Origin of the sequence: Klebsiella pneumoniae complex sp. WS1778, assembly GCF_049472055.1 — a bacterium.
Classification (GTDB): domain Bacteria; phylum Pseudomonadota; class Gammaproteobacteria; order Enterobacterales; family Enterobacteriaceae; genus Klebsiella; species Klebsiella quasipneumoniae.
Window position 1 is genome coordinate 224,001 of record NZ_JBKGTJ010000001.1, and the last position, 56,151, is coordinate 280,151.

General features: G+C 58.0%; 56 protein-coding genes, 1 pseudogene and 1 other annotated feature (2 of these 58 running past the window's edge). Of the genes and pseudogenes, 31 read left to right on the forward strand and 26 right to left on the reverse strand.

The annotated features are described in order from the left end of the window. From astD to spy, 4 genes are all read left to right on the forward strand, one after another. A protein-coding gene (astD, locus tag ACLEXF_RS01155) for a succinylglutamate-semialdehyde dehydrogenase (RefSeq protein WP_017898661.1) crosses the window boundary here: on the forward strand, positions 1–28 show its 3' portion. It extends 1,451 nt beyond the left edge of the window; 28 of the gene's 1,479 nt are visible here — the last part of the coding sequence; its start codon lies beyond the left edge, outside the window; the stop codon is at positions 26–28. Next, entirely contained in the window at positions 25–1,350 is a 1,326-nt protein-coding gene (gene astB, locus ACLEXF_RS01160) for an N-succinylarginine dihydrolase (RefSeq protein WP_064150255.1), read from the forward strand. The genes astD and astB overlap by 4 nt, the downstream gene beginning before the upstream one ends. Before the next feature lie 9 nt (positions 1,351–1,359). Beyond that, on the forward strand, positions 1,360–2,325 hold the full coding sequence (gene astE / locus ACLEXF_RS01165; RefSeq protein WP_004203816.1) for a succinylglutamate desuccinylase: 966 nt from the start codon (positions 1,360–1,362) through the stop codon (positions 2,323–2,325). A 343-nt stretch (positions 2,326–2,668) separates the two neighbouring features. After that, positions 2,669–3,154, forward strand: coding sequence for an ATP-independent periplasmic protein-refolding chaperone Spy (gene spy, locus ACLEXF_RS01170; RefSeq protein WP_075205488.1), 486 nt, complete (start codon positions 2,669–2,671; stop codon positions 3,152–3,154). 87 nt (positions 3,155–3,241) lie between these two features. Here spy and cho read toward each other — a convergent pair whose 3' ends face one another. Beyond that, complete coding sequence (gene cho / locus ACLEXF_RS01175; RefSeq protein WP_080841125.1) at positions 3,242–4,105, reverse strand: excinuclease Cho; 864 nt, start codon at positions 4,103–4,105, stop codon at positions 3,242–3,244. Positions 4,106–4,204: 99 nt separating this feature from the next. Further along, positions 4,205–5,032, reverse strand: a complete 828-nt coding sequence (gene nadE, locus ACLEXF_RS01180; protein ID WP_004203821.1) for an ammonia-dependent NAD(+) synthetase — start codon at positions 5,030–5,032, stop codon at positions 4,205–4,207. 282 nt (positions 5,033–5,314) lie between these two features. On the opposite strand from nadE, the gene osmE reads away from it, so the two are divergent. From osmE to chbG, 8 genes are all read left to right on the forward strand, one after another. Continuing rightward, positions 5,315–5,653 (forward strand): osmotically-inducible lipoprotein OsmE, encoded by a 339-nt coding sequence (osmE, locus tag ACLEXF_RS01185; RefSeq protein WP_004203822.1) that lies wholly within the window; start codon positions 5,315–5,317, stop codon positions 5,651–5,653. Between the two features lie 278 nt (positions 5,654–5,931). Then, entirely contained in the window at positions 5,932–6,252 is a 321-nt protein-coding gene (gene chbB / locus ACLEXF_RS01190; RefSeq protein WP_002901547.1) for a PTS N,N'-diacetylchitobiose transporter subunit IIB, read from the forward strand. Between the two features lie 19 nt (positions 6,253–6,271). Further along, positions 6,272–6,388, forward strand: coding sequence for a hypothetical protein (locus ACLEXF_RS01195; protein ID WP_032425961.1), 117 nt, complete (start codon positions 6,272–6,274; stop codon positions 6,386–6,388). Positions 6,389–6,399: 11 nt separating this feature from the next. Continuing rightward, entirely contained in the window at positions 6,400–7,758 is a 1,359-nt protein-coding gene (chbC, locus tag ACLEXF_RS01200) for a PTS N,N'-diacetylchitobiose transporter subunit IIC (RefSeq protein WP_004203823.1), read from the forward strand. Between the two features lie 53 nt (positions 7,759–7,811). Further along, positions 7,812–8,159: a PTS N,N'-diacetylchitobiose transporter subunit IIA gene (gene chbA / locus ACLEXF_RS01205; RefSeq protein WP_004203824.1), complete on the forward strand. Its 348-nt coding sequence runs from the start codon at positions 7,812–7,814 to the stop codon at positions 8,157–8,159. Between the two features lie 27 nt (positions 8,160–8,186). After that, complete coding sequence (gene chbR, locus ACLEXF_RS01210; protein WP_004203825.1) at positions 8,187–9,011, forward strand: transcriptional regulator ChbR; 825 nt, start codon at positions 8,187–8,189, stop codon at positions 9,009–9,011. A gap of 110 nt (positions 9,012–9,121) precedes the next feature. Next, positions 9,122–10,468: a 6-phospho-beta-glucosidase gene (locus tag ACLEXF_RS01215; RefSeq protein ID WP_004203826.1), complete on the forward strand. Its 1,347-nt coding sequence runs from the start codon at positions 9,122–9,124 to the stop codon at positions 10,466–10,468. 12 nt (positions 10,469–10,480) lie between these two features. Continuing rightward, positions 10,481–11,239, forward strand: a complete 759-nt coding sequence (chbG, locus tag ACLEXF_RS01220) for a chitin disaccharide deacetylase (RefSeq protein WP_017898664.1) — start codon at positions 10,481–10,483, stop codon at positions 11,237–11,239. Between the two features lie 55 nt (positions 11,240–11,294). On the opposite strand, the gene katE is transcribed toward chbG, so the two are convergent. Next, positions 11,295–13,553 carry a catalase HPII gene (gene katE / locus ACLEXF_RS01225; protein WP_423265699.1) on the reverse strand — a complete coding sequence of 753 codons (2,259 nt, stop codon included), beginning with the start codon at positions 13,551–13,553 and terminating at the stop codon, positions 11,295–11,297. Positions 13,554–13,743: 190 nt separating this feature from the next. Between katE and cedA the strand changes: the two genes are divergently transcribed. After that, positions 13,744–13,998 (forward strand): cell division activator CedA, encoded by a 255-nt coding sequence (gene cedA, locus ACLEXF_RS01230; RefSeq protein ID WP_008807754.1) that lies wholly within the window; start codon positions 13,744–13,746, stop codon positions 13,996–13,998. Positions 13,999–14,055: 57 nt separating this feature from the next. Here the strand turns inward: cedA and ACLEXF_RS01235 are convergent, their stop codons facing one another. The 4 genes from ACLEXF_RS01235 to hxpB all read right to left on the reverse strand — a co-directional run bounded on the left by ACLEXF_RS01235 (position 14,056) and on the right by hxpB (position 17,844). Then, complete coding sequence (locus tag ACLEXF_RS01235; protein ID WP_017898666.1) at positions 14,056–15,447, reverse strand: L-cystine transporter; 1,392 nt, start codon at positions 15,445–15,447, stop codon at positions 14,056–14,058. A gap of 135 nt (positions 15,448–15,582) precedes the next feature. Beyond that, positions 15,583–16,173 (reverse strand): metal-dependent hydrolase, encoded by a 591-nt coding sequence (locus ACLEXF_RS01240; RefSeq protein WP_004203834.1) that lies wholly within the window; start codon positions 16,171–16,173, stop codon positions 15,583–15,585. A 91-nt stretch (positions 16,174–16,264) separates the two neighbouring features. Next, positions 16,265–17,026: a 2-dehydro-3-deoxy-D-gluconate 5-dehydrogenase KduD gene (kduD, locus tag ACLEXF_RS01245; RefSeq protein WP_032455866.1), complete on the reverse strand. Its 762-nt coding sequence runs from the start codon at positions 17,024–17,026 to the stop codon at positions 16,265–16,267. Between the two features lie 149 nt (positions 17,027–17,175). Continuing rightward, positions 17,176–17,844 carry a hexitol phosphatase HxpB gene (gene hxpB, locus ACLEXF_RS01250; protein WP_017898668.1) on the reverse strand — a complete coding sequence of 223 codons (669 nt, stop codon included), beginning with the start codon at positions 17,842–17,844 and terminating at the stop codon, positions 17,176–17,178. Positions 17,845–18,032: 188 nt separating this feature from the next. Between hxpB and ACLEXF_RS01255 the strand changes: the two genes are divergently transcribed. Continuing rightward, entirely contained in the window at positions 18,033–18,569 is a 537-nt protein-coding gene (locus ACLEXF_RS01255; protein ID WP_004203839.1) for a YniB family protein, read from the forward strand. A 29-nt stretch (positions 18,570–18,598) separates the two neighbouring features. Here the strand turns inward: ACLEXF_RS01255 and yciA are convergent, their stop codons facing one another. The 5 genes from yciA to ACLEXF_RS01280 all read right to left on the reverse strand — a co-directional run bounded on the left by yciA (position 18,599) and on the right by ACLEXF_RS01280 (position 23,326). Further along, positions 18,599–18,997, reverse strand: coding sequence for an acyl-CoA thioester hydrolase YciA (yciA, locus tag ACLEXF_RS01260; protein WP_002901629.1), 399 nt, complete (start codon positions 18,995–18,997; stop codon positions 18,599–18,601). A 98-nt stretch (positions 18,998–19,095) separates the two neighbouring features. Next, on the reverse strand, positions 19,096–21,279 hold the full coding sequence (locus tag ACLEXF_RS01265) for a TonB-dependent siderophore receptor (RefSeq protein ID WP_407259839.1): 2,184 nt from the start codon (positions 21,277–21,279) through the stop codon (positions 19,096–19,098). Positions 21,280–21,549: 270 nt separating this feature from the next. Next, positions 21,550–22,089, reverse strand: coding sequence for a septation protein A (locus ACLEXF_RS01270; protein ID WP_004203842.1), 540 nt, complete (start codon positions 22,087–22,089; stop codon positions 21,550–21,552). A 54-nt stretch (positions 22,090–22,143) separates the two neighbouring features. Continuing rightward, positions 22,144–22,887, reverse strand: a complete 744-nt coding sequence (locus ACLEXF_RS01275; protein WP_004203845.1) for a YciC family protein — start codon at positions 22,885–22,887, stop codon at positions 22,144–22,146. A gap of 25 nt (positions 22,888–22,912) precedes the next feature. Next, positions 22,913–23,326 (reverse strand): YkgJ family cysteine cluster protein, encoded by a 414-nt coding sequence (locus tag ACLEXF_RS01280; RefSeq protein WP_004203847.1) that lies wholly within the window; start codon positions 23,324–23,326, stop codon positions 22,913–22,915. A gap of 269 nt (positions 23,327–23,595) precedes the next feature. On the opposite strand from ACLEXF_RS01280, the gene ompW reads away from it, so the two are divergent. Continuing rightward, a complete protein-coding gene (gene ompW / locus ACLEXF_RS01285; protein ID WP_004203849.1) occupies positions 23,596–24,234 on the forward strand; it encodes an outer membrane protein OmpW in 639 nt (212 codons plus the stop codon). A gap of 78 nt (positions 24,235–24,312) precedes the next feature. Here the strand turns inward: ompW and ybiX are convergent, their stop codons facing one another. Together ybiX and ACLEXF_RS01295 are read right to left on the reverse strand one after the other, a co-directional pair. Then, positions 24,313–24,990 carry a PKHD-type hydroxylase YbiX gene (gene ybiX, locus ACLEXF_RS01290; RefSeq protein WP_048294545.1) on the reverse strand — a complete coding sequence of 226 codons (678 nt, stop codon included), beginning with the start codon at positions 24,988–24,990 and terminating at the stop codon, positions 24,313–24,315. Positions 24,991–25,038: 48 nt separating this feature from the next. After that, entirely contained in the window at positions 25,039–27,324 is a 2,286-nt protein-coding gene (locus ACLEXF_RS01295) for a catecholate siderophore receptor Fiu (RefSeq protein ID WP_017898670.1), read from the reverse strand. A gap of 364 nt (positions 27,325–27,688) precedes the next feature. Here ACLEXF_RS01295 and ACLEXF_RS01300 point away from each other — a divergent pair. Next, a pseudogene (locus tag ACLEXF_RS01300) lies at positions 27,689–28,221 on the forward strand (LysR family transcriptional regulator); the annotation flags it as partial. Between the two features lie 154 nt (positions 28,222–28,375). Here ACLEXF_RS01300 and ACLEXF_RS01305 read toward each other — a convergent pair. After that, the gene (locus tag ACLEXF_RS01305; protein WP_053810528.1) at positions 28,376–29,323 is read right to left on the reverse strand and encodes a quinone oxidoreductase family protein; all 948 of its coding nucleotides are present in this window, start codon (positions 29,321–29,323) and stop codon (positions 28,376–28,378) included. Between the two features lie 74 nt (positions 29,324–29,397). On the opposite strand from ACLEXF_RS01305, the gene ACLEXF_RS01310 reads away from it, so the two are divergent. Next, positions 29,398–29,880 carry a MarR family winged helix-turn-helix transcriptional regulator gene (locus tag ACLEXF_RS01310; protein WP_069603632.1) on the forward strand — a complete coding sequence of 161 codons (483 nt, stop codon included), beginning with the start codon at positions 29,398–29,400 and terminating at the stop codon, positions 29,878–29,880. Between the two features lie 3 nt (positions 29,881–29,883). Here the strand turns inward: ACLEXF_RS01310 and trpA are convergent, their stop codons facing one another. From trpA to ACLEXF_RS01335, 5 genes are read right to left on the reverse strand one after another with little or no spacing between them, the layout of a single operon-like run. Continuing rightward, the gene (gene trpA, locus ACLEXF_RS01315; protein ID WP_004203859.1) at positions 29,884–30,693 is read right to left on the reverse strand and encodes a tryptophan synthase subunit alpha; all 810 of its coding nucleotides are present in this window, start codon (positions 30,691–30,693) and stop codon (positions 29,884–29,886) included. Next, positions 30,693–31,886 (reverse strand): tryptophan synthase subunit beta, encoded by a 1,194-nt coding sequence (trpB, locus tag ACLEXF_RS01320; protein ID WP_004203860.1) that lies wholly within the window; start codon positions 31,884–31,886, stop codon positions 30,693–30,695. The genes trpA and trpB overlap by 1 nt, the downstream gene beginning before the upstream one ends. A gap of 9 nt (positions 31,887–31,895) precedes the next feature. After that, positions 31,896–33,254: a bifunctional indole-3-glycerol-phosphate synthase TrpC/phosphoribosylanthranilate isomerase TrpF gene (gene trpCF, locus ACLEXF_RS01325; protein ID WP_080846579.1), complete on the reverse strand. Its 1,359-nt coding sequence runs from the start codon at positions 33,252–33,254 to the stop codon at positions 31,896–31,898. A gap of 3 nt (positions 33,255–33,257) precedes the next feature. Beyond that, positions 33,258–34,853: a bifunctional anthranilate synthase glutamate amidotransferase component TrpG/anthranilate phosphoribosyltransferase TrpD gene (gene trpD / locus ACLEXF_RS01330; RefSeq protein WP_407259837.1), complete on the reverse strand. Its 1,596-nt coding sequence runs from the start codon at positions 34,851–34,853 to the stop codon at positions 33,258–33,260. Next, a complete protein-coding gene (locus tag ACLEXF_RS01335) occupies positions 34,853–36,415 on the reverse strand; it encodes an anthranilate synthase component 1 (protein WP_004203864.1) in 1,563 nt (520 codons plus the stop codon). Before ACLEXF_RS01335 ends, trpD begins: the two co-directional genes overlap by 1 nt. A gap of 33 nt (positions 36,416–36,448) precedes the next feature. Further along, positions 36,449–36,544 (reverse strand) — a sequence feature (Trp leader region). Between the two features lie 159 nt (positions 36,545–36,703). On the opposite strand from ACLEXF_RS01335, the gene rnm reads away from it, so the two are divergent. From rnm to rluB, 4 genes are all read left to right on the forward strand, one after another. Continuing rightward, complete coding sequence (gene rnm / locus ACLEXF_RS01340) at positions 36,704–37,567, forward strand: RNase RNM (RefSeq protein ID WP_004203866.1); 864 nt, start codon at positions 36,704–36,706, stop codon at positions 37,565–37,567. Between the two features lie 16 nt (positions 37,568–37,583). After that, positions 37,584–38,204 carry an L-threonylcarbamoyladenylate synthase gene (locus ACLEXF_RS01345; protein ID WP_002901738.1) on the forward strand — a complete coding sequence of 207 codons (621 nt, stop codon included), beginning with the start codon at positions 37,584–37,586 and terminating at the stop codon, positions 38,202–38,204. A gap of 83 nt (positions 38,205–38,287) precedes the next feature. Then, on the forward strand, positions 38,288–38,950 hold the full coding sequence (locus ACLEXF_RS01350) for a response regulator (protein ID WP_335894883.1): 663 nt from the start codon (positions 38,288–38,290) through the stop codon (positions 38,948–38,950). A gap of 382 nt (positions 38,951–39,332) precedes the next feature. Then, positions 39,333–40,235 carry a 23S rRNA pseudouridine(2605) synthase RluB gene (rluB, locus tag ACLEXF_RS01355; protein ID WP_004203870.1) on the forward strand — a complete coding sequence of 301 codons (903 nt, stop codon included), beginning with the start codon at positions 39,333–39,335 and terminating at the stop codon, positions 40,233–40,235. Between the two features lie 60 nt (positions 40,236–40,295). Here the strand turns inward: rluB and cobO are convergent, their stop codons facing one another. Then, the gene (cobO, locus tag ACLEXF_RS01360; RefSeq protein ID WP_004203871.1) at positions 40,296–40,886 is read right to left on the reverse strand and encodes a cob(I)yrinic acid a,c-diamide adenosyltransferase; all 591 of its coding nucleotides are present in this window, start codon (positions 40,884–40,886) and stop codon (positions 40,296–40,298) included. Next, positions 40,883–41,644, reverse strand: a complete 762-nt coding sequence (locus ACLEXF_RS01365; protein ID WP_004203872.1) for a YciK family oxidoreductase — start codon at positions 41,642–41,644, stop codon at positions 40,883–40,885. Before ACLEXF_RS01365 ends, cobO begins: the two co-directional genes overlap by 4 nt. 254 nt (positions 41,645–41,898) lie before the next feature. Between ACLEXF_RS01365 and sohB the strand changes: the two genes are divergently transcribed. Continuing rightward, complete coding sequence (sohB, locus tag ACLEXF_RS01370) at positions 41,899–42,945, forward strand: protease SohB (protein ID WP_004203873.1); 1,047 nt, start codon at positions 41,899–41,901, stop codon at positions 42,943–42,945. Between the two features lie 62 nt (positions 42,946–43,007). On the opposite strand, the gene ACLEXF_RS01375 is transcribed toward sohB, so the two are convergent. Then, on the reverse strand, positions 43,008–43,259 hold the full coding sequence (locus tag ACLEXF_RS01375; protein WP_002901761.1) for a YciN family protein: 252 nt from the start codon (positions 43,257–43,259) through the stop codon (positions 43,008–43,010). A gap of 406 nt (positions 43,260–43,665) precedes the next feature. Here ACLEXF_RS01375 and topA point away from each other — a divergent pair, with 406 nt between their 5' ends. From topA to acnA, 4 genes are all read left to right on the forward strand, one after another. Next, complete coding sequence (gene topA / locus ACLEXF_RS01380) at positions 43,666–46,263, forward strand: type I DNA topoisomerase (protein WP_043521232.1); 2,598 nt, start codon at positions 43,666–43,668, stop codon at positions 46,261–46,263. Between the two features lie 343 nt (positions 46,264–46,606). Beyond that, positions 46,607–47,581, forward strand: coding sequence for an HTH-type transcriptional regulator CysB (gene cysB / locus ACLEXF_RS01385; protein ID WP_004203875.1), 975 nt, complete (start codon positions 46,607–46,609; stop codon positions 47,579–47,581). A 245-nt stretch (positions 47,582–47,826) separates the two neighbouring features. Then, positions 47,827–47,994: a YmiA family putative membrane protein gene (locus tag ACLEXF_RS01390; RefSeq protein ID WP_017898677.1), complete on the forward strand. Its 168-nt coding sequence runs from the start codon at positions 47,827–47,829 to the stop codon at positions 47,992–47,994. Positions 47,995–48,383: 389 nt separating this feature from the next. Then, positions 48,384–51,056: an aconitate hydratase AcnA gene (acnA, locus tag ACLEXF_RS01395; RefSeq protein WP_186602423.1), complete on the forward strand. Its 2,673-nt coding sequence runs from the start codon at positions 48,384–48,386 to the stop codon at positions 51,054–51,056. Between the two features lie 47 nt (positions 51,057–51,103). Here the strand turns inward: acnA and ribA are convergent, their stop codons facing one another. Then, positions 51,104–51,706 (reverse strand): GTP cyclohydrolase II, encoded by a 603-nt coding sequence (ribA, locus tag ACLEXF_RS01400; RefSeq protein ID WP_004203877.1) that lies wholly within the window; start codon positions 51,704–51,706, stop codon positions 51,104–51,106. Positions 51,707–51,869: 163 nt separating this feature from the next. On the opposite strand from ribA, the gene pgpB reads away from it, so the two are divergent. The 5 genes from pgpB to yciH all read left to right on the forward strand — a co-directional run bounded on the left by pgpB (position 51,870) and on the right by yciH (position 55,511). Further along, positions 51,870–52,637 (forward strand): phosphatidylglycerophosphatase B, encoded by a 768-nt coding sequence (pgpB, locus tag ACLEXF_RS01405; RefSeq protein WP_004203878.1) that lies wholly within the window; start codon positions 51,870–51,872, stop codon positions 52,635–52,637. Between the two features lie 135 nt (positions 52,638–52,772). Further along, a complete protein-coding gene (locus ACLEXF_RS01410) occupies positions 52,773–53,081 on the forward strand; it encodes a LapA family protein (protein WP_002901780.1) in 309 nt (102 codons plus the stop codon). 6 nt (positions 53,082–53,087) lie between these two features. After that, positions 53,088–54,257, forward strand: coding sequence for a lipopolysaccharide assembly protein LapB (lapB, locus tag ACLEXF_RS01415; protein WP_004203879.1), 1,170 nt, complete (start codon positions 53,088–53,090; stop codon positions 54,255–54,257). 190 nt (positions 54,258–54,447) lie between these two features. Then, positions 54,448–55,185 (forward strand): orotidine-5'-phosphate decarboxylase, encoded by a 738-nt coding sequence (gene pyrF, locus ACLEXF_RS01420; protein ID WP_023318037.1) that lies wholly within the window; start codon positions 54,448–54,450, stop codon positions 55,183–55,185. After that, a complete protein-coding gene (yciH, locus tag ACLEXF_RS01425) occupies positions 55,185–55,511 on the forward strand; it encodes a stress response translation initiation inhibitor YciH (protein WP_004203881.1) in 327 nt (108 codons plus the stop codon). Before pyrF ends, yciH begins: the two co-directional genes overlap by 1 nt. Before the next feature lie 129 nt (positions 55,512–55,640). On the opposite strand, the gene osmB is transcribed toward yciH, so the two are convergent. Together osmB and ACLEXF_RS01435 are read right to left on the reverse strand one after the other, a co-directional pair. Then, the gene (gene osmB, locus ACLEXF_RS01430; protein WP_002901783.1) at positions 55,641–55,859 is read right to left on the reverse strand and encodes an osmotically-inducible lipoprotein OsmB; all 219 of its coding nucleotides are present in this window, start codon (positions 55,857–55,859) and stop codon (positions 55,641–55,643) included. 275 nt (positions 55,860–56,134) lie between these two features. Next, on the reverse strand, positions 56,135–56,151 hold the end of the coding sequence (locus tag ACLEXF_RS01435; protein ID WP_004203882.1) for a DNA-binding transcriptional regulator YciT. Its footprint extends 733 nt past the window's final position; only the last 17 of its 750 coding nucleotides appear in the window; the start codon falls outside the window, past its right edge; its stop codon occupies positions 56,135–56,137.

The window sequence follows — 56,151 nt, forward strand, 5'->3', positions numbered from 1 at the left end:
CGACTTCCGGGCCGGGGAGGCGTTATGACCGCCCGCGAAGTCAACTTTGATGGTCTGCCCGGACTGACCCATCACTACGCAGGGCTCTCCTTTGGCAATGAGGCCTCCACCCGGCACCGCTATCGGGTGTCGAACCCGCAGCTGGCGGCGAAGCAGGGGCTGAAAAAAATGAAAGCCCTTGCCGACGCCGGCTATCCGCAGGCGGTGATCCCCCCTCAGGAACGACCCAACGTGTCGCTCCTGCGTCAGCTGGGCTTTAGCGGCAGCGATGAGCAGGTGGTGGCCCGTGCGGCCCAGCAGGATCCGGATCTGCTGTCGGCGGTGAGTTCGGCCTCGGCGATGTGGGTGGCGAACGCCGCGACGGTTTGTCCCTCCGCCGATTCGCTGGATGGCCTGGTGCACCTGACGGTGGCGAATCTGCAGGATAAATTCCACCGCGCCAGTGAAGCCCCCACCACCGGGGCGCTGCTGCAGGCGATATTCCCGGACCGCACGCGATTTGCCATCCACCCGGCGCTGCCTGCCTCTGCCTGGTTTGGCGACGAAGGGGCGGCGAACCATAACCGTCTCGGCGGCGAATATGGCGCCCCCGGCGTCCAGCTATTTGTCTATGGCCGCCGTCGGGGAAGCGAGGAGGCGCCACGTCGCTATCCGGCGCGGCAAACCCTTGAGGCAAGCCAGGCGGTGGCGCGCCTCAATCAGGTCAATCCCCGCCAGCTGATCTTCGCCCGCCAGCATCCGGAGGCGATCGACAAGGGGGTTTTTCATAACGACGTCATCGCGGTGAGCAACCGTCAGGTCCTGTTCTGCCATGAGCAGGCCTTTGCCGACCAGGACGCGGTTTTGCAGCAGCTTGCGCAGCAGGTGCCGGGCTTTACCCCGTTGGTGGTTCCCGCCAGCCGGGTCACGGTGGAAGAGGCGGTTGCTACCTATCTGTTCAACAGTCAGCTGTTGAGCCGGGCGGACGGCAGCATGGCGCTGATCCTGCCCCAGGAAGCCCAGGCGCATCCGGGCGTGTGGAACTATCTTAATGAGCTGCTGGCCGCAGATAACCCCATCGCCGCGCTGCAGGTGTTTGATCTGCGCGAGAGTATGGCCAACGGCGGCGGTCCGGCGTGCCTGCGCCTGCGGGTGGTGTTGACGGCCGAGGAGTATCAGGCGGTCAATCCGCACGTCCTGATGAACGATACGCTGTTTGCCACCCTCAATGACTGGGTGGATCGCTACTATCGCGACCGCCTCACCCAGGCCGACCTCGCCGACCCACAGCTGCTGCGGGAAGGGCGCGATGCGCTGGATCGGTTGACCCAGATCCTGCAGCTCGGTTCGGTTTATCCATTTCAGCAATAAGGGGGCGCGGTGGAACACTTTCTGGCATTAACCCTGGCGGGGCGATTGCCCCATCACTTTCACGGCGAGACGGCCCATTTCCGCTGGCACTGGCTCGGCGAGGGGATCCTCGAGCTGACGCCGCATGCGCGCTGCGAGCGCGGGCTGGTGCTTTCCTGCGCCATCCATGGCAACGAAACGGCGCCGGTGGAGATTGTCGACCGGCTGGTGCAGCGGCTGGTCCGGGAGGCACTCCCCCTGCGCTGGCGGCTGCTGGTGATCGTCGGTAACCCGCCGGCGCTGCGGGCGAATAAACGCTATCTGCACAGCGATATGAACCGGATGTTTGGCGAGCGCTGGCGGCAGTTCCCGGCCAGCGAGGAGACGCAGCGGGCGCAGCGGCTGGAGCAGGCGGTGGCCCGTTTCTATCGCGACCATGATGGTCCGCGCTGGCACCTCGATCTGCATACCGCGATCCGCGGGTCGCTGCATCCGCGCTTCGGCGTGCTCCCGGCCCGCGATACGCCCTGGGAGGAGGATTTTCTTCACTGGTTGGGCGGCGCCGGGCTGGAGGCGCTGGTGTTTCATCGCCAGCCGGGCGGGACCTTCACCCATTTCAGCTGCGAACGGTTCGCGGCGCTGGCCTGCACTCTTGAACTGGGTAAAGCGCTGCCGTTGGGGGAAAACGATCTAACGCAGTTTGCCGCCGCCGAGGGGGCTATCTCCCGGTTGCTGGTGGGGGATCTGGCCATTGCCGACGCCCCGGCGCCGCTGCGCTACCGGGTGGTGCAGCAGATCACCCGCCATAGCGATGATTTCCGCTTGCATATGGCGGAACAGACGCTGAACTTCACCCCCTTCGCCCCAGGCACGCTGCTGGCGGAGGAGGGGGAGACGCGGTATGTGGTGGGGGCAGAGCCGGAGTATGTTCTGTTTCCCAATCCGGCGGTGGCCAGGGGGCTGCGCGCTGGCCTGATGCTGGAAAAATTATCCTGAGGGCAAGCCGTCCGCCGGGCGGCCTGCTTTATTTCGCGCGTCGTTATTCATCTTCTTATTTTTTCGTGCGCCAGTGTAAATTTGCAGATTATTCCTGGTAAAATGCTTTGTTTTTAATCTCCTCTTCTTTATACTCTCCATAATTGCTCTGCAAAACAGTAGGTTATTTATTTTTTATTGCAATTCTTCGTTCAAATTCCTTATTTCCTCCATAATTGGTGAGAAACTGTTTTTTACACTTTCATTGTTTTACTCTTGCTCTGACTAATTGACGATAAACGTCGTAAAGTTAATCTCGTCAACACGGCAACGCGCCGTAAGAATAACGTAAAGTAAGGATTGAATGATGAAGAAACTCACTGCACTGTTTGTTGCCTCTACTCTGGCTCTGGGCGCGGCTAACCTGGCACACGCCGCCGATACCACCACCGCGCCGAGCGACAGCAAGCCGATGATGATGCATCATAAAGGCGGCCCGGGTCAGCATGACATGATGTTTAAAGGCCTGAACCTGACCGATGCGCAGAAGCAGCAGATCCGCGAGATCATGAAGAGCCAGCGCGAAAACATGAAGCGTCCGTCCCTTGACGAACGCCGCGCGATGCACGAGCTGATCGCCAGCGATACCTTTGATAAGGCGAAAGCGGAAGCGCAGATCGATAAGATGGAAGCGCAGCATAAAGCGATGGCGCTGTCCCGCCTGGAAACGCAGAACAAGATCTACAACATTCTGACCCCGGAGCAGAAAAAACAGTTCAATGCCAATTTTGAGAAGCATCTGACAGAACGCAACGCGCCGGCAGGTAAAATGCCTGCACCCGCTGAATAATGTAGCGCACTGAATCAAGACCGCCGGTCTTGCCCAATAATGCCATCAGGCGTTGGGCAGGGCCGGCGGTTTTTTGTTTCTGGTCTTTCAGCCAAGCGGATGCAACGGGTAGTTGCCGCTGAGCAGAGGCTTACAGAGGATTTTGTAACCATCCTGGTCGAATCCGGCGGGCAGGCGGGTCAGCGCAGCGGCCTCATTGAGCGAGTCGACGGCTCCCAGCCACAGCCAGTTATGAATGACATGATACTGCGTCATATCCGGGCCGCGCTCCTCCAGCGCCACCGGTCCTGCCCACGGCCAGCACACCAGCTGCAGCTTGCTCATCTGCGCCAGCAGACGCTGACGGTGCGCCTCCACGCTCTCCTTTCCACAGCAGGCGCCGGCGCAGCGGCCCAGTGCGGATCGAAAGCAGGCGCGGCCGCGGCTGAGCGGCTCCAGACCGAGCAGGCCGTAACAGAGGCGCTGTTCGTCAGCAAGGCTCTGCAGCATCTGCAGCGCCGCCCGCCGGTTGGCGAACAGACCATAGAGATGCTGCTGGTGCGAGAAATCAACCTCGCGGGCATAGACAATCTGCGGCCGGTCGTCCGCAAGCAGCCAGGCGCAGAGTTGCTTGTTACGCCGTAGCCGCTTGTTAAACAGCGGCTGCTGCTCTTTAATCAACCGCGCCTCCAGCAGCAGCGCTCCCAGCTCGCCAGCGGTGCGCTGCCAGGTGATACGCCGGGACTGACGCAGCATCGCCGCCTCTTCAGGGGTGCGCAGGTGGGAGAGCACCCGGCTGCGGAGGTTGACGCTCTTGCCGATATAGAGCGGCATCGTGTCGCTATCGGCGTGAAACTGATAGACGCCCGGCAGCTTCGGCAGTGTCTCCAGCCACGGGCGAAGGTGTTCGGGATATTCATAGATCGCCGCCGCCTCAAACTCCAGACGCGGGGCAGATTGCTTTCTGGCCACAATAACTCCTGATACTGTCTATCTATCCAGTATAGCAGGCGGTTTTTGCGGCGAAAAGCGCAAAAAACAACCCCGGCGCGGGCCGGGGCGGGGGAGGGACTATTTTTTCCAGAAATCGTCAAAGACGGTGATCGGTGGCCGACGCTTGTGTTCGGTTTTCAGATACCAGCCTTCGATCGTTTTGGCGATGCTGGGGTCCAGCGTTTTGCCTTCCAGATAGTCGTCGATATTCTCATAGGTCACCCCCAGCGCCACTTCATCCGGCAGGGAGGGGCGATCGTCTTCCAGATCGGCTGTCGGTAACTTCTTATACAGATGTTCCGGGCAGCCGAGATGGGCCAGCAGCTGTTTGCCCTGACGTTTGTTCAGCCGGAAGATCGGGTTGATGTCGGTGCCGCCGTCGCCATATTTGGTGAAGAAGCCGGTAATCGCCTCCGCTGCATGGTCGGTGCCGACTACCACCCCTTGGGTCATCCCGGCGATGCTGTACTGGGCTTTCATGCGCTCACGGGCTTTTTCGTTGCCGCGAACGAAGTCGCTCAGTTCGATCCCCGCTTCGCGCAGCGCCTGTTCGCTTGCCAGTACCGAGGCTTTGATATTCACCGTCAACACCCGGTCAGGCTGAATAAAGGCGATGGCATCCTGGCAGTCCTGCTCATCCGCCTGCACGCCGTAGGGTAAACGGACGGCGATAAACTGCAGGCTGCTGTCGCCCGTTTCGGCGCGCAGTTCATTGATCGCCATCTGGCACAGTTTCCCCGTCAGGGTCGAGTCCTGGCCGCCGCTGATACCCAGCACCAGTGATTTAATAAAAGGGTAAGTCTGCAGATAGGATTTCAGGAAATCGACGCTGCGACGGATCTCGTCTGCGGCATCGATCTGCGGCTTCGCGCCCAGCGCCTGAATAATCTCTTGTTGTAGCGTCATCGCGCCCTCCGAAAGTGAATCTGTTTGGCAACCTGTTGGCTTAAAGCTACCTCTTTGCCGCTGAAACGACAAGGACCGGGGTTTTGACTGCCGGAAAAGAAGGCAATCAATGACATAGGATTTCATTATAGATGCCACCGCGCAGGAGAAAGCGCCGGTCGGCGGCGGAGCGTCAATCCTGTTTACGTAATAACACACTCAGACATGATTTCGCTGTTCGGCTTGAAAAATAACACTATTTATTCCAGGCTTATCGTTACACAGTGGAAGAGAGGAACCAAAATGAACAAAAGCTTAGCAGGAATACTGGGCGTCACCGTCGCGTTAACCTTACTCGCGGGCTGTACCGCTTACGATCGTACCAAAGACCAGTTTACCCAGCCGGTGGTGAAAGATGTGAAGAAAGGGATGTCGCGCCAGCAGGTGATGCAGATCGCTGGCAAACCTTCAACGGAAGTGACGATGGTCCATGCCCGCGGCACCTGCCAGACCTATATCCTCGGTCAACGAGATGGTAAAGTGGAGACCTACTTTGTGGCCCTCGACGAAACGGGGCACGTGATGAACTCCGGCTACCAGACCTGCGCCGAGTATGATACGGATCCGCGCAACGCTAAGTAAGCGCCTTACTGTTGACTGAGTTGTACGTAAGCCCGACCACTGGTCGGGCTTTTTTGTGAGTCCTGATGCTTATTTAATTGCGCGAATTATTTGGGTGAAAATGTGAGGGTAGTCAAAACCGGAGGTCAATGAGAGACAATTCTGTTCAACAGGGAATTATCACGACGGCTCAGCTTGCCGTATACTCAACCCATAAACAGAATTAACCGGATGTTACCAGTCTTACCGGCTCTCAGCGGTTACTGAAGGCCCTGGTCTCACACATTGAGGAAGCGTTCATGGAAAAGAAACACATTTATCTGTTCTGCTCGGCAGGCATGTCCACGTCACTGCTGGTCTCCAAAATGCGGGCGCAGGCGGAAAAATACGAAGTCCCGGTCATTATTGAAGCCTATCCTGAAACTCTCGCGGGTGAAAAGGGACCGGAAGCCGACGTTGTATTATTAGGGCCACAAATTGCGTATATGTTACCGGAAATTCAGCGCCTGCTGCCAAATAAACCGGTAGAAGTCATCGATTCTCTTCTGTATGGCAAGGTGGATGGTTTAGGGGTATTGAAAGCCGCCGTCGCGGCCATTAAGAAAGCTGCAGCACAATAATTTTAAATTTTAAAACTCGATGTATTTTGACGCCTGGCGGCATTCTGTTGCCGGCCGTCAAAAAATAAAGAGTTTATTTTCCCGTCAAAGAGTAATTTCATACATCATCGCCGTAATAGTTTATTGCGGCTTTTAAGGGTATTGACTATGAGTAAAGTGATCGACTCGCTTGAAAAGGTACTCCTTCCTTTTGCAGTGAAAATAGGAAAGCAGCCGCATATTAATGCGATTAAAAATGGATTTATTAAACTCATGCCGTTGACCCTCGCCGGGGCCATGTTTGTATTAATTAACAACGTTTTTCTGAGCTTCGGCGAAGGCTCTTTCTTTTACTCCATGGGCATTCGCCTGGATGCCTCTACCATTGAAACCTTAAACGGTTTTAAGGCTATCGGCGGCAACGTCTATAACGGCACCCTCGGCATTATGTCGTTGATGGCGCCATTCTTTATCGGCTCCGCGCTGGCGGAAGAGCGCAAAGTCGACCCGATGGCCGCTGGCCTGCTGGCGGTAGCGGCCTTCATGACCGTGACCCCGTACAGCGTGGGCGAAGCCTATGCCGTCGGCGCCAACTGGCTGGGCGGGCAGAACATCATCTCCGGTATGATTATCGGTCTGGTCGTCGCGGAACTGTTCACCTTCGTGATCCGTCGCAACTGGGTGATCAGACTGCCGGACAGCGTGCCGGGATCGGTATCGCGCTCTTTCTCTGCGCTGATCCCTGGCTTCTTGATCCTCTCCATCTTCGGCATTATCTCGTGGGCCCTGTCGAGCTACGGCAGCAACTTCCACCAGATCATCATGGACTCCATCTCCACGCCGCTGGCGGCGATGGGCAGCGTGGTCGGCTGGGCATACGTCATCTTTAACTCCCTGCTGTGGTTCTTCGGGGTGCACGGTTCGCTGGCGCTGACCGCGCTGGATAACGGCATCATGACGCCGTGGGCGCTGGAAAACATCGCCCTGTACAACCAGTACGGATCGGTTGATGCGGCGATCGAAGCGGGTAAACAGTTCCACTTCTGGGCCAAGCCGATGCTCGACTCCTACATCCTGCTGGGGGGTTCCGGGGCGACGCTGGGTCTGATTATCGCCATCTTTATCGCTTCCCGCCGCGCTGACCATCGTCAGGTCGCGAAGCTGGCGCTGCCGTCAGGCATCTTCCAGATTAACGAACCGATTCTTTTTGGCCTGCCGATCATCATGAACCCGGTGATGTTCATCCCGTTCGTGCTGGTCCAGCCGATTCTGGCGGCCATTACTCTCGCGGCCTACAGCCTGGGGATTATCCCACCGGTGACCAACCTGGCGCCGTGGACCATGCCAACTGGCCTGGGGGCGTTCTTTAACAGTAACGGCAGTGTCGCCGCTCTGCTGGTCGCCCTGTTCAACCTTGGCGTCTCCACCCTGGTCTACCTGCCGTTTGTGGTGCTGTCGAATAAAGCGCAGACCGTTATCGAGCAGGAAGAGAGCGAAGAAGACATCGCCAACGCACTGAAATTCTGATACCGCGCGGTACGGGCAACGTCCCGTACCGCCTGAGAAATGAGGGAAATATTATGTTTGATCTGGACAACATCGACGCGGTAGAGACCCCGGAAAACGACCTCGAAGAGGTGGTGATGGGGCTGATTATCAACTCCGGCCAAGCGCGTAGTCTGGCCTATGCCGCGCTGAAGCAGGCCAAGCAGGGGGATTTTGCCGCGGCGAAAACGATGATGGAGCAGTCGCGTCAGGCGCTGAGCGAGGCGCATCGGGTGCAGACCCAGCTTATCGAAAGCGACGAGGGCGAGGGGAAAATGAAGGTCAGCCTGGTGCTGGTGCATGCTCAGGATCACCTGATGACCTCCATGCTGGCCCGCGAGCTGGTAGCGGAATTGATTGAGCTGCACGAGAAGGTACAATAGGCCATCGCGACGATGAGGCAGCCCAGGATGATGACCACCGAGATCAGTACCGCCAGAGAACAGCAGTTGTTCAACGGGAAGAACTTTCATGTGGTCATCTATAACAAAACGGAAAGCGTGAGCGGGCTCCACCAGCATGATTACTACGAATTTACCGTCGTATTAACCGGGCGCTATTACCAGGAGATCAATGGCAAACGGGTGCTGCTGGAGCGCGGGGATTTTGTCTTTATCCCGATGGGTTCGCACCACCAGAGCTTCTATGAATTTGGTGCGACGCGCATCCTTAACGTCGGCATCAGCAGGCGCTTCTTTGAGAAACATTATCTGCCGCTGCTGCCGTTTGGCCTGGTGGCGTCGCAGGTCTACGCCGTGCAGAGCGCTTTTCTCGGCTACATTGAGTCGGTCATCGCCTCACTCAATTTTCGCGAAACGGAATTTGACGAATTTATCGAGCTGGTCTCCTTTTATGTCATTAACCGTTTACGTCACTATCGCGAAGAGCCGGTTGCAGACGTCGTCCCGCAATGGTTAAAAAATACCGTTGAGGCTATGCACGATAAACTGGAGTTTGGCGAGAGCGCCCTCGAGAATATGGTTCGGCTATCGGGCAAAACGCAGGAATATTTAACCCGGGCGACCCAGCGCTATTATGGTAAAACGCCGATGCAGATAATTAACGATATCCGTATCAATTTTGCCAAAAAGCAGCTGGAAATTACCAACTATTCGGTGACGGATATTGCCTATGAATCAGGGTACAGCAGCCCGAGCCTGTTTATTAAAACCTTTAAAAAGCTGACCTCGTTTACACCGAGTAGTTATCGAAAACATTTGACCAGTATTAATTAAGCCCAGGCGGTATTAGCCGCCAGGCTTACACCATAACTAATTTAAGTTAACTGTCCGCATTTATGCGGAGAGCGGCCTGCGTCTACACGCAGCGTCTAAGGGAGAAAAAGATGAGCCAGAAATTAAAAGTCGTCACTATTGGCGGCGGTAGCAGCTATACCCCGGAATTACTGGAAGGTTTCCTGAAACGTTATCATGAACTGCCGGTGACAGAGCTGTGGCTGGTGGATGTGGAAGAGGGCCAGGAGAAGCTCGATATTATCCATGCGCTGTGCGAGCGGATGGTGGAAAAAGCCGGCGTGCCGATGAAGGTTTATAAAACGCTGGACCGCCGCGAGGCGCTGCAGGGCGCAGATTTCGTCACTACCCAGCTGCGCGTGGGCCAGCTGAAGGCGCGGGAAAAAGATGAGCGTATCCCGCTGAGCCACGGTTATCTTGGCCAGGAGACCAACGGGGCGGGTGGGCTGTTTAAGGGGCTGCGCACCATCCCGGTGATTTTCGACATCGTGAAAGATGTGCAGGAGATCTGCCCGGACGCGTGGATCATCAACTTCACCAACCCGGCGGGCATGGTCACCGAGGCGGTCTATCGTCACACCAGTTTCAAACGCTTTATCGGGGTGTGCAACATTCCCATCGGCATGAAGATGTTCATCACCGACGTGCTGCAGCTCAGCCCGAGCGATGAGCTGCACATCGACCTGTTCGGTCTGAACCACCTGGTGTTCGTCCGCGACGTGCTGGTTAATGGCGTCTCGCGCTTCGATGAACTGCTGGATGGCGTCGCCTCCGGCCGCCTGACCGCGAACTCGGTAAAAAATATCTTCGACCTGCCGTTCAGCGAAGGGCTAATCCGCTCCCTGCGCCTGATCCCATGCTCCTATCTGCTCTATTACTTTAAGCCAAAAGAGATGCTGGCGATTGAGATGGGCGAGTACTATAAGGGCGGCGCGCGCGCCCAGGTGGTGCAGAAAGTGGAGAAGCAGCTGTTTGAGCTGTATAAAAATCCGGATCTCAAGGTCAAGCCGAAGGAGCTGGAGCAGCGCGGGGGCGCCTATTACTCCGATGCCGCTTGCGAAGTGATCAACGCTATCTATAACGATAAGCAGACTGAGCACTATGTGAATATCCCACATCATGGCCATATCGATAATATCCCGGCGGACTGGGCGGTCGAGATGAGCTGCACCTTAGGTCGCGATGGCGCGAAGCCGACGCCGCGCATCACCCATTTCGACGAGAAGGTGCTGGGGCTTATCTATACCATCAAAGGGTTTGAAGTGGCGGCCAGCCAGGCGGCGATCAGCGGCGAGCTGAACGACGTGCTGCTGGCGCTGAACTTAAGCCCGCTGATCCATTCCGATCGTGACGCCGAGCAGCTGGCGCGGGAGATGATTCTGGCCCATGAAAAATGGCTGCCGAACTTTGCGGCGACGATCGAAAAACTGAAAGCGTAACGGGAGCGGCTAATGGAACGCGTATTGATCGTCAATGCCGACGACTTCGGCCTCAGTAAAGGGCAGAACTACGGCATTATCGAGGCCTGCCGCAACGGCGTGGTGACATCAACTACGGCGCTGGTCAACGGCGCGGCTATTGACCACGCCGCCCAGCTGAGCCGCAGTACGCCGGAGCTGGCGGTCGGGATGCACTTTGTGCTGACGCTGGGCGAACCGCTGTCGGCCATGCCGGGGTTAACCCGCGACGGCCGGCTGGGCAAATGGATCTGGCAGCAGGCGGAAGAAGATAACCTGCCGCTGGAGGAGATTGCCCATGAGCTGGCGTGTCAGTACCGTCGTTTTATCGAACTCTTCGGTCATGAGCCGACGCATCTCGACAGTCATCACCATGTGCATATGATCGCTCCGATCTACCCCATCGTCGCGGCTTTTGCCCGCGACAAGGGCATCGCGTTGCGCATTGATCGCCAGGTGGCGGCGCAGAGCGGTCTCGATCAGCAGGCGGCGCGCAGCAGCGCAGGCTTCAGCAGCGAGTTTTACGGGGAAGCCGTCTCTGAGGCGCTGTTCCTGCAGACGCTGGACGCCTCAATCGCCCGCGAGGAGCGCTCTCTGGAGGTGATGTGTCATCCGGCCTTTGTCGACCAGACCATCATGGGCAGCGCCTACTGCTATCCGCGGCTGGGCGAGCTTGATGTGCTGACGTCCGCCTCGCTGAAAGCGGCGGTGGCCGACCGGGGTTATCGCCTGGGAACCTACCGCGACGTGTAAACCCGACGGGGAAAGGAAAGTGAGTCAAGCCCGGCACACCGTGCCGGGCTTTTTGCTACGCCGGAATAGCGGCGATTTTCGGGCTTCTCGACCATACCCGGTGGGCCGTCATCAGGGCGAGCAGTTTATCTGCCGCCGGCGTGTCAAGAGCATCGGTGACGATGACGCCCTCTTCGCCCTGGGCCGGGACCTGCAGAACCGACGTTAACTGCCGCGCATCGCCTGCCAGCAGGATCGGCTTCAGATGCTTATAGGCCTCCAGCAGGTAGTAGCGCGCGTCGCCGCTCTGGCTCAAGGCGCTGAGATCGCCGCCGGGCACCACCACGGCATCCACCGTCAGCGACGGGGAGCCGGCGAAGGTGCCGGCGATCGGCAGGGGAGAGCCATCGTCGGCGACGACTTCCCCCATCCGCGAATAGAGCAGTTTACTGTGCACGCCCCGGGCCTGTAGCGCCTGCAGGAGATGGACCAGATCCTGCGCCGAGGTACGCTCATTGAGCAGCACCGCCACCACACGACCTTTCACATCCCCTTCGGCATCCGCGTAGAGGCTGAGGGTGGGATCTTTCTCCACGCCGTTGACCGGGGAGGGCAGAGTGAGGCTGCGCTGCTCATCGCTCAGTTCGATACCTAAATTCGCCCCGACCGTTTCCGCCAGCCGGGTATCAATATGGGCCAGGTGATCGACCACCCGCTCGCGGATCCAGGTGCGGACCACTTTGCTAAGCTCGAAGCTGAAGCCATCGATAATATGCTGCTGCTCAATCGGCGTCTGGCTCAGCCAGAACAGACGCGGCTGGGCGTAATATTTGCCGAATGACGGGCTGCGCTGACGGATCTTCTCGCCGTCGACGCGCTCGGCGAGGGACTCAAAACCGCCGCGTTTGGCGGCTGGCGGCGTCTCGCGCGGCCAGTTATCGTTGATCGAGTTGGGTTCGTAGTTGGCCGGGTTGGTGTCAATCTCCATCCGGTGCATACCGTCGCGCTGGAAGTTGTGGTACGGGCAGGTCGGCCGGTTGATCGGGATTTCATGGAAATTCGGTCCGCCGAGGCGGCTTATCTGGGTATCGGTGTAGGAGAAGAGGCGCCCCTGCAGCAGCGGATCGTTGCTGAAATCGATGCCCGGGACGATATGCCCGGGATGGAAGGCCGCCTGTTCGTTTTCGGCAAAGAAGTTGTCCGGGTTGCGGTTGAGGACCATTTTGCCGACCCGTTGCACCGGCACCAGCGCCTCGGGGATCAGCTTGGTGGGATCGAGCAGGTCGAAATCAAAATCAAATTCATTCTCTTCGGGGATCAGCTGCAGGCCGAGCTCAAATTCCGGGTAGTCCCCGGCTTCAATGGCCTCCCACAGATCGCGGCGATGAAAATCGGGGTCACGGCCGGTCAGCTTCTGCGCTTCATCCCATACCAGCGACGCCTTGCCGGCGACCGGTTTCCAGTGGAAGCGAACAAAGGTGGCTTTGCCCTCGGCATTGATCAGGCGGAAGGTGTGGATGCCAAAGCCTTCCATGGTGCGATAGCTGCGCGGGATGCCGCGATCGGACATCGCCCACATCACGTTGTGCAGCGTTTCCGGCTGCAGGGAAACATAGTCCCAGAACGTATCGTGAGCGCTTTGTCCCTGGGGAATGGCCCAGTGGGGCTCAGGCTTCACGGCGTGGACAAAGTCGGGAAACTTCAGCGCGTCCTGGATAAAGAAGACCGGGGTATTGTTGCCAACGAGGTCAAAAATCCCCTCGTCGGTGTAAAACTTGGTGGCGAAGCCGCGAATATCGCGAACGGTGTCCGCCGACCCCGCGCCGCCCTGCACGGTGGAGAAGCGCACAAAGACCGGGGTAATTTTATCGGCTGCCGAGAGAAAATCGGCTTTGGTCAAGGCTGTCAGGCTTTTGTAGGGCTGAAAGTAACCGTGGGCCGCTGAGCCGCGGGCATGAACGATACGCTCCGGAATTCGCTCGTGGTCGAAGTGGGTGATCTTCTCCCGCAGAATGAAATCTTCCAGCAGCGTTGGGCCGCGGGTACCGGCGCGCAGCGAGTTCTGATCGTCGGCAATGCGCACGCCCTGGTTAGTGGTCAGCGGATAGTCTTCTCCGCCTTTGCGCTGTGGCTCCAGGGCATCGAGTTTTTTGCTGTGGGTATCAGGCGCTTTCAGGCTGCCAGGGGCGGTCGGTTCAGCGCCAGGGGCGGTGGGTTTCGGCGTGGGGCGCCACTCCCGGTCATCCGGCGCCAGCGAGTCGAGACCCGGCTGCGCTTCCTCGCTGCCGTGGACCGGTGCCTGCTGGTGGTGAGGGTTTGGGTGCTTATCTGACATTGCTCGTCTCCTGCTTTCATTGCTAAAAGTGGTCGTTGATAAACCAAAACCCTTCTAACTATAGAACATTACGCTGCCTGCGCCCGGCAAGGGGGCAGGGAGTTATCCTAAAATGCGCATCGGCGGCAGGGGGGCGACGAACGGGGCCACGATCGGCTATGATAGAGGTTTCTGTTTCCCGCTTTGCTTAGTGAATCCATTTGTTATGAAACCATTGCGCCAACAAAATCGCCCTGTCATTAGCTACGTGCCGCGCGTGGAGCCTGCGCCCCCGGAACATGCCGTGAAAATGGACCATTTTCGCGATGTCTGGATTTTGCGCGGGAAGTATGTCGCCTTTCTGCTGATGGGAGAGCATTTTCGCCGTTCACCGGCGTTCAGCGTGCCGGAGTCGGCGCAGCGCTGGGCTAACCAGGTGCGTCAGGAAGGAGAGATTGAAGCCTGAGTCTGCTGCAGAAATAAAAAAACCGCTGATTATCAGCGGTTTTTTTGTGCTTACCGTTTAGCGATGCGCCAGTTCGGCTTCTTCTTCGCTATCGAAAATCGACTTGTCGGTCTGGCGCAGCCACTGGCTGGTCAGCGTCCCGGCGGTCATGGAGCCGTTAACGTTCAGCGCGGTACGTCCCATATCGATCAGCGGCTCGACGGAGATCAGCAGCGCCACGAGGGTCACCGGCAGGCCCATCGCCGGCAGGACGATCAGCGCGGCGAAGGTGGCCCCGCCGCCCACTCCGGCGACGCCCGCCGAGCTGACGGTGACGATGCCCACGAGGGTGGCAATCCACATCGGATCCAGCGGGTTGATGCCTACGGTCGGTGCGACCATCACCGCCAGCATGGCCGGGTAGATACCGGCGCAGCCGTTCTGACCAATGGTGGCGCCAAAGGAGGCGGAGAAGCTGGCAATCGACTCCGGTACGCCGAGACGACGGGTCTGCGCTTCCACGTTCAGCGGAATGGAGGCGGCGCTGGAGCGGCTGGTGAAGGCGAAGGTGATCACCGGCCAGACTTTACGGAAATACTTCAGCGGGCTGACGCCGTTAATCGCCAGCAGCAGGCCGTGGACGATAAACATGATGCCCAGCGCGATGTACGAGGCCACCACGAAGCCGCCAAGCTTGATGATATCCTGCAGATTCGACCCGGCAACCACTTTGGTCATCAGCGCCAGAACGCCGTAAGGGGTCAGCTGCATCACCAGACGAACCAGCTTCATCACCCAGCCCTGCAGGGTATCAATGGCGGTCAGGACGCGCTGGCCTTTTTCCACATCCTCTTTCAGCAGCTTCAGGGCTGCGACGCCGAGGAACGCCGAGAAAATGACGATGCTGATGATCGAGGTCGGGTTAGCCCCGGTCAGGTCAGCAAACGGGTTCTTCGGCACAAAGGAGAGGATCAGCTGCGGGACGCTGAGATCGGCCACTTTACCCACATAGTTGCTCTGAATGGCGTTCAGACGAGCGGTCTCCGCGCTGCCCTGGACCAGTCCCTCGGCGGTGAGGCCGAACATGTTAGTCACCAGCACGCCAACCAGAGCGGCGATCAGGGTGGTGAACAACAGAGTCCCGATGCTCAGGAAGCTGATTTTCCCCAGCTGCGAGGCATTGTGCAGGCGGGCGACCGCGCTAAGGATTGACGCGAAGACCAGCGGCATAACGATCATTTGCAGCAGCTGGACATAACCGTTGCCGACGATATTAAACCACTGGATGGAATCCTTCAGCACCTGGCTGTCAGACCCGTAGATCAGCTGTAGCGCCAGACCGAAGATCACGCCAATCGCCAGGCCGACCAGGACCTTCCTGGCCAGGCTCCACTGTTTATGGCGCGTTTGCCCCAGCGCAAACAACAATACGGCGAACACGACTACGTTCGCTATTAATGGAAAGTTCATCCCCGTTCTCCTGATATTTTTATAACCTGGGCTGGTGGATAACCAGCTCTTATGACCGCAAGGTTAGCAGAAGGCGTTATCAAGGACTTATATTCAAATGGAATGGGTTATAACCAAAAGGTGTTTTCTGCCGGTTTATCGCCCACTCTGGTGACTTATGAAGCGATTGAAGGTGATCTGCAGGGAATTAATCACCCCGGAAGACCAGCGTATCGCGGTGTTGTCCGCCAGCGTCTGCGGCATCCAGACGGCATAGATGAACAGCGCCATGCATAAGGCGCGCTCCAGCTGGTTGCCTTTGCGCGGCGCAAGGATCGGTAGCCGAAAGCGCCAGCGGCAGGGCCACAGCAGCGGCACCCCGGCTGGGGTGAGCATATCGGCAAGGATGTGGCTGAGATAGCCCAGCACCAGGCCCTGGAGGGCGTCCGCCGGGACAATCCAGCTGTCAGGCACCTTGAGGTAGAATAGCGTCAGCGCGCCAAACACCGCCAGCAGGCTGTGGGTGAAGCCGCGGTGGCCAAAGGCCCGCGCCACGGGCTTTGAGATCCAGCTCAGCCGCTGGCCAAGAAACGACTTTGGGTGATCGATGTCCGGCAGCAGGCAGGTCAAGACCGCGGAGGGCACAATATGCCACCAGTCGCCCTGCGCCAGCACCGGCGTTAACTCTGCGTTTTTGGCAAATACTGCGCAGGCGATTGAAAAGAAGAGATGGCCTTCCGCCGTCATGATAACACACCCTAAACTGTCGATTCATACAGTATAGGGTTTTTATACAGTGCACGGAAGAGGTGACGGTGTAACTCTTTGTCACAAATTCTCAGCGCGCCAGCCATCCGCCGTCGACGGCCAGGGTATAGCCGTGAATATAGTCGGCGGCGGACGAGGCGAGAAACACCACCGGCCCCTGCAGGTCATCCGGCACACCCCAGCGACCGGCGGGGATACGCTCAAGGATTGCCTGGTTGCGCTCCTCATCTTCGCGCAGCGCCTGGGTGTTATTGGTGGCCATATACCCGGGCGCAATGGCGTTGACGTTGATACCCTGACCAGCCCATTCGTTAGCCAGCAGGCGGGTCAGCCCCAGCACGCCGCTTTTCGAGGCGGTATAGGAGGGGACGCGGATCCCGCCCTGAAACGAGAGCATCGAGGCGATGTTAACGATTTTCCCGCCTTCACCCTGGCGAATGAACTGCCTGGCGACCGCCTGGCAGAGGAAAAAAACTGCTTTCAGATTCAGATCGATCACCGCATCCCAGTCACTTTCCGTGAAGGTCAGGGCATCATGGCGGCGGATAATCCCGGCGTTGTTGACCAGAATATCGACCCGGCCCATCGCCGCCACCGCCTGGTCGACCAAAACGGTCATATCATCCTGTTGGCTGAGATCCGCCTGAATGGCATGAAAGCGGCGGCCCAGCGCCTGAACCTGCGCGGCCGTGTCGTGGGGAATTTTGCGGTTGATGCCGACGATATCGCATCCGGCCTGCGCCAGGCCCAGCGTCATTCCCTGTCCCAGGCCGGTATCGCAACCGGTCACGATGGCGACCTTACCCGTCAGGTCGAAGGCGTTCAGTACCATATTCACCTCTGTGTGCTGATCTTCAGGCGTACGATGACGCCACCTGTACCCAGCATAGAGGCAGGAAAATAAAATTACAATTAAAATGAAACGATGTTTTGATTTTCTTTGCTGGCGGGTGGCGGCGATCGCGTCACCCGCCAGCGGTCTTACCCGAGCAGCGCCTCGACGGTCAGGGCCTGCAGTGACGGCAGCTTGACGTCCGCCAGCACGAAGCGCGGGTCGCGGCTGTTCTCTGCTTCCGGCACGACGATAGCGCGCATGCGCGCAGCTTTGCTGGCGATCATGCCGTTGACCGAGTCCTCCAGCGCGACACAGCGCTGTGGGTCGACCCCGAGGGCGGCGGCGCAGTTGAGATACACCTGCGGGTGCGGTTTGCTCCAGGGCAGATGCTCCGCCGAGGCGAGGGCATCAAACTGGTCGCGCAGCTCGAACATATTGAGCACTTTCTCCAGCATCACCAGCGGCGAGGCTGAGGCCAGCCCTACCTTCAACCCCTGGGCTTTGCACAGGGCCACCGCCTCGCGCACCCCCGGCAGCAGCGGACGTGAGGCTTCAACCAGTTCGATGGCGCGACGGATAATGCGCGCGGTAGCTTCTGCGCGGTCTACGCCGCGCCACGGCTGCTGCGCGTACCACAGATCCACCACCAGGTCGATTCGCAGACCCAGCAGGTCGGGCAGTTCATCGCGGCGGCGGGTATCCACCCCCAGGCTCTCCATGACCTCGACCTCCGCCTGATCCCAAAGCGGCTCAGAGTCAATCAGCAACCCGTCCATATCAAAAATCGCAGCCTCAATGCGGCGCTTCGCTGACATATGTCCTTCTCCTGTTGCGTAATCAGATAAACGAATCGGCATTCATGGTATATCATACCGCGCGTTATTGGGCGAAATTCGCCGTGGAAGATAGACTTATACCCGACACATTCGGGTAAGCGAGGGGCGCCTGCGCCACGCAACGGGCGGCAGGCGAACCACTAACGCGTCTTTAACAAGGGGAACTCATGACGTACCAACAAGCTGGACGCATTGCGGTCATCAAACGTATTTTGGGATGGGTCATCTTTATTCCCGCCGTGCTGTCGACGCTGATTTCTGTCCTCAAATTTATGTATGAGCACAGTGAAAAGAAACCCGGCATTGACGCGGTGATGATGGATTTTGCGCACGTCATGATTGAGATGATGCGCTTTAACACGCCGTTCCTGAACTTTTTCTGGTACAACTCACCGCTGCCGGATTTTCACCATAGCCTGAACATCGGCTTCTGGATTATCTTCATTCTGGTGTTCGTCGGGATGGCGCTGCAGGCCTCCGGCGCGCGGATGGCGCGGCAGGCGAAATTTCTCCGCGAGGGGATTGAGGATCAGCTGATCCTCGAGCAGGCGAAAGGCGCGGAAGGGTTAACTCGCGAGCAGCTCGCCGAACGCATTGTGGTGCCGCGACATACGATCCTGGTGCAGTATTTCCCGCTGTACGTGCTGCCGGTGATGGTGATTGTTATCGGCTACTTCTTCTTCTCGCTGCTGGGCTTTCTCTAAGCCAGGTGCCCGGTTAGCCGGGCGCCATCTTATTCGGCTGGCAGAGGGCGGGGTTTACCCTGATTATCGACGGCAACGTAGATAAACAGCGCTTCCGTCGCCTTGTAGCGCTGGCCAATCGGTTCTGAAGAGACTTTTTTCACCCACACTTCGATGTTAATGGTCACTGAGGTATTGCCGCGCTTCACGCAGCGGGCATAGCAGCACACCACATCGCCTACGGCCACCGGGCGTAAAAAGGTCATCCCATCCACGCGCACGGTCACCACGCGACCCTGGGCGATCTCTTTGGCCATAATGGCGCCGCCGATATCCATCTGCGACATCAGCCAGCCGCCAAAAATGTCCCCGTTGGCATTGGTATCTGCCGGCATTGCCAGGGTGCGTAAAACCATTTCGCCCTTCGGGGCGAGATCTGTTGTTGTCATGCTCTACTCTGTTGTGGTCAAAGACGATCAGCGGGATGCTACTATGAAAACGGCGTAGAGAGAATAGGGCTGGCGCCCGCGGAGGCGGGCGCAGTGGTTCAGAAAGAGAGGGTCACTCCGGCGTAATACGCGCGTCCAGGCTCATTGTAGGTCGAGGCGCCGGCATTTTCGCGATACAGTTGCTTATCAAAGAGGTTACTTATGCCGGCATTCAGGCGAATATCCCGGTTGAGCTGATACTGGGTGCCGATCTCCACGATGGAATAGGCGCCAACCTCGGTGGTAGCAAGGGTTCCGGTTTCGTTGCGGATCTCTGCATACTGACGCGGCTTCTGACGGCCATAAAGCGTCCAGTTGACATTCGCAGACAGGGCGTCGTTTACCTGCCAGTCGAGCATCGTGTTAACGGTATATTTCGGGATAACCGACAGCGGGTTGCCTGTCTCTTTACTTTCAGATTTGAACATCCAGGTGGCATTGGTCCGCCAGCTTAGGATATCAGCCAGCACCGGGATCAGCATATTGCCTTCCAGCCCCTCGACTACTGCTTTGCCGCCGTTCTGCCATTGCAGGATATTATTGCCGCTGGAGGTATAGCCCAGCACCTCGGTTCCGGAGACGATTTTGTTTTTGTAATCGTTGCGGAACCAGGTAACCCCGGCAGCGTAGCCATTAAGGTTAAATTCGATACCAATCTCTTTGTTAATACTGATTTCCGGGTCGAGGTCAGGGTTGCCCAGCAGATAGCAGCTGCCTTCGGCGATAGTGTTTGGACAACCGTTGCCGCGGGTGGAGAGCAGATAGCCTTCACTGGATTGATAGAGATTAGGCGCTTTAAACACCCGCGCGATACCGGCCTTCAGCGTGAACATATCGCCCAGCGCCTGAGACAAATTGAGGCTTGGGCTCCAGTTGCTGCCAAACTGATTATGATAATCGAAACGAATGCCGGGGATCAGGTTGGTGCCGGGCACGGCTTCGATATTATCTTCCAGATAGATACCGGTGAGGGTGGCGCTGTTTTTGGTACGACGTTGCGCAGGGTCGCCGGAGGTCCCAGGGATTGTCTCTCCATTGCTGTTAGTGGCCTGCATCGATGCCGGGTCGTCGAGCTGATCATGGTTCCATTCCATGCCCAGCGTCAGCGTCTGATCCGCCAGCCAGAAGAAAGGCACATTGAATTCGGAGGTAGTACGCCAGGATTCCAGTCGGCTGGTGGCATAATCCTCACTGTTGATCATGCCTTCGACGCGGCCGGTGGAGCCTTCCTGCAGGCGGGTATTGTTGGTTTTCTCGTAGTAAACCCCCGCTTTGGACTGGCCCCAATCCCAAAGACCGTTGTAGGTCAATCCCCAGGACTGGCGATAGAGGCGATTCGTTTCGTGTCCGTACAGGGAATCCACCAGCCCGTTCGGGCTAAGATTGCCGTTGCTGTACTGGGTATCACCGGCATAGATATTCCCCTGACGGCTATAGGCGTAGCTGAAATCGAGAATTTGCTGCGGGGTCATTTTCCATGACAGCAGGGCGTTAATATCTTTATTGCGTACCCCTTCGCGTCCCGCAGCGTAGGAGCCGTTTTGCGCATGGTTAATATCCCAGGCGTCGGGTTCCGTTTTATTGATATTGCCATACAGGCGCATTGTCAGCGCTTCGCCGGCCAGTGGGCCGCTGAGATTGAAGTTAGCGCGATTAGTCGTGCCTTCCTTGTTGTTTTCCGGCTGATTGGTAAAAAAAGACAGGGAACCGTGCCAGTTGTTGGTCGGGCGTTTGGTAATAATGTTGACCACTCCGCCGGCCGCACCGGAACCATAACGCGCGGCTGCCGGGCCGCGGAGGACTTCAATTCGCTCGACCATCTCGGCAGGGACCCAGTTGCTGTCGCCCCGGGTATCGCGTTCGCCGCGCCAGCTATAGCGAACCGAGTTACGTGACGTGGCCGGTACCCCATCTATCAGGATCAGGGTATTCTCCGGCCCCATGCCGCGGATATCAATCTGGCGGTTGTTGCCCCGACTGCCGCTGGCGCTGTTGCCGGTCAAATTCACGCCGGGCATTTTACGGATGATGTCTGAGAGATCGTTGACCGGTGGCTGTTTTGCAATATCATCTGCCGTGATAATCGACACCCCGGGCTGTTGCTTGAGCGCCTCTTCCGCCGTACTGCGCACAATCATTGTTTCGGTATCTTGTTCTGACTCTTCTGCAAAGGCGTTAGGGGCAAGGAGACTGGATATGACCAGCGCCAGGGTCGTGGGGACATAATATTGCGGCGATCTCATGTAAATATCCTTTTCAAAACAATTCAAAATGAGATCGAGAATATTAATGATAACAATTATCATTACAATGTAACGAAATGAATCTCCATAAAATCCTCACAATTAGCGCAATTTTTTACGCTGCCGATTGAAATCGTGAAGGGAGCCTGCGCTGTGGGGCCGGGAAGCTGTCAGGTTACGCGCGGAGGTGGTGGTGGCAGGGACGGTTGGCCAGCGCAGCAAGGGTACCCGGGGCGAGCGCGGCGCGCGGGTGGCGCGCCGGTGGAGGCGTTAGTGGTGGTCGTCCTGCGGCATATGACGGTAGATGTAGATCCCGCTCAGCAAGGTAAAGACCAGCGTGAGGGCAGTTAAACCGAAGACCTTAAAGTTAACCCAGATATTCTGCGGCAACCAGAAGGCGATATAGATATTAGCCAGTCCGCAGAGGATAAAAAACGCCGCCCAGGCCAGGTTAAGGCGCGACCAGACCTGCTGCGGCAGGGTCAGCTCTTTACCCAGCATGCGCTGGATAAGCGGCTTTTTCATCACCCACTGGCTGAACAGCAGCGCGCCGGCGAACAGCGCATAGATCACCGTCACCTTCCATTTAATGAACTCATCATTGTGGAAGAAGAGGGTTAATCCACCGAAGACGGCCACCAGCACGAAGGTGATCAGCGCCATTTTTTCGATTTTACGGTAGCGCACCCAGCTGTAGATCAGCACGATGGCGGTCGCCACAATCAGCGCCGTGGTGGCGGCGTAGATATCGTAAAGCTTGTAGAAGGCGAAGAAGACCACCAGCGGTAAAAAATCCAGAAACTGCTTCATACATCGATCCCGTCTGTCAGGACGGACCGGGAAATTCCCCGGTCCAGGTTAAAATTAGCTACGGATAAGCATATACACGCGGAATAAATAGATCAGCAACAGGGCGGAAATCAGGTTGCTGAGGGTGTTGATGACCACCGCGCCGACGTTTGGCGTCAGGGCGGCAAAGCTGGAAGCAAACAGTAACAGCAGAGTTTTCGCCACCAGCCAACCGATAATGGCCGGCGCCACCAGCCGCAGATTGGCCCACGCCAGGCGCATGCTGCTGCGCATGGCGCCGAGGATGCCCATTTTGTCCTGCACCAGCATGATTGGCGCAAAGGCCAGCACAATGGCCAACAGGACGCCGGGCACCAGCACTAACATCATCCCCATCTGCACCAGGAAAGTGGTGAAGAGGATCAGCAGCAGCAGCTTCGGCAGCACCGGCGCCGAGGCGCCGATGGCGCGCAGGGCGCTGACGCGATGACCGGCAGAGACCAGCTGGATGAGCAGCAGGACGCCGCCGGCGAGGATCGCATTGCCCACCAGACCCGAGAAGGTTGATGCCGCCGAGGCGCGCAGCAGAACCTGCTGCTGCTCCGGCGTCATATTCTGCACCAGTTCGAACAGGCCTGCGCTACCGGCGAGGTTGTCGCCTTCGCTGAGTATCGACAGCTGCTCGTCGCTGGGTGAAAAGGCATGGCCAAGTACTACCGTAATGAACGCGCACAACAGCGCAATCAGCAAAATGGTAATGAACTGATTACGAAAAAAATTCCCGGTGTCACGGTAGACGGACTTCGCCGTGATAGACATGCATTCTCCTTGAGTGTCGCAGGTGTTAACTAGCCGGCGATTGTACCGCAAATCCTTCCGTCGTAGCACTCTCTGCGCCGGTCAGGGCAGGTATATCTTTGTAAAGAGGCCGCAATGGCGGCAGCCCATAGCGCGCTCGCGCCCGGTTGCAGGCGTCGTTTTCCTCGCCGTTTTCCCCGGACATGGCGAATTCGCGACATGGCGAAGGACGATTTTCATAGATAGTGCAGTGGACGGCGTCGCCGATCTCGCCCGATAGCGCCGCACAGCGGCTCTGACGTTGATTAGTGCCGCTCATACAGCGCAGGAAGGGGGTCAGCGGCTCGGTCAGCGCGGCGGGCACCAGGCCGCCCGCGTCGTCGGCTTCCGCCCAGTAGAAAGAGACTCGAAAATACGCACAACAGGCACCGCACGTCATGCACGGGTTGATTTCACTCATAATTACACCTGAAAAAAACGCATCAACACAGATTGTCGGCAGTTAACTTATCCAGCCGCCTCAGCGGCGGCAAGAGGGGCAGAAATAATTTTTTTTGCGAAAAGTGAAAATTGATGTGCGAAGGATTTAGCGTATTGCGATCGGTATCAAAAATTAATCTGGATCAATAAATGTTAAATCTAAGGTTTTAGTGTGATCTAAAACAGATCAAACGTAACTCGTTATAGGTATATTTGGCCGCGCTGAAAAACCATAATGAGGAAGTGGATATGAAGAAGTTAGCAGCGGCGGCATTGATTCTAAGCACTCTTACTACCGGCAGCGTCTGGGCGCATGAAGCGGGTGAATTTTTCATTCGTGCCGGGACCGCCACCGTCCGACCGACGGAAGGCTCTGACAATGTGCTGGGCAGTCTGGGCAGTTTCAACGTCAGTAACAATACTCAGCTGGGTTTAACCTTTACCTATATGGCGACCGATAACATCGGTGTGGAACTGCTGGCGGCTACGCCGTTCCGCCATAAGGTTGGTACCGGGCCAACCGGCACCATCGCTACCGTCCATCAGTTGCCACCCACCCTGATGGCGCAGTGGTACTTTGGCGATGCGCAAAGCAAGGTGCGTCCGTACGTGGGGGCGGGGATTAACTACACCACCTTCTTTAATGAAGACTTTAACGATACCGGCAAGGCGGCCGGGCTTTCCGATCTGAGCCTGAAGGACTCCTGGGGCGCGGCAGGACAGGTCGGCCTCGATTACCTGATTAACCGTGACTGGCTGCTGAATATGTCGGTGTGGTACATGGATATCGATACCGATGTGAAATTCAAAGCCGGCGGCGTGGACCAGAAAGTCAGCACCCGCCTGGATCCGTGGGTGTTTATGTTCTCCGCAGGCTATCGGTTCTAACGCCTGCTGCAAACTGGCCAGCGGACGGCCAGTCTGTTGCCTCCTCACCCCTCCCTGCGATAAACCTTCGCCTGCGGATCACACTTCAGTCCACTGGCGCAGCAGGTTGTGATACATATTGAGCAGGGAGAGGACCTCTTCCCCGTCGCCAAAGCGGGTTTTGAGAGACTGGATCGTGCGGTCCAGGTCGTAGAGCATCGCGCGCTGCTTATCGTCGCGGACCATCGACTGGATCCACAGGAAAGAGGCCTGGCGAACCCCGCCGGTGACCGGGGTGACGCAGTGCAGACTACTGGCGGGATAGAGCACCAGATGTCCGGCCGGGAGCTTCACCCGGTGCTGGCCATAGGTATCTTCAATCACCAGTTCGCCCCCTTCATAGCTTTCCGGCTCGCAGAGGAACAGCGTCGCCGAGAGGTCGGTCCGCATCCAGCCCGCCTCGCCGTTCTGGCGCACCGCGCCATCGACATGAAAACCGTAGGTCTCTCCCGGCCCGTAGCGATTAAACAACGGCGCGGAAATTGTCCGCGGCAGCGCGGCGGAAAAAAACTGCGGATGGCCGCGCAGCGCGTCGAGTACGGCTGCCTGCAGACGGGCATACAGCGGCGTGCGGGTATCGATCTGCTGGTTTTGTTTGACGGTCGCCCCCTGGCTGCCGACGGTAACCCGCCCGTCAACCCATTCGGCCTGCGCCAGCAGGCGGCCATATTCAGCCACCTGGTCCGCCGTCAGCACGTCAGGAATGTGATACATCATTGCGGTGTTCTCTCAAAAAGGTGGGGCGCGATGGCCCCACGTACAGACTCAGAAATGGACATTCGCCGTCAACATAAAGGTACGGGGTTCGCCCGGATGATAGCGATAGCCGCTCTTGTTGATGGAAGCCACGTAATCGGTATCAAACAGGTTGTACATATTGAGCTGCAGATCGAGATTGCTGTTGACCCGATAGCCCAGTTTGGCGTCGGCGACCCAATAGCCCTCGGTGTGATCCGGGGTACCCACCGCGCCATCGCTGCCCCGGCGCAGGCTTCCGACATAGCGCACGCCGCCGCCGACGGACAGATCGCTGGTTGCCTGATACTGCGTCCACAGCGTAAAGGCATGTTTCGGGGTGTAGGCCAGCGCGGAAGAGCCATCCTGCGCCACATTCTGACCCTCTGTCACCGTGGCATGTTGCTGGGTGTAGCCGGCGATGATTGTCCAGTCCGGGGTCAGGTTCCCGGTTGCGGAGAGCTCATAGCCTTCCACGCGCTTTTTGCCGTACTGCGACCAGGTTCCGTCATCGTTGGCGGCCACTTCGTTTTCAATATCGGTGCGGAATAACGCCGCGCTGAGCAGCAGGCGCTTGTCGAGGATCTGCCACTTGGTGCCCAGTTCGCTGGATTTCGCTTTCTGCGGTTTAAAGTCGGTCCGGTTGGCGCTGTTGCCGCTACCGCTGGCAGCCAGCGCGAAGCTGCTGCCCCCCGGCGGTTGCTGCGAGATGGCATAGTTGACGTAGATATTGCCCTGCTCGGTTAAGCGATACAGCGCCCCGGCCTTCCAGTTAACCAGGTTACCGGATTTAGCGGTATCGACAGTGGTGACCGGGCTGCCGGTCGACTGTCCTGGCGGGCAGGCGACAGCCCCGCGTCCGCTGCCGCCGCAGGCGGTGGCGCTGTCATATTTGGTATGGTAACTGTCGAGACGCAGCCCACCGTTGACCTCAACCCGATCGGTCAGCGCCAGCGTATCAAAGGCATAGATACCGAAGGTATCGGTCTGGCCGTTGGCGTTCGCCCCGTTTCTGTCCAGCCCGCCAATCGACAGGCTGCTCACCGGATGATAGAGATTCACCGCCGGAGCGGTCAGGGCGTTGACGCCATAGTTAGTCTGGTTTTCCCGGGTAAACTCCACGCCGGCACTGACGTCATGGCCTATCGAACCGGTATTGAAGGTCGAAGTGATATTGGTCTGGTTGGTCAGAATGCGGTTGCTGACATCTTTGGTATTAACCAGACGTGACCAGCTCCAGGTATTGACGTCATTGATGTCGGGGGCGGTGATATTGCTCGCGCCGCCCATCACCGCGGTCAGGAGATACTCCTGCTTCACACGCGACCAGCGGGTGGTATTGCGCACGGTGGTATTGTCCGTCAGATCGTGTTCAAAGCGCAGGGTGCCGCTGTCGGTGGTGGATTTATCGTAATCGGAGTCGGTGCCATAGAAATTGCTGGTATCGACCTTACCGGCGGAATTGAGGGCGGCATACTTCGGCGAAGGCGCCGAATAGCCCGGCAGGCCGACGGTGGGGATCCCGCCATCCGGGGTGTTATTCTGCCGGACGTGGAGATAGTTCAGATACAGACGGGTGGGCGTATCGAGGCCGAAGGCCAGGGACGGGGCAATGCCGTAGCGCTCGTTCTCAATCTTATCCCGGCCGGCGTCGTGGGTTTTTTCGCCCATCAGGTTGAGGCGAAACGCGGCGTTGTCGCCGAAGGCCTGGTTAAGGTCAAGGGTACCCCGACGCGACCAGGCGCTGCCGATGCTGGCGGATCCGTCGATCCCGGAGTCAAGGCGCGGCTGCTTGCTGATCATATTGATCGAGCCGGAAGGGGCGCTGCGGCCATAGTCCGTGCCGGCGGGCCCTTTGATGACTTCCACCTGCTGGGTATTGAAGGTATCCCGCGTCACGCTGCCGATATCGCGAATGCCGTCGACATAAATACTGTTGGAGGTGTCCACGCCGCGCATAAAGATGGCGTCCCCGGTGGTTGAGCTGCCATTCTCCCCGGCGTAAAACGCCCCGACGCCGGGGACGTTTTTGAGGGCGTCAGTCAGGTTGGTGACGCCCTGATCTTTAATGACCTGTTCGGGGATCACGGTGATGGTGCGAGTGGTATCCACCAGTGGTTTATTGAACTTGGGATCGGCGGAGGCTCCGGGAGAATAAAGCGAAGGCGGGGCGGCTTCCACCACCAGCGTCTCTTCATTATTTTTGACTGATTTTTCGGCTGCCATGCCGGTTGCCGGCGCGGCTCCCAGACACAGACCTGTAAACAATGCCAATGAGTTGAAACTGCCAAACGGCAGAGAAGCGTTTTTTTCCATGATAAATGCAGGCTTATTTTTTGTTATTAGCACATATCACGCCGCGCAAAAGCGACGTTATTCGTCGTCTGGCTTGCGCTGACCCGGCGTGATTCTATAAATGATAAAAAGAATGGTTATCATTCGCCTTAATATTTACACAGAAAAGTTGACGTTTAAACTGATTTCTTCACCACCGTTTACAAATTTCATAAATTTTGAACAAAAAAGGCGGGTGACCTCGGTAAAGGCGGCAGGGCAACGCGGAATATAGCGCGGTGACCTTGGATAACAGACGCCGGGCGGGCGCCGAAGGGCGCCCTGAGGCTGGCGTCCCGGCGGGCTTACCAGGGCACCGTGCGGCCGTGGCCATCCAGATACTCCAGTCCCGGGCGCCGCCCGCCGTTTCGGCCTTAGCACTTCGGCGATGATCCGAACGTTAACTCGCTTGCGGCACGTGACCGGCGATCCCTTGCTGGTGCGGGCCGGACGCAAAATGGTGTTCACCCCGCATGCGCAGCGGATCCGCAGCAAAACGCACAGTGTGCTGAGCGATATGCGCGCGGTGCTCAATCCCGTTTACCGCCGCGGCGGCGATAGATGCAGAGCGCTATGTCGCCTGGGGACATGTTATCGTTTCCCGGCATGGGATCGTATATGGGCTGGTGGATGACCAGCTGGCAGAGCGGGGCGGGGGCTGTACCGGCGCATCGCCGCCGTCGTGCCGGGCTTCAGCGCCGCGCTGGGGCTGGTGCCGGCCTCCTGCGTGCGTCATCCTTCGCCGCAGGGGATAGTAAGTTTTCCGCTGCCGGTCAGCACCGGGGTGATTACGGTGTGGCAGGCGTGGCGTCCGCGCCTGGAGCAGGCCCCGGCCACCGCTGGCTGTGGCAGCGGGTGCGAGAGGTGTGTCGCGAGTAAAAAAAAGCCCGCACAAGTGCGGGCAAAAATACTGGAAGCAATGTGAGCAATGTCGTACTGAATACCTGAGTTATTTACTCAACTATTCAGTGATGAGAAAGATAATATTTCTCATTTAAGATATCAACCCCATCTTTTGTGCGGAAGCGATTTTTTATCCGAGGGTGAAAACCGTACGCTTCTGGCTGTCGTCCTGCGGCCAGGCCGCCGCGATCTCCTGCAGCGGCCGCGGGGTGGTGGCGATGGTCAATTTCCCCGGCACCGCCGCCTGCAGCATTTCGCCGGTCGCCGCCAGCAGCTGCGGCATCGTCAGGCTACCGATCCCGCTACCCATCAGCAGGAGCGGGGCGGAACGCAGAACCGCGCCATTTAACGCGATATCGGCGCCAGCCAGGGACCCCACTTGCACATAGCGCACCGGCCTGCCGGCCGGGGTATATTTGGCCAGGGCCGGCAATAATAATTCCGCGCTGTGTCCCCACAGATAATCGATGACCACATCGATCTGCGCGGCGCTGACCGCTGAAAACTGTGCAGTTAACGTCTTATCATCCGCAGTTAACTGAATACATTCATCGGCGCCGATCGCCGCCAGCGACTGCGCATTGCGTCCGGCCGCAATGATTTTTTTTGCGCCCAGGTAGCGGGCAATCTGCACCGCCAGCTGACCGGCGCTGCCGGTGGCGCCGTTAATCAGCACCGTTTCGCCGGCCTGAAGCTGGGCGCGAGTCACCAGAGACGCCCACGCGGACATGCCGGGGTTGGCCATCGCCGCCGCCGGGATATCATCGAGCTCATCCGGCAGCGGCAGGCAATTCTGCAGGGCGACCGGCGCCCGCTGCGCCATACTGCCGAAGGGGGCAGTGGGGAAGGCGAAGTAGACGCGCTGGCCCTGGGATGTAGTGCCGACACCATCGATACCGGGTACAAAAGGCAGATTGCCGTCGAAGCTGTAATGGCGTCCTGATGCCCGGGCCTTGACCACATGGCTCATCGCGGCGGCGCGGACGTCAATAAGCGTCTGGCCGGGCGCGGGCTGCGGCTCGATGAAATCGGCCCAAACCGGGCCTTCTGCGAGATCAAAAACCACGCCTGCTTTCATAAATTATCTCCTGTCGGGAATTATGTGTAAAATACACATATTGTTTTGCAGCACTATACGCGGAAAATTAATACATGCAAGATGCACATAATGGCTACGACATTACCGACTTTCACGGCGCGCTGCTGGATATCATCAGCGTGATGAACCAGCCGGTGCGCGACGAGCAGATCCTCCAGGCAGCTGGCGTCAAGCTGGAACAGATGCTGTTTCCGCTGCTGGTGGCGGTAGGGCGCTATGGCCCGGTGGGGGTGGTTGAGCTGGCGGATCATTTAGGGCGCGATTACACCACCGTCAGTCGTCAGGTGAAGAAACTGGAAGCCCAGGGGCTTGCCGGTAAGCAACCGAACCGTCATGACCGACGGATCAGCGAAGTGTCGCTTAGCGCCAGGGGACAACAGATGATCGACAGGATCGCCGTCGCGCGGCGGCGGTTAATGAATCAGGTGCTGGCGCAGTGGCCGGAAGATGAAGTGCAGGCGCTGTTTCGCTTAACGCGCAAATACGCCGACAGTTTGCAGAAATCATCGCCGCCTGGCGCGATGCCAGGCGGCTGACGGTCAGGCGGTTTTGGTCGCCGCCTTCAGGCTCTGGACGAAGGCTTTCAGCTCGTCGAGCATGGTTTGCGGCTCATCAAGATGACGTTCGATGATTTTGACGATGGCGGAACCGGAGATCGCCCCGGCGGCCCCGGCGTCAATGGCGGCGCTCACCTGCTCCGGCGCGGAGATGCCAAAGCCCTGCAGCGGCGGCGCAGCGTGATATTCCGCCAGCTTCTCCACCAGATGGTGCAGCGGCAGCGCAGCGCGATTTTCCGCACCCGTCACCCCGGCGCGCGACAGCAGATAGGTGTAGCCGCGACCATAAGAGGCAATCTGGCGCAGTAAATCGTCATCCGCATTGGGCGGGCAAATGAAAATTGGCGCGATGTTATGGCGCATCGCCGCCTGGCGGAACGGGGCGGACTCTTCCACAGGCACGTCGGCTACCAGCACCGAGTCGACGCCGACGCGGGCGCACTGGGCATAGAACTCATCGATACCCGGGCTGAAGACGAGGTTCGCGTACATCAGCAGGCCGATTGGGATCGTTGGATGCTTCTGGCGGATCGCCGCCAGCATCTCAAAGCACTGCGCCGGGGTTACCCCCGCGGCGAAGGCGCGCAGGGCCGCGCCCTGAATGGTCGGGCCGTCCGCCAGCGGGTCGGAGAAGGGGATCCCCAGCTCAAGGGCATCGGCGCCGCCTTCGATCAGCGCATCGATAATTTTCAGCGACTGCTCCGGTCCCGGATCGCCAAGGGTGACAAAGGGGACGAAAGCGCCTTCCTGGCGGTTTTTCAGTTGGGCAAACAGCGTCTCATAGCGTTCCATCAGATTTCCCCTCGCGCTTTCAGGATGTCGTGTACGGTGAAAATGTCTTTATCGCCGCGGCCGGAGAGGTTAACCACCAGCAGCTGCTCTTTTTCCGGGTTCTCGCGCATCATTTTCAGCGCATGGGCCAGAGCGTGAGAGGACTCCAGCGCCGGGATGATCCCTTCGTGGCGGGAGAGCGCTTTAAACGCCTCCAGCGCTTCGTCATCGGTGATCGACACATAGTCGGCGCGCCCGGTGCTGTTCAGAAACGCGTGCTGCGGCCCAACGGACGGGAAGTCCAGCCCGGCGGAAATGGAGTAAGATTCCTCGATCTGGCCGTCGGCGGTTTGCATCATCGGCGACTTCATCCCGAAGTAGATCCCCACACGACCATGCTTCAGCGGCGCGCCGTGCTCCCCGCTTTCGATACCGTGCCCGGCAGGCTCCACGCCGATCAGGCCGACGCGGGTTTCCTCGATAAAATCAGCGAACATGCCGATGGCGTTTGACCCGCCGCCGACGCAGGCGATCACCGCGTCCGGCAGACGGCCCTCTTTTTCGAGGATCTGCGCTTTGGTCTCTTCGCCGATCATGCGCTGGAATTCACGTACGATGGTCGGGAACGGGTGCGGACCGGCGGCGGTGCCCAGCATATAGTGCGCCTTCTCGTAGCTGCCGGACCAGTCGCGCAGCGCCTCGTTACAGGCATCTTTCAGCGTGGCGGAGCCGCTATGCACCGGGATCACCTCGGCGCCCATCAGGCGCATACGGAAGACGTTCGGCGACTGGCGCTCGACGTCCTTGGCGCCCATGTAGATACGGCATTTCAGACCGAGCAGGGCGCTGGCCAGCGCTGAGGCGACGCCGTGCTGACCGGCGCCGGTCTCGGCGATAATTTCGGTTTTGCCCATCCGTTTGGCCAGCAGAGCCTGGCCCAGCACCTGGTTGGTTTTGTGCGCGCCGCCGTGCAGCAGATCTTCGCGTTTCAGGTACAGGGTAGTGCGGGTCCCTTCGGTCAGGTTCCGGCATTTGGTCAGGGCCGTCGGACGACCGGCGTAGTTTTTCAGCAGGTCGGTGAATTCCGCCTGAAAGGCCGGGTCCTTCTGCGCGCTGACAAAGGCCTCTTCCAGCTGGCGCAGGGCGGGCATCAGGATCTGCGGCACATACATGCCGCCGAATTCGCCGAAGTAGGGGTTCAGTAAAGTGCTCATTATTGCTCCTTAATATGCGCGCAGCGTCTGGAATACGGAGGCCAGCTTGCTGGCGTCTTTAATCCCGGGTTGCGACTCTACGCCTGAATTGAAATCGAGTCCGGCACAGCCGCTTTTGGCCGCTTCCACACAGTTATCGGCGCCGAGGCCGCCCGCCAGCATGACGTTGCGCAGGTCCTGGCCCTGCAGCAGGCTCCAGTCAAAACGCTGGCCGCTGCCGCCCTGGCCGTTGTCGAGCAGATACTTATCGACATGGCGGAGTGTACGGGACGGCAAGGTTTCGCCAACGCTCAGCGCTTTCCAGATGCGGACGCTATCCGCGAGGGCGTCGCGCAGCGCGTCGATATAGGCCTGGTCTTCATCACCGTGCAGCTGTACGGCGGCCAGCTCCAGGGCCTGGGCGCGGGCGACCACCTCATCCAGCGGCGCATTGCGGAAGACGCCGACGTACTGCAGCGGCGCGGCGGCGATCACCGCTTTAGCCTGGGCGTCATTTACCGACCGCGGCGAGGTTGGGACGAAGATCAGCCCACCGTAGATGGCGCCAGACTCCCAGGCCACCTGCGCATCCTGCGGGCGCGTCAGGCCGCACACTTTGTTCTCGCCGAGCAGCACGCGCTTGACCGCCGCTTCCAGATCCGCCTGCTCCATCAGGGCGGAGCCGATCAGGAAGCCATTGGCGAAGTGGCTCAGCTCACGCACTTCGGCATAGGTATGGATGCCGGATTCGCTGATCACCGTGACATCCGGGCCGAGACGCGCCGCCAGCTGACGGGTGCGGTTGAGGTCAATCGACATATCGCGCAGGTCGCGGTTGTTGATGCCCACCACCTTCGCCTTCAGGGCGATGGCGCGCTCCAGCTCCTCATCATTGCTGACTTCTGTGAGCACGCCCATATTCAGGCTGTGAGCCACCGCCGAGAGCTGACGATACTGTTCATCGTCGAGCACCGACAGCATCAGCAGGCAGGCGTCGGCCTGATAGTAGCGCGCCAGGTAGATCTGGTAAGGGTCGATGGTGAAGTCCTTACACAGGATCGGCTGCGGCGCGACCTTGCTGACAATCGGCAGAAAATCGAAGCTGCCCTGGAAATATTTCTCATCACACAGCACCGAGATCGCCGAGGCGTAGTGTTTGTAGATGCTGGCGATCGCCGCCGGATCGAAATCTTCGCGAATCAACCCCTTCGACGGCGAAGCCTTTTTGCACTCGAGAATAAACGCGGTGCGGGTGCCGGCCAGCGCGTCATAGAAATTGCGCTGCGTCGGGACGACCTCATTCTGAAAACTGGCTAACGGTTGTTGTTGTTTGCGGGCTTCCACCCAAATCGCTTTGTCGGCAACGATTTTTGCTAAAACGGTCTGCATTCTTTACCCTCTTGCCGCTAAGGCGGTCACTCTGTCATAGGCCGCCCCGCTGTGCAGCACATCCAGTACCTGCTGAGCGTTAGCTTTCAGATCTTCATGCCCGTGTAAACGCATCAACATGGCGACGTTGGCGGCGACGGCGGCTACGTGAGCGGCTTCACCTTTACCTTGTAGCAAGCGCGTCAGAATGTCACGGTTTTCTTCCGGCGTGCCGCCCGCCAGCTGCGCCTGATGGTAAGGCGTCAGGCCGAAATCGTCGGCGGTCAGCTGATAGCTTTTAATTTCCCCGTTATGCAGCTCGGCGACCACCGTGGGCGCATGCAGCGAGACTTCATCCATCCCGCCGCTGTGCACCACGGCAGCGCGCTGATAACCGAGTACGCGCAAGGTTTCCGCAATCGGCAACACCAGTTCCGGGCTGTAGACGCCAATCAGCGCCAGCGGCGGATGCGCCGGGTTGATCAGCGGCCCCAGTACGTTAAACAGGGTACGGGTCTTCAGCTGCTGACGGACCGGCATCGCGTGGCGGAAACCGGTGTGGTACTTCGGCGCGAACAGGAAGCAGACGCCCAGCTCATCGAGCGCCGCGCGGGATTTATCGGCGTTCATATCGAGATTAATGCCGAAGGCCGCCAGCAGGTCAGAAGAGCCTGATTTACTGGAAACGCTGCGGTTGCCGTGCTTCGCCACTTTCAATCCACAGGCAGCGGCGACAAACGCGCTGGCGGTGGAGATATTAATGCTGTTGCTGCCGTCGCCACCGGTGCCGACGATGTCGGCAAACAGGTAGTCCGGGCGCGGGAACGGCGCGGCGTTTTCCAGCAGCGCGGTGGCGGCGCCGGCAATTTCCTGCGGCTGCTCGCCGCGCACTTTCATACTGACAAGCGCGGCGGCCAGCTGTTCAGGCTTCACTTCGCCGCGCACGACGGCGGAGAACAGCTGGTGGCTCTCCTGCTGGCTCAGGGTTTCCGCCTGGTACAGCTTCTCAAGGATCGGCTGGAGGGTGTTGGTATGCTCCAGCTTCTGCAGCGCCCAGGCCAGGGTCTGCTCCAGCAGTCGCGCGCCCTGGGTGGTGAGGATCGATTCCGGGTGGAACTGGAAGCCGCACACCCGATCCGCATCGTGACGCACCGCCATCACCATGCCATTGAAATTGGCGTTAATCGTCAGCCCGGCGGGAATATTGCTGCCGACCAGCGAGTGGTACCGCGCCACCGGCAGCGGGTTAGCCAGACCGGCAAACATCGCCTGGCCGTCGTGCTCAATGCTGGAGGCTTTACCGTGAAGGATCTCGCCCGCCTGGCCGACATAGCCGCCGTAGGCTTCGACAATGGCCTGGTGGCCGAGGCAGATGCCGATGATCGGCAGCTTGCCCCGCATGCGGGTCAGCAATTCCGGCATGCAGCCGGCTTCGCTTGGCGTACCCGGGCCAGGGGAGAGCATCAGCACCGGATTGTCCATGGTGCCCAGACGCTCAATCAGCGCCTGCGCCGGAACGGAGTTACGGTAAATCACCACGTTATGGCCGTTGGCGCGCAGCTGGTCTGCCAGGTTATAGGTGAAAGAATCGATATTATCGAGCAGCAGAATGTCAGCCATCAGAAAATCTCCTTCGCGTGATGGGCCTGGGCAATGGCGCGCAGCACCGCGCGGGCTTTATTTCGGGTCTCATCCGCTTCCGACTGGGGAACCGAGTCGAGCACAATGCCGGCTCCGGCCTGGACGGTAGCGATACCCTCCTGCACGTAGGCGGAACGGATAACGATGCAGGTGTCGAGGTCGCCGTGGGCAGTGAAATAGCCCACCGCGCCGCCGTAGCTGCCGCGTCGTTTACCTTCGGCGGCGGCAATCAGCTGCATGGCGCGAACCTTCGGCGCGCCGCTGAGAGTGCCCATGTTCATGCAGGCGCGGTAAGCGTGCAGCACATCGAGATCCTGACGCAGTTCACCCACCACCCGGGAGACCAGATGCATCACGAAGGAGTAACGGTCAACCTTGGTTAAATCGGCGACATAGCGGCTGCCCGGGGTACAGATGCGGGCCAGATCGTTGCGCGCCAGGTCCACCAGCATCAGGTGCTCGGAAAGCTCTTTGTGATCGGTACGCATTTCCAGTTCGATACGGCTGTCGAGATCGCGATCCAGCGAGCCGTCGGCGCGGCGGCCGCGCGGCCGGGTGCCGGCGATGGGGTAGATCTCAATCTGACGGCTGACGGCATCATACTTCAGCGAGCTTTCCGGCGAGGCGCCGAACAGGGTGAAATCATTGTCCTGCATAAAGAACATGTACGGGCTGGGGTTGCTCTTCTTCAGCACATCATAGGCGGCCAGCGGCGACGGGCAGGGCAGCGAGAAGCGGCGGGAAGGGACCACCTGGAAGATTTCCCCGGCGCGGATCGCGCGCTGCATTTTGCGCACCACCGCGCCGTACTCTTCATCGCTCTGGTCAACGTCGCAGCGCATTTCGGCCACGGTGGTAACCGGTAGCGGCGCCGGTGGCTCGTTCAGCTGCTGGCGCAGCTGGCTCAGGCGCTGCTCCAGGCGCTGTTTTTCACTCTCCAGCGGCGTGAACAGGCTTGCCTGGATGCGGGTATGCTTGGTCTGATGGTCGATGACCAGCAGGGTCTCCGCCAGATAGAAGCAGTAGTCCGGGCAGGCGGTGTCGCTCTGCAGCGGCGGCAGATCTTCAAAGCCGGCCACCAGGTCATAGGCGAACAGGCCGCCGAAGAACATCGCTTCACGCTCGTTGGCAGGGACGGTCACCAGCTCCTGCAGGAGACGGAAGGCGTCAAACACTGACAGCGAGCAGAGGCGGGCGTCTTCATCGAGCAGGGAACTGACTGCCGGGAAGGTCAGGATCCGGCCGTTGGGCTGGCGCTGATTGGCGATCCCGGAGGGCAGCGCGCCGTCCAGCAGCTCCAGCAGCGCGGCGCCGTTGGCGGAGAGGGCCTGAATGGTGACAGTGTCACCGAGAGCGGTGATGCGCAGCGCGCTGTCCACCAGCAGCAGGCTTTTTAAGTCATCTTTGCTGTCGATGTCAGCCGATTCCAGCAGCAGCGTGGCCGGACGGGCGCCGCACAGTTGGTGGAATAACGCCGTCGGGTTCTCCCGGTAGATGGCGTCGCTGGTGAGAAGCTCGAGTGCCGGTTTGGATGTTTGCATTATTGTTCTCGCCTGTTCGTATTATTTTTGTCCAATAAAAAGCCCGCTCATTGGCGGGCCGGGTATCTGTATGCTGAATGCAAAACGCGATCACGCCGCCCGTTATCAGGAGGTGCGCCACCAGCTGTGCAGAGTGATAAAGTGCATTTTCATCGTGATACCCCTTCATGTGAACTTGCGTACTAGTTAACTAGTTCAATGGAATAAAGTCAACCCTTGTTTGCAGATTTTCTCTGCCTGTCGGTATGATAATGCGCTTATTTACGTTGATGTCCAGCAGGAGTCCTTTTGAGCGACAGCCAATACGCAGTGATTTACGATCTGCACAGCCATACCACCGCCTCTGACGGGCGGCTGACTCCGCAGGAACTGGTCCATCGCGCCCATGAAATGCGCGTAGGCACGCTGGCGATCACCGACCATGACAGCGTGGCGGCGATCCCCGCGGCCCGGGAGGAGATCGCCCGCGCCGGATTACCCTTGACCCTGGTGAACGGCGTCGAGATTTCCACCCTCTGGGAAAATCACGAGATTCATATTGTGGGTCTCAATATTGATATTGCGCACCCTGCGATGACCGCCCTGCTGGAGGAGCAGAAAGCGCGGCGCCAGCAGCGCGGCCAGATGATTGCCGAGCGTCTGGAGAAGGCGCGCATCCCCGGCGCCTGGGAAGGGGCGCTGCGGCTGGCGGACGGTGGCGCCGTCACCCGCGGCCATTTTGCCCGTTTTCTGGTGGAGGCCGGCCACGCGAAGAACATGGCGGAGGTCTTCAAAAAATACCTTGCCCGCGGGAAAACCGGTTACGTGCCGCCGCAGTGGTGTACAATAAAACAAGCAATTGATGTCATTCATCATTCTGGCGGTAAGGCGGTGATAGCCCATCCCGGGCGTTACGATCTTTCCGCCAAGTGGCTTAAGCGGCTGTTGGCCCACTTCAGCGAGCAGGGCGGTGATGCCATGGAAGTGGCCCAGTGCCAGCAGGCGCCCCATGAACGCGCCCAGCTGGCCGCCCTGGCCGTGCAGTTTGGTCTTCTGGCGTCGCAGGGTTCCGATTTCCATCAGCCCTGCGCGTGGATCGAACTTGGCCGTAAGCTCTGGCTCCCTGCCGGCGTGGAAGGCGTCTGGCACAGCTGGGAAGCGGCCACCGAATAAAAATTGAGAGGGAAGTATGAGCCAGTTTTTTTATATCCATCCGGATAACCCGCAGGCGCGGTTGATTAACCAGGCGGTGGAGATTGTGCGTAAGGGCGGGGTGATCGTATATCCTACCGACTCCGGCTACGCGCTGGGCTGCAAAATTGAAGACAAGGGCGCGATGGAGCGGATCTGCCGCATCCGTCAGCTGCCGGACGGCCACAACTTCACCCTGATGTGCCGCGACCTGTCCGAACTGTCAACCTACGCTTTTGTGGACAACGTGGCGTTTCGCCTGATGAAAAACAATACGCCGGGCAACTACACCTTTATCCTCAAAGGAACGAAAGAGGTACCGCGCCGGCTGCTGCAGGAGAAGCGTAAAACCATTGGTATGCGCGTCCCGTCCAACCCCATCGCTCAGGCGTTGCTTGAGACCTTAGGTGAACCGATGCTCTCTACCTCGCTGATGCTGCCCGGCAGCGACTTTACCGAATCCGACCCGGAAGAGATCAAAGATCGTCTGGAGAAAGTCGTGGACCTCATTATCCACGGCGGTTTCCTGGGGCAGCAGCCGACCACGGTTATCGACCTGACGGAAGATACCCCGGTGGTGCTGCGCGAAGGCGTGGGCGACGTGAGGCCGTTTCTGTAATCTGACGAAAAATGGGCTAAAGCAACGTTCTAAGGTCAAAGGAGCCTGTCCGGCTCCTGATAGTCTCATGGGAGAACCTGGTTATGCTTCATGAGCTGATATCGTTAATCAATGTTGTTATTTGGCCCGCTATTGTTCTGTTTTTTCTATGTCGATTTGGTACTGCAATCAACCAGTTTCTTGAAAACCTCAGCCGCCTTTCCATTAAAGGTCCAGGTTTTGAAGTTGAGGCCTTTAATAAAGGAGCTGAGTCTAGCGCCAATCTTGCTGCTGCATCGGCCAGTAAAGGTACCATTGTTAAAGGCGATGACAATGTAGAGCAAAGCGTTCTGGATGACGTAAACGTAGTTACTCAGGTTGTAACGCCGAGAGTATTGCAAAGAGCTGGTGAAGCCGTCATTTTGTGGGTTGATGACAGACCCAATGGGAATCGCTATGAACGTCAGTCCATGGAAGCGCTGGGTATAAGGTTTGTTAACGTAGTATCCACCGACGAGGCTCTCGAAAGACTGAAAAATCAGTCGTTTGATATGATTATTTCCGATATGAAGAGGCCTGGAGATGATCGTGCGGGATATACTCTCCTGGATGAGCTAAGAAGAAAGGGCAAAGACATTCCATACATTATCTACGCGAGTTCCAATTCTGCTCAGCATAAGGAACAAGCAAAACAGCATGGCGCCTTAGACGCCACCAACAATCCGCCGGAATTATTTCGCCTGGTCATGGAGGCGTTAAAAAAATAATTATCGATCAAATCCAGATGATGGCTGCTTGCATTCTACCCCATGCTTTTTCCCCGACTGGAGGCAGTTTGTCTGTAAACTTCCTTTCCTGGATTGATAATCAATGACCAACCAAGTCTTTGCAGGTTCAGGCTGCTCGCGAGTCTACGCGTCCGCGTAAAATCTGTTCCATACTAAAGGCGCGGTGTGGCGAACAGAAGCTTTCCCGGCGAAGTTAGTGTAGTATGTTCGGCCACGAATACGGGCTCGCGGCGAATGTTTTGCGTATGCCGGCGAGACTTTACGTAAAAAGTATATACGTAACAATGAGTTGTTGATAAAGGCCTCATTGTTTCATAAAGCATACCAGACGCCTGGGAAGGCGACACCTTAAGGAAGCTCAATGAGCGAGAAACTGCAAAAAGTGCTGGCCCGCGCCGGCCACGGCTCCCGCCGTGAAATTGAAGCGAAAATCGAAGCTGGCCGCGTCAGCGTCGACGGCAAAATCGCCACCCTCGGCGATCGTGTGGAAATTGTCCCTGGTTTAAAAATTCGTATCGATGGCCATCTGATCTCGGTGAAAGAGTCCGCTGAGCAGATCTGCCGCGTGCTGGCGTACTACAAGCCGGAAGGCGAACTGTGCACCCGTAACGATCCGGAAGGGCGCCCGACGGTGTTCGATCGTCTGCCTAAACTGCGCGGCGCGCGCTGGATTGCCGTTGGTCGTCTGGACGTCAACACCTGTGGCCTGTTGCTGTTCACCACCGACGGTGAACTGGCAAACCGCCTGATGCACCCGAGCCGTGAAGTCGAGCGTGAGTACGCCGTTCGCGTTTTCGGCCAGGTAGATGAAGATAAGCTGCGTCAGCTGTCTCGCGGCGTGCAGTTAGAAGATGGCCCGGCGGCGTTTAAAACCATTAAATTCACCGGCGGTGAAGGGATTAACCAGTGGTACAACGTCACCCTGACCGAAGGGCGTAACCGCGAAGTGCGTCGTCTGTGGGAAGCGGTCGGCGTGCAGGTCAGCCGCCTGATCCGCGTGCGCTATGGCGATATTCTGCTGCCGAAAGGCCTGCCGCGCGGCGGCTATACCGAGCTGGACCTGGCGCAGACCAACTATCTGCGCGAACTGGTGGAACTTACTCCGGAAACCAGCTCCAAGGTCGCCGTTGAAAAAGATCGTCGCCGGTTGAAAGCCAATCAGATCCGCCGGGCGGTGAAGCGTCACAGCCAGACCAGCGCTAACCCGCGCCAGGGTAATAACAGCAACCGCCGTTCCAGTACCCGCAATAAGACCAACGGTTAATGTTGCGCGTTCCGGTGGTTTTGCGCCGGAACGCGGACTTCCTTTCGCCGTATCCGGTCCTCAGTAGTCAATCCCCATCTGCGCTTTAATGCCGGCATCAAAGGCATGTTTCACCGGGCGCAGCTCGCTGACGGTATCCGCCATTTCAATAATATCGCGATGACAGCCGCGGCCGGTGATGATCACCGACTGGTGGGCAGGACGCTCACGCAGAGCGCTCAGCACCGCCTCCAGCGGCAGGTAATCGTAGGCCACCATATAGGTCAGCTCGTCCAGCAGCACCAGATCGAGCTGGTCGTCGGCAAGCATACGGCGGGCATGCTCCCAAACCGCCAGACAGGCGGCGGTGTCGCTGTCGCGGTCCTGAGTGTTCCAGGTAAAGCCTGTCGCCATCACCTGAAATTCGACGCCGTGCGGCTCCAGCAGATTACGCTCGCCGTTAGGCCAGGTCCCCTTGATAAACTGGATCACGCCGACTTTTTTGCCGTGGCCAACGGCGCGGGTCGCGGTGCCAAAGGCGGCGGTAGTTTTGCCTTTGCCGTTGCCGGTAAAGACCATCACAATGCCGCGCTCGTCCTGGGCCGCCGCCACCCGGGCATCCACTTTATCTTTCAGCCGCTGCTGGCGTTCGCGGTAGCGTTCATCACTCATTGGGCAATTCCTGGTTTACGCCCCGGTTGGGCGTCGAAGGTCATTCCCGTCTTGCGACGACTGTCGTCGCCCATCAGCCACAGATAGACGGGCATAATGTCAGCGGGGGTTTTCAGTTTCAGCGGATCTTCCGTCGGGAACGCGCTGGCGCGCATGCCGGTGCGGGTGCCGCCGGGGTTGATACAGTTCACCCGCAGGTGGCGGCTTTGGTACTCGTCGGCCAGCACCTGCATCATCCCTTCGGTGGCGAATTTGGAGACGGCATAGGCGCCCCAGTTGGCGCGCCCCTGACGACCGACGCTGGATGAGGTGAAGACCAGCGAACCAGATTCGGAACGGAGTAATAAAGGAAGAAGCGCCTGGGTCAGCATAAAGGTGCCATTGACGTTCACCTGCATCACCTGCTGCCAGACCTCCGGTTTCTGTTCATCCATCGGGCAGATGTCGCCGAGCAAGCCAGCATTGTGCAGCACGCCGTCAAGGCGGGGATAGTGGATGCTGATCTGCTGCGCCAGCTGCTGGCAAGCCTGCGGCGTGCAGGTGAGCAGGTCGAGAGTAAACCAGCGGGGAGGAATACCGCCCTCACGCTCAATCTCCTCGGCGACGGCGCGCAGTTTGTCGTCGTTGCGACCCAGCAGGATAACGCTGGCGCTGTAGCGGGCGTAGGTCAGGGCCGCTTCACGACCAATTCCATCGCTGGCCCCGGTGACCAGAATGATGCGATCTTTCAGCAAGTGGCGTTGCGGTTGATAATGCACGGCGACTCCTTTGGCGATCGGCTCTCGATCGCGCTTCATCTTTGGTATCTCACTTTTGCGCTGTTATGCCTGAAAGCGCCCGCCATTGCAATCGGCGAAGCGGAAAGTATTCACAAAATTAATATCTTGCAACGATTTCAGCCTCGCCTAAAAAAACGGAATCCGCTGCGCAGAGGACACAAAGCACAAAGACTTCTCGCCAGGGGCTGATGTACACTGTGAAGCAACGTCAGTGCTTTACACAAGGTGAAAACGTGGAATTACTTGCTCAATATGGCTTATTTTTAGCCAAGATCGCGACCGTTGTCGTCGCTATCGCGGTGATTGCCGCTATTATCGTCAACCTGGCCCAGCGCAAGAAACAGCGCGGCGAGCTGCGGGTAACGAATCTTAGCGAGCATTATAAAGAGATGAAGGAATCGCTGGCGGTGGCCCTGCTGGATGGCCCGCAGCAGAAGCAGTGGCATAAGTCGCAGAAGAAAAAGCAAAAACAAGAGGCGAAGGCGGCGAAAGCGCGGGCGAAGCTGGGTAATACCGAGCCGGAAGGCAAGCCGCGCGCCTGGGTGCTGGATTTCAAAGGCAGTATGGATGCTCATGAAGTCACCAGCCTGCGGGAAGAGATCACCGCGGTGCTGGCGGCGGCGAAAGCGCGCGATCAGGTGGTGATTCGTCTGGAAAGCCCCGGCGGGGTGGTGCACGGCTACGGGCTTGCAGCATCGCAGCTGCAGCGCTTGCGCGACAAACAGATCCCGCTGACGGTGGCGGTCGACAAAGTGGCGGCCAGCGGCGGCTATATGATGGCCTGCGTGGCGAACAAAATTGTCTCGGCGCCGTTTGCGATCCTCGGCTCTATTGGCGTGGTGGCGCAGATCCCAAACCTGCACCGTTTCCTGAAGAACAAAGATATTGATATCGAACTGCATACCGCCGGACAGTACAAACGAACGCTCACGATGCTGGGTGAAAACACTGAAGAAGGACGGCGCAAGTTTCGCGAAGACCTTAATGAGACGCACCATTTGTTCAAGGATTTCGTCCAGCGGATGCGCCCGGGCCTTGATATTGAGCAGGTGGCCACTGGCGAGCACTGGTACGGGGTACAGGCGCTGGAAAAAGGGCTGGTGGATGCGGTTGAAACCAGTGATGAGCTGCTGCTGGGACTCATGGAGAGCCACGAGGTGATCGGAGTGCGTTATCAACAGCGTAAGAAAATGCTCGACCGCTTCACCGGTAGCGCGGCGGAGAGCGCCGATCGACTGCTGCTGCGCTGGTGGCAGCGCGGACAGAAGCCGCTGATATAGATGATAAAACGCGAGGCTCTGCCTCGCGTTCTCATTTAGGGCGGTCTTATTCTCCGCCGGTCTTAATCGACCAGGTGATATTTGTCCGACAGCTCATGGGCGAGGTACTTAAACATATTAAATACCGCTGTACTCTTCGGCGTCGGCAGACCCTGCTCATCAAGATAAAACTCACCGCTAAACACCAGGACATTGTTGCGCTGAACGACGTCGGTAGCTTCGATACCGGCTAACGTATCCTCATGTTCGCGAATAAGTTTGTTGGCTTTTTCGAGCAGCGTCTGGCGATCGATTGGTTGGGTTGTACCTTGCATAACGGACTCCTCTTTTTCTCCACGCGTAGTTTACGCCGCGCGGCGGCGCGGGGCAAATTTTCCATGGACAAAACAGGGGTAATCGTAACCAGTGGAGAAACAGCCGTTTACTGGCGTGATTCGCTTTTGCATGCTAATAAAGTTGCGTAACGAATTTTATCAGGTACAGTGTGACGCTTTCGGCGATCTGGCAACAGATTTGCTTGACATTCGGCCAAAAATTCTTCGTGCTATGTCACCTGACGAAAAAAGGTCAGTAAACTCAAGCGCCTGGTTTTACGGAGATGAAACAGGTGTTCTGGGTTGATATTCACCGACGGTGCCGCAACATATGAGGCAGTCGCCAGTGGAGGGTGTATGAATGTGCGATGTATTCCTGGATGAATCAAATTAGGTAAAGGTGAATATGGGTAAAGCTCTCGTTATCGTTGAGTCCCCGGCAAAAGCCAAAACGATCAATAAGTATCTGGGTAATGACTACGTGGTGAAATCCAGCGTCGGTCATATCCGCGATTTGCCGACCAGTGGATCAGCTTCCAAAAAGAGCACCGACTCTACCGCCACCAAAGGGGCTAAAAAGCCTAAAAAGGACGAACGTGGTGCTCTGGTTAACCGCATGGGCGTGGACCCATGGCATGACTGGAATGCGCACTATGAAGTACTTCCGGGTAAAGAAAAGGTAGTTTCAGAACTCAAACAGTTGGCGGAAAAAGCTGACCACATCTATCTCGCAACCGACCTTGACCGCGAAGGGGAAGCCATTGCCTGGCACCTGCGGGAAGTTATCGGCGGCGATGAACAGCGTTACAGCCGTGTGGTGTTCAATGAGATCACCAAAAACGCCATACGTCAGGCTTTCGAAAAGCCGGGCGAACTGAATATCGATCGGGTTAACGCCCAGCAGGCGCGTCGCTTTATGGACCGCGTGGTGGGTTATATGGTTTCGCCGCTGCTGTGGAAAAAAATCGCCCGTGGTCTTTCTGCTGGGCGCGTACAGTCCGTCGCGGTCCGCCTGGTGGTGGAGCGTGAGCGTGAAATCAAAGCATTCGTCCCGGAAGAGTACTGGGAAGTTGATGCCAGCACCACCACGCCGGGCGGCGACGCGCTGCCGCTGCAGGTGACCCATAAGGACGATAAGCCGTTCCGTCCGGTCAGCCGCGATGAGACCATGGCGGCGGTATCGCTGCTGGAAAAAGCCAGCTACAGCGTACTGGAGCGGGAAGACAAGCCGACCAGCAGCAAGCCGGGCGCGCCGTTCATCACCTCCACCCTGCAGCAGGCGGCCAGCACCCGTCTCGGCTTCGGCGTGAAAAAGACCATGATGATGGCTCAGCGCCTCTATGAGGCGGGGCACATCACCTATATGCGTACCGACTCCACCAACCTGAGTCAGGATGCGCTGAACATGGTTCGCGGCTACATCAGCGACAAGTTTGGTAAAAAATATCTGCCGGAAAGCGCGAATCAGTACGCCAGCAAAGAAAACTCACAAGAAGCACACGAAGCGATTCGTCCGTCTGATGTGAACGTGCTGGCGGAAACGCTGAAAGATATGGAAGCGGATGCGCAGAAGCTGTATCAGCTGATCTGGCGCCAGTTTGTCGCCTGTCAGATGACGCCGGCGCAGTACGACTCCACGACGCTGACCGTGGCGGCGGGCGATTACAAACTGAAAGCGCGCGGTCGTACCTTACGCTTTGACGGCTGGACCAAAGTGATGCCGGCCCTGCGCAAGGGCGATGAGGACCGGACTCTGCCGCTGGTCAAACAGGGCGACCAGCTGAGCCTGGTCGAGCTGACGCCTGCCCAGCACTTTACCAAACCGCCGGCTCGCTTCAGCGAAGCCTCGCTGGTTAAAGAGCTGGAAAAACGCGGTATCGGTCGTCCGTCCACCTATGCCTCGATTATCTCCACCATTCAGGATCGTGGTTACGTGCGAGTGGAAAACCGTCGTTTCTACGCGGAGAAAATGGGCGAGATCGTCACCGACCGACTGGAAGAGAACTTCCGCGATTTAATGAACTACGACTTCACCGCGCAGATGGAAGATCGTCTCGATCAGGTGGCTAACCACCAGGCCGAGTGGAAAGAAGTGCTGAACCACTTCTTTGGCGATTTTACCGCCCAGCTGGAGACGGCGGAGAAAGATCCGGAAGAGGGCGGCATGCAGCCGAACCCGATGGTGCTCACCAGTATCGACTGTCCGACCTGCGGCCGTAAAATGGGCATCCGTACCGCCAGCACCGGCGTGTTCCTCGGCTGTTCGGGCTATGCCCTGTCGCCGAAAGAGCGCTGCAAAACCACCATTAACCTGGTGCCGGAAAACGAAGTCCTCAACGTGCTGGAAGGCGATGACGCCGAAACTAACGCGCTGCGCGCCAAACGCCGCTGCCAGAAGTGCGGTACGGCGATGGACAGCTACCTTATCGATCCCAAGCGTAAACTGCACGTCTGCGGTAACAACCCGACCTGCGATGGCTATGAGATTGAAGAGGGCGAGTTCCGCATCAAGGGCTATGACGGTCCGGTAGTGGAGTGCGAGAAGTGCGGCTCCGAGATGCACCTGAAGATGGGGCGTTTTGGGAAGTACATGGCTTGTACCAACGACGAGTGTAAGAATACGCGTAAGATCCTGCGCAATGGCGAAGTGGCGCCGCCGAAGGAAGATCCGGTGCCGCTCCCGGAGCTGCCGTGCGAGAAGTCTGACGCCTATTTCGTGCTGCGTGACGGGGCCGCGGGCGTCTTCCTGGCGGCAAACACCTTCCCGAAATCACGGGAAACGCGTGCGCCGCTGGTGGAAGAGCTGTACCGCTTCCGCGACCGTCTGCCGGAAAAACTGCGTTATCTCGCCGATGCGCCGCAACAGGATCCGGAAGGCAATAAAACGCTGGTGCGCTTTAGCCGTAAAACGAAGCAGCAGTATGTGGCGTCCGAAAAAGAGGGCAAAGCGACCGGCTGGTCAGCCTTCTTTATCGACGGCAAATGGACGGAAGCTAAAAAGTAACTGACCATTATCAGGCAGGAAAAGGGCGCTTTTCCTGCTCTGGCGGCCGGCAGGGGCCATGGATGCCTCTGCCGTGTCGTTTTCCTTTCTCTCCGCGCTTTCCGCCCCCTTATAACCACCTATATTATTTTTCGTTACCGGCTATACACTGTTGGTATAAATGATATAGTGGTTATAGTTAATGCCTTTTTTATTATTAAAACGTCTTATACATCATCGCTTTCAGGATGCGTTGCGGCGCCACTATGGCCAACTGCCGGGAGGCCTGGCCTTCACAGGCGACAAGTTGCCTGAACGTAAAGTGTATTAAGCGGCTTCATTTTACGCGCAAACGGATATCAGCATGAAACTACAACAGCTTCGCTACATCGTTGAGGTGGTTAACCATAACCTGAATGTTTCATCCACCGCCGAAGGGCTTTATACCTCCCAGCCAGGCATCAGTAAGCAGGTGCGTATGCTGGAAGATGAGCTCGGCATCCAGATCTTTGCCCGCAGCGGCAAGCATTTGACTCAGGTGACCCCTGCCGGGCAGGAGATCATCCGTATTGCCCGCGAGGTGTTGTCAAAAGTCGATGCCATCAAATCTGTCGCCGGGGAGCATACCTGGCCGGACAAGGGGTCGCTGTATGTGGCGACCACCCATACCCAGGCGCGCTATGCCTTGCCGGGGGTGATCAAGGGCTTTATTGAACGCTATCCGCGGGTGTCGCTGCATATGCATCAGGGTTCGCCAACCCAGATCGCTGAAGCCGTGTCGAAAGGCAACGCCGACTTCGCTATTGCTACTGAAGCGCTGCATCTGTATGACGATTTGGTGATGCTGCCATGCTATCACTGGAACCGGTCGATCGTGGTGACGCCGGAGCATCCTCTGGCCTCCAGGGGCTCGGTGTCAATAGAAGAGCTGGCGCAGTATCCGCTGGTAACCTATACCTTTGGCTTCACCGGCCGTTCGGAACTGGATACCGCGTTTAACCGTGCGGGCCTGACGCCGCGCATTGTCTTTACCGCCACCGATGCCGATGTCATCAAAACCTATGTTCGCCTGGGACTCGGGGTAGGGGTGATTGCCAGTATGGCGGTGGATCCGGTCTCCGATCCGGACCTGGTGAAGCTGGATGCGAACGGTATCTTCAGCCACAGCACCACTAAAATAGGCTTCCGCCGTAGCACTTTCTTACGAAGCTACATGTATGATTTTATTCAACGTTTTGCACCCCATTTGACCCGGGATGTGGTGGATACCGCGGTGGCCTTGCGGTCGAATGAAGATATTGAAGCGATGTTCAAAGATATAAAACTACCGGAAAAATAACCCTGTAAAAAATAATGGCATTCCCTGTGGGGAGTGCCATTAACTAGCATGGTCTTTATTTAACAACTTAAACCTCGAACCAATCACAAAATTAATAATTTCTCGCAACACGTTTGTCATTATGCCCACCGCGATCAAATAACCGGTTAAATATATTCCATCAGACCTAATTTAGCTGGATTAATCTTTTATCCATAATTAAGATTTATCTGTACCTGATGATTTGAGCAATTGGTGGTGACAATATGATAAGTAATCTCGATTACATGAAACTGGCGATGTCATACGAAAATGACAAAACCGAAATCGATCCCGTTCTGCGTAGTCGCGTATGGGGCGTAGTGTTGGTAGGGCTGGCGATGTTCTGGAGTATCATCGCGCTCACCATCTGCAACATCTGGATTGTCAGCTAAAGCTGTAGGTCATCGTTGTAGATACATGTCATTTTTATGACAGTGAAAGGAAACTGTAATATAAAATCAGTGACCGGCAATACAGGGAGAATATATTTTGCCGTGGGATTCATCCAACCTGAAATCAATCACAAGAGCTAATCAGCCAACAGGCAATGATTAGCTCTTTTTTTGTCCTCGTGTACTAATACAATATCGCTTAAACGACTCCTCTGCACTATTTTGGTGCTATTTCCTCTGCGCTCTGATAATTGCCTTTTTATCCCTCTCCGTCCTATCGCATTTAGCAATTTGGGTTGTTATCAAAGTGTTATGCCCAGCATGTGTTATCTTTAATGGAGACCCTGAGGAGAATCGGGGTATGCCATCCCTGAGATAAAGGAGGAGCTATGTCGTCAACCCTACGAGAAGCCAGTAAGGACACGCTGCAGGTCAATGAGAAAACCTGGCATTACTACAGTCTGCCGCTGGCGGAGAAGCAGCTGGGCGATATCAGTCGACTGCCCAAGTCGCTGAAGGTGCTGATGGAGAACCTGTTGCGCTGGCAGGACGGTGACTCGGTAACTGAAGAAGATATTCGTGCCCTTGCCGGTTGGCTGAAAAAGGCCCATGCCGACCGGGAGATCGCCTACCGTCCGGCTCGCGTCCTGATGCAGGACTTTACCGGCGTGCCGGCGGTAGTGGATCTGGCCGCCATGCGCGAGGCGGTGAAACGCCTGGGCGGCGATACCGCGAAGGTGAACCCGCTTTCGCCGGTCGACCTGGTGATCGACCACTCGGTGACCGTCGACCGCTTCGGCGACGACGAGGCCTTCGAAGACAACGTCCGCCTGGAAATGGAGCGGAACCACGAACGCTACGCATTTTTGCGTTGGGGGCAGCAGGCCTTCAGCCGATTCAGCGTGGTGCCGCCGGGCACCGGGATTTGCCACCAGGTCAACCTGGAATATCTCGGACGGGCGGTGTGGAGCGAAGAGGTGAACGGAAAGTGGATGGCGTGGCCGGATACCCTGGTGGGCACCGACTCCCATACCACCATGATTAACGGGCTCGGCGTGCTGGGCTGGGGCGTGGGCGGGATTGAAGCGGAAGCCGCCATGCTCGGCCAGCCGGTGTCGATGCTGATCCCGGACGTGGTCGGCTTTAAGCTCAGCGGCAAATTGCGCGAAGGTATTACCGCTACTGACCTGGTGCTGACGGTCACCCAGATGCTGCGCCAGCACGGCGTGGTCGGAAAATTTGTCGAGTTCTACGGTGACGGTCTGGATACCTTGCCCCTGGCCGATCGCGCCACCATCGCCAATATGGCGCCAGAGTATGGCGCCACCTGCGGTTTCTTCCCGATCGATGACGTGACGCTCAGCTATATGCGTCTCAGCGGACGTAGCGAAGAACAGGTAGCGCTGGTGGAAGCCTATGCCAAAGCGCAGGGCATGTGGCGCCAGCCGGGCGATGAGCCGGTCTTTACCAGTACCCTGGCGCTGGATATGGGCAGCGTTGAAGCGAGCCTCGCCGGGCCGAAGCGGCCGCAGGATCGCGTGGCGCTCGGCGATGTGCCGAAAGCCTTTGCCGCCAGCGGCGAACTGGAGGTTAACCACCTTCAGCGTCAGCGCCAGCCGGTGGCGTATACGCTGAACGGGCATCACTATTCGCTGCCGGATGGCGCGGTGGCCATTGCGGCGATCACTTCCTGTACCAATACCTCCAACCCCAGCGTGCTGATGGCCGCCGGCCTGCTGGCGAAAAAAGCCGTCGAACGCGGCCTGCAGCCGCAGCCGTGGGTGAAAGCTTCCCTGGCCCCTGGCTCGAAAGTGGTGTCGGATTATCTGGCCCATGCCGGCCTGACGCCTTACCTCGACCAGCTCGGCTTCAATCTGGTGGGGTATGGCTGTACCACCTGTATCGGTAACTCCGGTCCGCTGCCGGAACCGATTGAAGAAGCAATCAAAAAAGGCGACCTCACCGTCGGGGCGGTGCTCTCCGGTAACCGTAACTTCGAAGGGCGTATCCACCCGCTGGTGAAAACCAACTGGCTGGCCTCGCCGCCGCTGGTGGTCGCTTACGCGCTGGCGGGGAACATGAACATCGATCTCACCCGCGAGCCGCTGGGGCAGGGCAGCGACGGTGAGCCGGTCTATCTGAAAGATATCTGGCCGAGCGGGGAGGAGATTGCCCGGGCGGTGGAACAGGTCTCCACGGAGATGTTCCGCAAAGAGTACGCGGAAGTGTTTTCCGGCACTGAGGAGTGGAAGGCGATCAAGGTGGAGGCGTCAGATACCTACGACTGGCAGGAAGATTCGACCTACATTCGCCTGTCGCCGTTCTTTGACGAGATGGGCGTCGAGCCGCTGCCGGTGGAGGATATTCACGGCGCGCGGATCCTCGCCATGCTGGGCGATTCAGTGACCACTGACCACATTTCGCCGGCAGGAAGCATCAAAGCCGATAGTCCGGCAGGCCGCTATCTGCAGGAGCATGGGGTTGCCCGGCGCGACTTTAACTCCTACGGCTCCCGTCGCGGTAACCATGAGGTGATGATGCGCGGCACCTTCGCCAATATCCGCATCCGCAACGAAATGGTGCCGGGGGTGGAAGGGGGGATGACCCGCCATCTGCCGGACCGCGAACCGGTGGCGATATACGATGCGGCGATGCTGTATAAAGCCGAGGGGATACCGCTGGCGGTGATTGCCGGTAAGGAGTATGGCTCGGGTTCCAGCCGCGACTGGGCGGCGAAGGGGCCGCGCCTGCTGGGGATCCGGGTAGTGATCGCCGAGTCCTTCGAACGTATTCACCGCTCCAACCTGATCGGGATGGGTATTCTGCCGCTGGAGTTCCCGCAGGGCGTCACCCGTAAAACGCTACAGTTGACCGGTGAAGAGCGGATTGATGTCAGTAATCTGCAGTCGCTACAGCCTGGCGCCACGGTGCCGGTGACCCTCACCCGCGCTGACGGCTCGCAGGAGGTGATCGCCTGCCGGTGCCGTATCGACACGGCGACCGAGCTCACCTACTACCGCAACGACGGCATCTTGCACTACGTCATCCGCAATATGCTGTAAAACGAAGGGCCAGCATCGCTGGCCCTCCCTTTACTCTGTCGCCGGTATTATTCCGCCGGCTTGCTGTTGAGCAGGTGGCCCATCTTGGCGGCTTTAGTGTCGAGATAATGGGCGTTTTTCGGGTTGCGTCCGACGATCAGCGGCACGCGCTCCACAATGTTAATCCCGGCTTCGCTGAGGATTTCCACTTTTTTCGGGTTATTGGTTAACAGTCGCACCTGCTCTACGTTGAGCAGTTTGAACATATCGGCGCACAGGGTGAAGTCGCGCTCATCGGCGGCGAAGCCAAGCTGATGGTTCGCTTCGACAGTGTCATACCCCTGATCCTGCAGCGCGTAGGCGCGGATCTTATTCAATAAACCAATGTTGCGACCTTCCTGACGATGATAGAGCAGGATCCCCCGGCCTTCTTCGGCGATATGCGACAGGGCCGCCTCCAGCTGAAAGCCGCAATCACAGCGCAGGCTAAACAGGGCATCGCCCGTCAGACACTCTGAATGAACGCGGGCGAGCACCGGCGCCTGCCCTGAGATATCGCCGTACACCAGCGCGACATGATCCTGTCCGGTTGCCAGTTCTTCAAAACCCACCATCAGGAAATCGCCCCAGGGGGTTGGCAGTTTGGCTTCTGCCACACGTTTAAGCTGCATGTGATTCTCCAGATTCTGTCAGCACCTGAATGTGCTTTCTGTTTACCGCTATTTTGCCACAACGCCGGGACGTTCTCCTAATCGCGAACGGTTAGCCGCGCGGAAAGCGCACAAACGATCTACTTTCCGCTATGATGTTCATCTAAAAGGAGAAGGAGAGAAAATGCTGTTGATTGCCCGACGAACCGCTCTTGCGGCGGCGCTGCTGCTGGTCATGCCCCTCACGGTCTGGCTGTCTGGTTGGCTGTGGCAGCCAGGACTACCGGTGGCATGGCTGAAAAGCCTCTGGTGGGTGACGGAAACGGTGACCCAGCCGTGGGGAATCATCACCCATGTTGTGCTGTGCGCCTGGTTTCTCTGGTGCCTGCGCTTTCGCCTGCGCGCGGCGCTGATCCTGTTCCTCATTCTTGCCGCCGCCATCCTGGTGGGACAGGGGGCCAAATCCTGGGTCAAGGCGCGGGTTCAGGAGCCGAGACCGTTTGTCATCTGGCTGGAAAACACAAGGCAGGTGCCGGTGACGCAATTCTACGCGTTAAAGCGCAAAGAACGCGCTAAACTGGTGCATGAGCAGCTGGCGCAGGCGCAGGACATCCCGCCGTTTTTACGCAAACACTGGCAGAAAGAGACCGGGTTTGCCTTCCCGTCAGGCCATACGATGTTCGCCGCCAGCTGGGCGCTGCTCGCTGCCGGGCTGTTGTGGCCGCGTCGGCGCTGGGGCACGATCGCGGTACTGCTGGCGTGGGCGACGGCGGTGATGGGCAGTCGCCTGGCGCTCGGCATGCACTGGCCGCTGGATCTTATTGTCGCCACGCTGATTTCCTGGGTGCTGGTCACGGTGGCCTGCTGGCTGACGCAGCGTCTTTGCGGGCCGCTCTCGCCGCCGGGGGAAGAGGCGCAGGATATTAAAAAAAGGATGCCTGAAGCGGAATAATGTTGATTTTAGCGGCATCCGACCGCATATCCTGTAGAGTTGCCGTGCTTTTTCGTTCCACCGCTGCGGCGAAAATGATACTTTATAGGGCTGAAAGCGGGCTTTTTTCGCGCAACCCACAGAACGGGAAGTCATGTGAAATATTTACTCATTTTCTTACTGGTATTAGCAATCTTCGTCATTTCAGTGACGCTGGGGGCGCAGAATGACCAACAGGTCACTTTCAACTATTTGCTCGCTCAGGGTGAATTCCGCATTTCGACGCTACTGGCGGTGCTGTTTGCCGCAGGCTTTGCCATCGGCTGGCTGATCTGCGGCCTGTTCTGGCTGCGGGTGCGCGTCTCGCTGGCGCGCGCGGAGCGGAAAATTAAGCGCCTTGAGCACCAGATTGCCCCTGTCAGCCCGGCGGCTGTCGACGCAGGCGTGCCTGCGGTGAAGGAATAACCTCTTATGCTGGAGTTGTTGTTTCTGCTTTTACCCGTTGCCGCCGCCTACGGCTGGTACATGGGGCGCAGAAGTGCACAACAGTCCAAACAGGACGACGCGAGCCGCCTGTCACGGGATTACGTGGCGGGGGTGAACTTCCTGCTTAGCAACCAGCAGGATAAAGCCGTCGATCTGTTCCTTGATATGCTGAAAGAGGATACCGGTACCGTTGAGGCCCACCTGACGCTCGGCAACCTGTTCCGCTCGCGCGGTGAGGTCGACCGCGCGATCCGTATCCACCAGAGTCTGATGGAAAGCGCATCGTTAACCTACGATCAGCGCCTGTTGGCCGTCCAGCAGCTGGGGCGCGACTATATGGCCGCCGGGCTGTATGACCGTGCGGAAGACATGTTCAAACAGCTGGTGGATGAGACTGATTTTCGCCTCGGCGCGCTGCAGCAACTGTTGCAGATCTACCAGGCGACCAGCGACTGGCAGTCGGCTATCGAGGTGGCTGAGCGGCTGGTGAAGCTGGGCAAAGAGAAGCATCGTGGCGAAATCGCCAACTTCTGGTGCGAACTGGCCCTGCAGCAGATGGCGGCCAACGATCTGGATAAGGCGATGGCGCTGTTGAAGAAAGGCGCCGCCGCGGACCGCAACAGCGCCCGGGTGTCGATCATGATGGGTCGGGTGTGGATGGAGAAGGGCGACTACGCCAAAGCGGTGGAAAGCCTCGAGCGGGTTATCGATCAGGATAAAGAGCTGGTGGGTGAGACGCTGGAGATGCTGCAGACCTGCTATCAGCAGCTCGGCAAAGCCGATGAATGGGAAGTTTTCCTGCGCCGCTGCGTGGAGGAGAACGCCGGAGCGACCGCCGAACTGATGCTGGCGCAGATCCTTGAGCAGCGGGAAGGCGTCGAAGCGGCGCAAAACTACGTCACCCGGCAGCTGGAACGCCACCCGACCATGCGCGTCTTCCATAAGCTGATGGACTACCATCTCAATGAAGCGGAAGAAGGACGGGCGAAAGAAAGTCTTGGGGTGCTGCGAAACATGGTCGGCGAACAGGTGCGTAGCAAACCGCGCTACCGTTGCCAGAAATGCGGCTTTACCGCTCATACTCTCTACTGGCATTGTCCGTCCTGCCGCTCCTGGGCGACCATCAAACCTATTCGCGGCCTCGACGGCCAGTAAGGTCAAAAAAACAGACGCTTTAGTTACAACATACTTATCATTTCTTTCCCGTCGCCGCCTGCAGCCCCGGCATCGCCGTCGTCCGCGCAGGGCAAAACAGCAGCCTGTTATTTTGTTAGCTTCACAGGTAGAATGCTGCCCGTTTACCTTTTTTGCGCCCTCTGGCGCCCATCAACACTAAGGTCTGGTCATGACGTCAACAGCTATCCCATCTTCCCGCGCTGTCACTTCCTCTCCCGTTGTGGTTGCGCTTGACTATGATAATCGCGATAAAGCGCTGGCATTTGTCGACCGCATCGACCCGCGCGACTGCCGCCTGAAGGTGGGCAAAGAGATGTTCACCCTGCTGGGACCGCAGTTTGTCCGCGATCTGCATCAGCGTGGGTTTGAGGTGTTCCTGGACCTTAAGTTTCACGATATTCCCAACACCACCGCCCGCGCGGTGGCGGCGGCGGCCGAGCTTGGCGTATGGATGGTGAATGTCCATGCCTCCGGCGGCGCGCGGATGATGACCGCGGCACGCGAAGCGCTGCTGCCTTTTGGTCAAGACGCGCCGCTGCTCATCGCCGTCACCGTCCTTACCAGCATGGAGTCCAGCGATCTGCAGGATCTGGGCATTACCTTATCTCCGGCTGATTACGCGGCGAAGCTGGCGGCCCTGACCCAACGTTGCGGCCTCGACGGGGTGGTGTGTTCAGCTCAGGAGGCGGTACGCTTTAAGCATGAGCTGGGACAGGCGTTTAAGCTGGTCACCCCGGGTATCCGTCCGCAGGGCAGCGACGCTGGCGATCAGCGGCGGATTATGACGCCTGAGCAGGCTCAGGCGGCAGGGGTGGACTATATGGTCATTGGCCGCCCGGTTACCCAGTCGACCGATCCTGCCGCGACGCTGCGGGCGATCAACGATTCTCTGCGCAAGGGGGCATAATGAGCGATTCCAACAGCCGCCTGGTCTACTCCACCGAAACCGGGCGTATCGACGAGGCGAAACCGGCGCCGGTGCGCCCGAAAGGCGACGGCATAGTGCGGATCCAGCGCCAGACCAGCGGCCGCAAGGGCAAGGGCGTCTGTCTGATTAGCGGGATTGATGCCGACGATGCGGCACTCACTGCCCTGGCGGCAGAGCTGAAGAAGAAATGCGGCTGCGGCGGCGCGGTGAAAGAGGGTGTGATTGAGATCCAGGGCGACAAACGGGATTTACTTAAGGCGCTGCTAGAGGCGAAAGGGATGAAAGTGAAGTTAGCCGGCGGCTAATCGTTTTTTCAATCCTAATTAATGGCCAGGTGAAATAACAAGGCCGCGGTGAATGCCGCGGCCTTGAATGATTTAACGTGCGTAAGTCAATTCGTATGAATTATTCTTTTATTTCGTCAGGTAATTATATTATTTGCCGACCTGGTGACCAATAATACCACCGACTGCTGCGCCACCCAGGGTACCGAGTGCGCTACCGTCAGTTAACACCGCACCGCCGATGGCGCCGGCGCCTGCACCGATTGCAGTGTTACGATCGCGTTTAGACATGTTAGAGCAAGCGCTCAGAGACATTGCTACAGTGACAGCCAGAACAACAGCAGCCATTTTTTTGCTCGTTGAAGTCATCATTTTTTTCTCCTGAATAATCTATTCATGGATTACGGCGCTCCTTTAAGCATAGCCTGATAAAGCAGCTTTAGGGCAATTCCATGAAGTTAGGGTGCGCAGGTATCACGAAAATCACGCAGGTGATAGTCACTTCCTGTTATATCGCTAATAATAATTCTACTTTTTTTTAAATTTATCGTCAGGTAAAAAATCTTAATTACCGGCTCGGAATACTCTCAGAGCGTAATTTCGCCCCGTTCGGCGCGGTGGCAGGGCACGGGGCGGGTGGAATATCAGATGTACGGCACAA

Excerpts from the sequence above, each read along its gene's own strand:
- lapB (WP_004203879.1), top strand. The coding sequence starts at position 53,088 with ATGCTGGAGTTGTTGTTTCTGCTTTTACCCGTTGCCGCCGCCTACGGC.
- ACLEXF_RS01375 (WP_002901761.1), bottom strand. The coding sequence starts at position 43,259 with ATGCAAGGTACAACCCAACCAATCGATCGCCAGACGCTGCTCGAAAAA.
- acnA (WP_186602423.1), top strand. The coding sequence starts at position 48,384 with ATGTCGTCAACCCTACGAGAAGCCAGTAAGGACACGCTGCAGGTCAAT.
- osmB (WP_002901783.1), bottom strand. The coding sequence starts at position 55,859 with ATGACTTCAACGAGCAAAAAAATGGCTGCTGTTGTTCTGGCTGTCACT.
- chbG (WP_017898664.1), top strand. The coding sequence starts at position 10,481 with ATGGAACGCGTATTGATCGTCAATGCCGACGACTTCGGCCTCAGTAAA.
- chbC (WP_004203823.1), top strand. The coding sequence starts at position 6,400 with ATGAGTAAAGTGATCGACTCGCTTGAAAAGGTACTCCTTCCTTTTGCA.
- nadE (WP_004203821.1), bottom strand. The coding sequence starts at position 5,032 with ATGACGCTACAACAAGAGATTATTCAGGCGCTGGGCGCGAAGCCGCAG.
- ACLEXF_RS01335 (WP_004203864.1), bottom strand. The coding sequence starts at position 36,415 with ATGCAAACATCCAAACCGGCACTCGAGCTTCTCACCAGCGACGCCATC.
- ACLEXF_RS01255 (WP_004203839.1), top strand. The coding sequence starts at position 18,033 with ATGACGTACCAACAAGCTGGACGCATTGCGGTCATCAAACGTATTTTG.
- ribA (WP_004203877.1), bottom strand. The coding sequence starts at position 51,706 with ATGCAGCTTAAACGTGTGGCAGAAGCCAAACTGCCAACCCCCTGGGGC.
- topA (WP_043521232.1), top strand. The coding sequence starts at position 43,666 with ATGGGTAAAGCTCTCGTTATCGTTGAGTCCCCGGCAAAAGCCAAAACG.
- spy (WP_075205488.1), top strand. The coding sequence starts at position 2,669 with ATGATGAAGAAACTCACTGCACTGTTTGTTGCCTCTACTCTGGCTCTG.
- ybiX (WP_048294545.1), bottom strand. The coding sequence starts at position 24,990 with ATGATGTATCACATTCCTGACGTGCTGACGGCGGACCAGGTGGCTGAA.
- yciH (WP_004203881.1), top strand. The coding sequence starts at position 55,185 with ATGAGCGATTCCAACAGCCGCCTGGTCTACTCCACCGAAACCGGGCGT.
- trpA (WP_004203859.1), bottom strand. The coding sequence starts at position 30,693 with ATGGAACGCTATGAGACGCTGTTTGCCCAACTGAAAAACCGCCAGGAA.
- cysB (WP_004203875.1), top strand. The coding sequence starts at position 46,607 with ATGAAACTACAACAGCTTCGCTACATCGTTGAGGTGGTTAACCATAAC.
- chbA (WP_004203824.1), top strand. The coding sequence starts at position 7,812 with ATGTTTGATCTGGACAACATCGACGCGGTAGAGACCCCGGAAAACGAC.
- ompW (WP_004203849.1), top strand. The coding sequence starts at position 23,596 with ATGAAGAAGTTAGCAGCGGCGGCATTGATTCTAAGCACTCTTACTACC.
- ACLEXF_RS01350 (WP_335894883.1), top strand. The coding sequence starts at position 38,288 with ATGCTTCATGAGCTGATATCGTTAATCAATGTTGTTATTTGGCCCGCT.
- hxpB (WP_017898668.1), bottom strand. The coding sequence starts at position 17,844 with ATGTCAGCGAAGCGCCGCATTGAGGCTGCGATTTTTGATATGGACGGG.
- astB (WP_064150255.1), top strand. The coding sequence starts at position 25 with ATGACCGCCCGCGAAGTCAACTTTGATGGTCTGCCCGGACTGACCCAT.
- ACLEXF_RS01240 (WP_004203834.1), bottom strand. The coding sequence starts at position 16,173 with ATGACGGCGGAAGGCCATCTCTTCTTTTCAATCGCCTGCGCAGTATTT.
- katE (WP_423265699.1), bottom strand. The coding sequence starts at position 13,553 with ATGTCAGATAAGCACCCAAACCCTCACCACCAGCAGGCACCGGTCCAC.
- ACLEXF_RS01280 (WP_004203847.1), bottom strand. The coding sequence starts at position 23,326 with ATGAGTGAAATCAACCCGTGCATGACGTGCGGTGCCTGTTGTGCGTAT.
- trpCF (WP_080846579.1), bottom strand. The coding sequence starts at position 33,254 with ATGCAGACCGTTTTAGCAAAAATCGTTGCCGACAAAGCGATTTGGGTG.
- ACLEXF_RS01305 (WP_053810528.1), bottom strand. The coding sequence starts at position 29,323 with ATGAAAGCAGGCGTGGTTTTTGATCTCGCAGAAGGCCCGGTTTGGGCC.
- cobO (WP_004203871.1), bottom strand. The coding sequence starts at position 40,886 with ATGAGTGATGAACGCTACCGCGAACGCCAGCAGCGGCTGAAAGATAAA.
- ACLEXF_RS01295 (WP_017898670.1), bottom strand. The coding sequence starts at position 27,324 with ATGGAAAAAAACGCTTCTCTGCCGTTTGGCAGTTTCAACTCATTGGCA.
- trpD (WP_407259837.1), bottom strand. The coding sequence starts at position 34,853 with ATGGCTGACATTCTGCTGCTCGATAATATCGATTCTTTCACCTATAAC.
- osmE (WP_004203822.1), top strand. The coding sequence starts at position 5,315 with ATGAACAAAAGCTTAGCAGGAATACTGGGCGTCACCGTCGCGTTAACC.
- ACLEXF_RS01195 (WP_032425961.1), top strand. The coding sequence starts at position 6,272 with ATGTATTTTGACGCCTGGCGGCATTCTGTTGCCGGCCGTCAAAAAATA.
- ACLEXF_RS01310 (WP_069603632.1), top strand. The coding sequence starts at position 29,398 with ATGCAAGATGCACATAATGGCTACGACATTACCGACTTTCACGGCGCG.
- kduD (WP_032455866.1), bottom strand. The coding sequence starts at position 17,026 with ATGGTACTGAACGCCTTCGACCTGACGGGTAAGGTCGCCATCGTGACC.
- ACLEXF_RS01235 (WP_017898666.1), bottom strand. The coding sequence starts at position 15,447 with ATGAACTTTCCATTAATAGCGAACGTAGTCGTGTTCGCCGTATTGTTG.
- pyrF (WP_023318037.1), top strand. The coding sequence starts at position 54,448 with ATGACGTCAACAGCTATCCCATCTTCCCGCGCTGTCACTTCCTCTCCC.
- ACLEXF_RS01275 (WP_004203845.1), bottom strand. The coding sequence starts at position 22,887 with ATGTCTATCACGGCGAAGTCCGTCTACCGTGACACCGGGAATTTTTTT.
- ACLEXF_RS01265 (WP_407259839.1), bottom strand. The coding sequence starts at position 21,279 with ATGAGATCGCCGCAATATTATGTCCCCACGACCCTGGCGCTGGTCATA.
- chbR (WP_004203825.1), top strand. The coding sequence starts at position 8,187 with ATGATGACCACCGAGATCAGTACCGCCAGAGAACAGCAGTTGTTCAAC.
- ACLEXF_RS01390 (WP_017898677.1), top strand. The coding sequence starts at position 47,827 with ATGATAAGTAATCTCGATTACATGAAACTGGCGATGTCATACGAAAAT.
- ACLEXF_RS01270 (WP_004203842.1), bottom strand. The coding sequence starts at position 22,089 with ATGAAGCAGTTTCTGGATTTTTTACCGCTGGTGGTCTTCTTCGCCTTC.
- trpB (WP_004203860.1), bottom strand. The coding sequence starts at position 31,886 with ATGAGCACTTTACTGAACCCCTACTTCGGCGAATTCGGCGGCATGTAT.
- ACLEXF_RS01215 (WP_004203826.1), top strand. The coding sequence starts at position 9,122 with ATGAGCCAGAAATTAAAAGTCGTCACTATTGGCGGCGGTAGCAGCTAT.
- ACLEXF_RS01345 (WP_002901738.1), top strand. The coding sequence starts at position 37,584 with ATGAGCCAGTTTTTTTATATCCATCCGGATAACCCGCAGGCGCGGTTG.
- rluB (WP_004203870.1), top strand. The coding sequence starts at position 39,333 with ATGAGCGAGAAACTGCAAAAAGTGCTGGCCCGCGCCGGCCACGGCTCC.
- chbB (WP_002901547.1), top strand. The coding sequence starts at position 5,932 with ATGGAAAAGAAACACATTTATCTGTTCTGCTCGGCAGGCATGTCCACG.
- pgpB (WP_004203878.1), top strand. The coding sequence starts at position 51,870 with ATGCTGTTGATTGCCCGACGAACCGCTCTTGCGGCGGCGCTGCTGCTG.
- yciA (WP_002901629.1), bottom strand. The coding sequence starts at position 18,997 with ATGACAACAACAGATCTCGCCCCGAAGGGCGAAATGGTTTTACGCACC.